The sequence below is a fragment of the Neobacillus thermocopriae genome, from assembly GCF_010975035.1.
Taxonomy (GTDB): domain Bacteria; phylum Bacillota; class Bacilli; order Bacillales; family Cytobacillaceae; genus Neobacillus; species Neobacillus thermocopriae.
Window position 1 is genome coordinate 1 of record NZ_JAAIUV010000016.1, and the last position, 56,335, is coordinate 56,335.

Genomic DNA, 56,335 nt, shown 5'->3' on the forward strand with positions numbered 1-56,335 from the left:
AGCAAGCTTCTATTGGTCCGCTCGACTTGCATGTATTAGGCACGCCGCCAGCGTTCGTCCTGAGCCAGGATCAAACTCTCCAAAAAAAGTTGATTAGCTCATAAAATTAACGTTGGCTTCGTTTCGAACGAAACGAATGTTGTGATTATTGACGTTTTTGGTTGTTTAGTTTTCAAAGAACAATCACTTTGCTATCAAAAGCGACTTTTTAAATATATCATCAACTGACTTTCTTGTCAACTGTTTTTTTAAGTTGTTAATTCGTCAGCAGCGACGTTTATTAATATACCAAGGTCGAATTGGAAAGTCAACCTTTTAATTAAAAAAACTGAAAAAAATTCTAGTTAGGGTTTAACCTTTTTCTCCCCCTCTTTCCTTTTCTCATATATTTTAAACATTCATGGGGGCTAGCAACCCTCCTAAATAAATTAAATAAAATCTTATATCTTTCTTCCATGGCTCTTTTTACAAGTTGATCAATACGTTCATCTCTTAAATCAAACAAAATTTCATCCATTTCTCGTTTAATAAGGTACTCCATTTCTTTAGCCTCTTGGTCGTTAATTAAAAATCCAAGCATAAGTAACCTCCAGCAAAATATATGTTAATGTAGTTTTTTCCAATTTGTGAAATTTTATAATTCAAATCATTCATCATAATTTTTTTAAGCCAAGCATATGTTTGAGACAGGAATGTATGGACGAGGTGGGATCAATGAAATTCTTTTATGTTGTAAATGGGAAGGCATTAAAAAGTATTACTTTAATTTTAATTGCAGCCTTTTTTACAGCTTGGTTCCTCTTTATTGAAAACATTGCACAAATACCTGTTTTTTCAACAAGAGAAGGACCAAAAGCAATTTATCGAGGTGAAAAAGATCTGGCACTAACATTTAATATCGGATGGGGTGATGAAAAGGCTGAGCCTATTTTAGATACTTTAAAAAAAGAAAATGTAAAATCCGCTACATTCTTTCTCTCGGGTTCTTGGGCTGAGAGACATCCAGATATTGTTGAGCGAATTGTTAAAGATGGATATGAGATTGGCCTTCTAGGGTATAACTATGAAGACTATTCTGAGTTAGAAGATAATAAAATTAGGAAGGATATTTTACAAGCTCAAGAAGCACTTAAAAAATTAAATGTAAAAAATATTAAGCTATTGCGTGCACCGACCGGCCATTTTGATGAAAGAACATTAAAAATAGCCAACCAATATGGGTATACAGTAGTACATTGGCGTATTGATTCAAAAGATTGGCAAAATCCAGGTGTAAAAACAATTGTAGAAAATGTTAGCAAAGCGGAAAAAGGAGATATTGTTCTGCTTCATGCATCTGACTCGGCCAAACAAACAGCAGAAGCATTGCCTCAAATTATTGATAACATTCAACAAAAAGGATTAAAACTCGTAACCGTTTCTGAACTCATTGCAAACAGTGAAGTAAAAACAAAAGAGATAAATTAAAAAAGCGAAAGCGCCCTGTTTAGCGGCGTATGACCTCCTCCCAAAAGCTGTCACTTTCGGTCGTGCGATGTTTATGCTATCGGAGCCTTCCTTGTGGTGGTCTCCAACTAAGATATAGGAAACACGATGAGCTTCAACTACTCTCTGTTCATAAGGTAGACAACAAAGTCTCTCACAACTTGAATGTGCAAGATGATTTTCAAAGCTGATAAAATCGTTTTTTCTTATAACAAAAACCGTCCGATAATTAAATGGACGGTTTTTTGTTTAATTTACGAGGTTTTTTTCCCTTATGACCGGAATGTTGAACACGCTTCTGCCTTTCTTCCTGAGATTTTTCATTTAATTTGGGAAGAATTAAAAGTTGGTAAGCATTGCAAGCCAGTAAAGCTGCGAGCATTAAATAAAGCCAATGTGTTGAGTTTTCTCGCAGAACAGGAACCCATTCCACAATTGTAACAACAATCATAAAAAATAAAGCAGGAATAAAGGCTTGTCGATTGGTTTGTTTCACTTTCAACCATGCAGTAATAATCCCTACAAACAACAGGATAAAGGCAGGGAATAAATAAGTCAGAACACTTTCCCCTGATTCAGCAAAATTTTCATATCGCAAATAAACTAAATCAAAAAGGGCAAATAAAATAAGAACGACTTGAACACCATTCCATAATGAAGGCGATTTAAAAATTCCTAATCCAAATCGATGGATGGTTAAATAAGAAAAAAAGCCCATTTGACTGATAACACTAATTAAAAACCCCATAAATATTAGCCATACGATGGCAGAAATCATATCAAGAAGTTGAAATTCAACAAAATACTGCTGTAATTCACTCCAGCGAACAATTAATCCTACAATCGCTGTAGTGAGCCCGCCAACTAAGGATGTGGTCAAAAACAGTTTTACCCAATTGCGGCTTGTCACACTATAAACCTCCAAAGCAAGATTAAATACCATTATGATTGTACCAATCCCTATATAAAAAATCTATAAAATGAAGGAACTACGAATAATCTTTATGAAATTTCTTCATCATAACATTAAGGATTTATATCTGAAAGGAGCTTAAACATGAATGGAAAAAGAACGGCGCTCCTCCTATCCGCCCTACTTTTATTAGCAAGTTGTGCTCCTGCGGAGTCAGGAAATGGAGGGCAAGTTGATTATGAACAAACTAAAAAAATGGTAGTCGATATTCTTAAGACCGATGATGGGAAGAAAGCAATCAAAGAAGTTATGTCTGATGATAAAATGAAGGAAAGTTTAGTTATGGACCAACAGGTTGTCGCCACAACTATTGAACAAACGCTTACTTCTGATAAAGCAACAGAGTTTTGGAAAAAAGCTTTTAGTGACCCCAAATTTGCTAAAAGCGTTGCTAAAAATATGAAAGAAGAAAATGAAAAGCTATTAAAAGAATTAATGAATGACCCTGAATATCGAGGAATGATGATTGAAGTATTTAAAGAACCTGAAATTCAGAAGGAACTGACAGATGCTTTAAAAAGTAAGGAATATCGCGAACATCTGCAAAAGGTAATAACCGAGACTGTTGATAGTCCGCTTTTTAAAGCAAAAATTGAGGAACTACTTTTAAAAGCTGCCTCAGAAGCATCTAAAAATGAGAAAGAGAAAAAAGAAGGTGAAGAACAAGAAAGCTAAAGCAGTTACTCCTTCACCCTGTTATGTGGAAAATATGCATAAAAAACCTCTTCCTAAATGGAAGAGGTTTTTTCGTTATTTTTTTAAACGTCCGACTACTTTTTCTGCAATATCTAAATATAATTTCCCAAGTGGATGATCTTCTTGATAAACAGATGGTGCAAAGTCTTCATCATTCCAGTCTGGTTGGTTCAGTGGTAGACGTCCAAGGACTTCAGTATTTAGTTCTTCGGCAAGCTTATCTCCACCGCCGCGGCCAAATACATATTCCTTTTCTCCAGTTAATTTACTTTCAAAGTATGCCATATTTTCAATAACGCCCAATACTTCGTGATCTGTTTTCACAGCCATGGCGCCTGCACGAGCAGCTACGAAAGCAGCTGTTGGATGAGGAGTTGTTACAATAATTTCCTTACATGACGGCAACATACTGTGAACATCCAGAGCAATATCGCCTGTTCCTGGCGGTAAGTCTAAAAGTAAATAATCGATTTCGCCCCATTCGACTTCATGAAAGAAGCTGTTTAGCATTTTTCCTAACATAGGACCACGCCAAATGATTGGGGAATTATCTTCAACAAAAAAGCCCATAGAGATTACTTGAACACCAAAGCGCTCCACAGGAATAATCTTTTCGCCACGAACAACGGGACGTTTCGTAATTCCCATCATATCTGGTACACTAAAACCATAAATATCTGCATCAATCAAACCGACCTTTTTACCAAGTCGTGCCAATGCAACAGCAAGGTTTACCGATACAGTTGATTTTCCTACTCCTCCTTTTCCGCTGGCAATCGCTATGAAGGTTGTGTTTTTAGAGTTCAGAAGATTTTCCTCCTTTTCAGGCTCCGCATGCCGATGCGCTGCTAGAACCTCATCTGAGAGTTGAGAAAATCGAATACCGACAGTTGTCGCCCCAGCCTCCTTTAATAAATTGACAATTTGAGTTTGCAACTGTAGCTGTTCACTTGTCCCAGTCCGAGCAATTCCTATTTTTACACTGACATGATTCTTTTCTTCTTTTATCTTAATTTCTTCTATTGCATCTAATTCAGCTAACGATTTATGTAAAAATGGCTCTTTAAGACTTCCGAGAATCTCACGTACACTGCTTTCTGTTAACATTGCAAAAACACCTCGCCTCATTGAATTCGTTTCCATATTTAAGTATACCATAAGTCGGCATAGATACAGTTATTTGAATCACACCAAAATCATCGACGTACCTTCCTAGAAAACGGAGAACCATTCGATGTTGGCCTGATCGTATAGAAGAGTAAAAGCGATTATTGATAATGATTTGTACTAGACCCTTTTTTTAAAGTCAAAATAAAATTTCTTCCCCTAAAAAAATGGAAGGCACTACTACCTTCCATCCTTTAATCGGTTTCTTTTAATTCCTTTTCATTTGTAAAATATCGCAAAATCCCTTTATAAATGGAGGCTGCAACTTTTTCCTGATACTCTTTCTTTTTCAAATTTTCTCTTTCCGTAGGATTAGACAAAAAACCAACCTCTACCAATACCCCTGGCTTTTTCGCATGTTTTAAAATGTAAACTTCATTAATCGGTTTAGCTTTCCGATGAGTGTTCTCAAGATTTTTTCTTAATTCATCTTGGATAAATTTAGCCGCTCGAGCATTTTCCTTATGATGAGGGGCATAAAATGTTTGAGCTCCACTCCAGCGTGAGGAAGGAATGGCATTTAAATGAATGCTAACAAAAAAATCGTTTTCTTTATTATTAATCATTTGCAGCCTCTTTTTTAAATCTTCCACTTTTCTTCTGCTATAGCCTCTTGTATCAGGATCAGCCAAATCCGTATCCGTTTCCCTTGTCATCACCACAAGAGCACCTTGTTCTTGCAAATAATCTCTAACCATTAAAGTAATAGATAAGGCGATGTCTTTTTCAAGCGTTTTACCAGAACCCGCTCCGCCGTCGGGTCCGCCATGCCCTGCATCCAATAAAATAATTTTTCCTGACAATGGAAGATTCCAGGATTCCCAAGAGTCATTTTCAGTAAAGTCATATTGCAAAATCAGAAATAATACCAACAAACCAGCCGAAAATAAGATGATTTTTAATCTGCTATTTAACACCCCAAATCATTCCTTCCCGCTCGTCCCTGTTCAATAAACTATATGGGACAAGGAAAATTTTTAGAACAGAAAGAAATGAATGAGGAGATAGACAATTATCTCATGTCAACCTTATTTTAGTTAATGAAGACGAAGCTTGTATCGTCGATAGCCTTTTTCATATCCTTCTCTCCACCAAACTTGAACATATTGTTCACAAAGATAATACAAGGATTCACTCATAACCCCTTCCTCCCCATTGCCCCAATATAATAAAAAATTGAATAACGTATCCACTAAATGCTTTTCTTCTTTATAACAGCGCATACGAACGGACTCTATATCTTCCCCATAATAGCCAAATTTGCTAAACTTTGCCCCTAACAAATAAGCTTCAAGGGCAACATCATAACAAGCTTCTTCCATTCCTGTATTGATAATGAAAGCGGAAGAGATTCTTGTTGAACCAAAATACTGTTTTACCCGTTCTTTCAATGTCTGGATTGATAAATCCCGTAGAACAGATCGTTCGTATTTAATTTGCTTTTCACGTCTTTTCTCTTTAAAGGTTGTTATCACAGTCACTTTCTTTCACCTCTTAGGACTATTCTTTATCCCCCATTGATAAGAAATACAAAGACCAAATGGTTTTCAATTGCCAATTTTTATCCCCTACTATTTCTTTCAATGAAAAAAACATAATTATTCCAGATTAGGTAAAGATAAAATAAAAGGTTTAATGGCGGTGATGGAAATGAGGTGGCTTTTTAAGCAACAAAAAAAAGAGGGAAAAAAAGCGGAAACAGAACAATACCTAAAGAAATCTCAAGATTATACACAAGTATCCTATATAAATCAGGTAACAAACAAAAAATTTACGATATCTTTTATTACAACACTAATTGATGAGAGTATTCTCCAGAATGATGCTCTTCCATTTTTGTTGGAAAAACCGCTCGAAAACATTGAGGATGTAAAAAAAATCGTTGCTATTGCGGATGTACAAATTAGCAACGATGAAAGTGAGATTGAACAAAAATTATTTAACGGCTATGTATTAGTAACCCTAGAATCAGATAATTCCAACTTTGCTTTTTTAGCCGCCCAAAAAGAGATCGTCCGAAACATTACAACACCTGAGATAGAATTTAGTGTTATCGGACCAAAGGAAGCATTTGTAGAGTCCCTTGATCAAAACATTAATCTTCTTCGAAAACGGCTTCCTGTAAAAGAGCTTATAAAAAAAGAAGTAACACTTGGTACCATATCAAAAACAAAAGTCGCCATTTTATATCTTGAAAATATCGCAAATCCTGAGAATGTTCAAACCTTGATGGAACGAATCAAAAATGTAGAATTCGATGCCATTACCGATAGTTCTTATATTGTTCAGCTCATCTCAGATAATAAAAACTCTCCGTTTCCACAACTTTTAGATACGGAGCGACCAGATCGAGTAGCTGCTGTACTGGCAGAGGGGAAAATTGCGATTATTGTGGATGGATCTCCACATGCTTTAATTACCCCTACCACATTGGTTGAATTTTTTAGTTCTTTTGAGGACTATTTCCTTAACTGGATTTTATCGTCCTTTTTTCGCTTAATTAGGCTTTTTGCCGTTGCATTTTCCATATTAATTACGCCGATTTATGTGGCCACATTATCTTATCATTACGAGTTAATCCCAAAGGATTTATTAAATACTCTGGTGACCTCACGTCGGGAAATACCGCTACCACCTATTTTAGAAGCCCTTTTTCTTGAGCTCACAATTGAATTGCTGCGGGAAGCAGGGGCTCGCTTACCCACAAAAGTCGGCCAGACCATTGGTATCGTTGGAGGGATCGTAATTGGTACCGCTTCCGTAGAAGCGGGGCTAACCAGTAATGTCCTCTTAATTATTGTTGCTTTAGCAGCACTAGCGTCATTTACCACACCTGTCTATAAAATGGGTAATGCTATTCGTTTATTGCGCTTTCCCTTTTTGCTTTTTGCCGAACTTTGGGGGCTTTTGGGAATATTAATTTGTTTTAGTTTTTTACTCACTCACTTGATTAGGCTAACTTCACTCAATCGTCCATTTTTAGAGCCATTATTTCCACCAAGAGTGACGGATATGAAGGATGCGCTTATTAGGCTCCCATTTAATAAGCAATCTCGAAGGCCACAATTTATGAGGACAAAGTTCCCTTTTCGTCATACATCAGGTACTAACAATCAAAACAAAGATATAGACGAATAGTTTACGGAGGAATAAACATGGAACAATTAGTGCCTGAAAAAGGAAAAATTTCACCCTTTTTAGTATTTTTTCTACTCCATACCATGCAAGTAGGGATTGGAGTACTTGGATTTCAGAGAATTATTGCAAAATATGCAGGGTATGATGCATGGATTTCCGTTTTGGTTACGGGTTTGAGTATCCATATTATTCTTTGGATGATGTATAAAATAGGTGAAACCACTAACGGAGACATGTTATCAGCCCATACATTTGTGTTTGGAAAAAAACTTGGCAAAATATTGACTTTCCCATTTATATTTTATTTCACCCTTGTGGCTGTCACTATACTTAGAACTTTTATAGAGGTAATACAAGTATGGATGTTTCCTGACCTTAATACCTTTTGGTATTCTCTTGCTTATTGTATCTTGGCCATTTATATCATTTTTGGAGGCTTTAGAACCGTAGCAGGTATTGCCTTTTTTGGGGTTATTCTCCCACTTTATTTAAATTTTATCTTTTTATTCACTTTACCTTATACGGATTTTAAAAACTTATTACCCATTTTTGATCATTCTGTAAAAGACTTATTAATGTCCGGATATAAAATGTCATTAACCTATCTTGGTTATGAAATTTTGTTATTTCTTTATCCTTATATTAAAGATCCACAACGTTCAAAAAAATGGGCCCATCTTGGTATCTTATATACTACTTTTTTGTATACATTAATCACCATTATTACCTTTGCCTATTTTTCAGAAGGTCAACTTCAAAAACATGTTTGGCCTACGCTAACGATGTGGAAAGCGGTACATATGCCGTTTGTGGAAAGATTTGAGTATATAGGAATTGCCAATTGGAATATTATCATTCTTCCTAACTTTTGCATTGCACTATGGTGTGCCAGTCGCCTTTTAAAAAGAGTGGTACATTTAAAACAAAAAAAGGGGATCCTCCTCATTTCCTTTGCCTGTCTGATTGCCATTAATTTTTTTAAAACACGTGAACAAATTAATAAATTAGGTGATTATACCGGTCTAATTGCGTTTTTTTTAAATTTCGGATACATCCCTTTTCTCTTTTGTCTAGTCTTACTTGTTAAAAAGGTGAAAAAGAAATGAAAAAAGTCCAATTATGGAGCTTAATAATCATCATGATTTTTGCTACAGGGTGTGTAGAAAAGGAAATATTAGATGATGTAAATCTAGAAACCGCAGCGGGTTATGATTACATTGACAAAAAAGTGCGCGGGTCTGCTTTGGTACCCGTTTTTTTACCCGATAAGACCGTCCACAATACTGTCTTTACTGCTTCATCCAATTTAAGTAGAGATTTTTTAAGGGATATACAGAGACAGTCCTCTGATCCCATTGTAACAGGGAGTCTTGAAGTTGTTCTTTTTGGTGAAAAAATGGCTAAAAAAGGAATCGTTGATATCATCGATGCCTTCCAGCGCGATGCCAGTATTGGAACAGATATTTATCTTGCTGTAACAGAAGGACCATCGAAAAAAATACTGGAAGGAAACTATAGCAAAAGAGGGAATGCCATTTTTATATCCAATCTTATCCGCCAGAACATCGAAACGAAAGATGTACCAAAAACTAATCTTCACCTTTTTTTATCTTCCTATTATCAAAAGGGTAAAACCGCTTATCTCCCTACGATTAGGAGTATTGGAAAAAACAAAATTGAAATTAGTGGCATTAGCCTTTTTAAAGGGGATCGAGTTGTTGATACGTTACCCGCTAAACAAATGTTTTTTTTCAAACTCCTAGTGGATAACTATAGTAAAGGGACTTTTAAAGTAGATATGAAAACAGAAAAAGCCGCCGTAGAAAGCATTCGGTCAAAATTTAAAATGCGGCTGGTTTCCAGGAAACCGTTAACTGTAGGAATAAACATTAAAATTCGAGCCATTTTAATTGAGTACTCGGGTGCAAAAGTAACAACAAAGGAAATTAAAGAAATAGAAAAGTCACTTAATGAAACTATTGAGAGAGAATGTACCAAACTAATAAAAAGGTTTCAAGAAAAAGGGATTGACCCTGTTGGATTGGGACACTTTGTCAAAAGTAGAACAAGAAAATTTGACTTTAAAACATGGGAACAAACAGGCTATTCAAACTTAAAAGTAAACGTCAAATCAGATGTAATGATTACGGAATCCGGAGTTATTGAATAAGAAAAAAGAGGCTGTATATCTGACTCCATACGAAAGTAGCCCAGATTATACAGCCTCAGAAGAAATCATGATCCTAAATGCATAGAAGATTGACATGATTTCTGATGATTAGTAACTCCTACGCATAGGAATATGTTTGGAATGAGGTTTTGTCGAAGTTTTAGGAAGTGTTATACCTGTAAACCCAAAAATGACGGTAATTAACGGTGAAACTAAGCAAAAGAATGCATATGGTGCAAATTCAACCACTGAGACCCCAAGAACTGTAGCTAGAAATACACCACAGACACTCCATGGTACAAGGGGATTAACCACTGTTCCCGCATCCTCAAGAACCCTTGAAAGATGCTTTGGTTTCAAACCAGCCTTTTTAAAATGCTCCTTAAAAGTATTACCAGGTAACAAAATAGAAAGGTACTGTTCCCCCAAAATGAAATTAACCGCAATGGCCATACTAGCTGTTGAGCAAATTAACACCGAAACTCGAGATAACAAATTTTGCACAACCGATAGTAACGATGGAATAATGCCAAGCCTAAAGAGAAGCCCTCCCATACTAAGTGCAAGTAAAATGACTGATATGCTAAACATCATACTTTCCATGCCGCCCCTTGATAGCATAGAGTCAATTTCCTTAATGCCAGTTTCCGATTTATAACCGGAATAAAGCAGCTCCAACACACTATTTACATCTACTCCACTATTGATCCACAAGGAAAGGATAAGGGCAGATAAGGTTCCGGCAGACAAAGTAGCTATTGCTGGCACTTTTTTGAGAGCCAGGACAGCAAGAATGACTATTGGAATGAGTGAGTACCAGTGAACAAGATTCAAATTTTGTAATCCTTCTTTTACGATGGCCACTTGATGGATACTTTGATCCGTATTATCCGGAGAAAGAATTAAATATAGAATAAATGAAAGAATAAACGCTGGAATGGTCGTCCAAGCCATATTTTTTATATGCTCAAATAAATCTGCACCCGCTACACTCGATGCAAGATTCGTTGTATCTGATAATGGCGACATCTTATCTCCAAAAAAGGCTCCTGATACCACTGCCCCGGCTGTAATGACTGGAGATATATCTAGTGCACTGCTTGCACTGACGAAAGCAACACCTAATGTTGCTGCCGTAGTAAGGGAACTACCAATACTTAACCCGATAATGGCCGTTACCGTAAAAACAATGGCATAGTAAAATTTCCCCGATACTAACTCAACCGCTAAATAGATAAATGTCGGAATAGTCCCGCTTGCCATCCAGCTACTGATGAGCATTCCTATAAAAAAGAAAATCATGACAGCATTAATCCCCGACTTGGCACCTTCCGCCATCGCACCTTCTAACTCTTTAAAGCTTACTCTTTTAACTGTTCCATATAATAGTAGAAGTACAATCCCAGCCATAATAGCAATATGTGGAATTACTTTCATGCTAATGATTAAGTATCCAATCATCCCGATTAATAGAGCCGTTATACATGCTGCTTCAATCGGGTGAATGTTTAGTACCTTTTGTGATTGAATCATTCTTTTCCCCCCTTAATATAGAAAAGCGAAAGCCCCCTGCTTAGCGGCATATGACATGGAGGGCTCCAACTGAGATAAAGATTCAAGAAGAACCGAAGGCGATTCGATGTTGACTTATCGTAGGGCGAAGACCAAAGGGCATTAACCGCTAGAGGGCTGGAGCATAAGCTAAGGCTTTCGTTCAAAAGAAGCCATTCTTACGCTGGTCATTCTCAAACTAAAAATTTACATTCGTAAATCACAAAAAAACCCTTCGTCGTTAGGGACGAAAGGTTTTCCGCGGTACCACCCTAATTGGCAAGAATAACTCCCTGCCCTCTTTCAAAACATACCCGTTTAACACAGCTGTATTTCAATAATGCCATCGCCCGGATTCTCAGCATCCATCCGGTCTCTATTAGCTGCTAATGACATTTTTACTTTTACTGTAGGTATCTATTCACTTTTTTACTAAAACGCTTTTAAGCGTTAAAGCGTGTGTGTATTAATTATACATGATTACTGTTTGTTAGTCAAAAATTTTTTTAGAATATGTAGGGAAGAAATATAGATTGATACAAAATTAAAACTACAATGATTGTTACTCTTATCCTATAAAAATAGCTCTTTCCCCAAAGGGAAAAGAGCCCTGAAACATATCCTAATTATTATTTCAACAACTGGGGTGCACGACAAATGACTTTGCAACTGACTTGTAACCAAATGTTTAAAAAACAAATTTACGAATTTCATATTTAGCCTATTCATATCTTAACGCATCAATTGGTTCCATTTTTGCGGCTTTATTGGCTGGCATGATTCCAAAAATAATTCCGAGAATAATGGAGAACAAAATTGCGCCAATAATAACCTCAATCGAAACAAGTGGTGGCCATTTCGCAATAAAGGAAACGAAATATGCACCTGCAGCACCAAAGGTAATTCCAATCGTTCCTCCAAAAAGAGTAAGCATCATGGACTCAATTAAAAATTGAAGTAAAATATTACCCCGTGTAGCTCCAAGTGCTTTCCGAATACCTATTTCTCTCGTTCTTTCCGTTACGGAAACAAGCATGATATTCATAACCCCTACTCCGCCAACCAGTAAGGAAATACTCGCTATCCCACCAATAATCATAGTCATGATTTTCGTAATCCCCGCCATACTCTTTTGTAGTTCTTCAAGGTTCAAAACCTCATACTTTCCTTCCAACTCTGGTGATTTGGCATCGTTTAACATTTTAGCTGCTTTGGTACCAGCAAGTTCAAGTTGGCTAATATCTTTCACTTGTAAAGTAACGCTTTGAATATCATCCGTCCCATATAATACAGGCCATAGGGTTAACGGCATAATTATTTCTGGAGTGCTTAATCCAAACAGTCCACCTGCCGATTTATAAACACCGATCACTTCAAAAGGCTGTCCTTTAATTTCAAGAATCTGACCAATGACTTTACTATCTTTAAATAATTCCTGTGCTGCCCCGTCATTGATCATAATTACATTATTTGATTGAGAAAAATCAGCCTCATTCAGCTTTCTTCCCCTTTTCATTTCAATAGAATTTACAGCAAAAAATTCATCGGTCACACCCAAAACTTGTGTACTTATCGATTGTTCATTTACCATTAACATCTCCATTGAACTATTTGTCGTTATGACATGTTTAACCTCAGGAATTTTTCTTAGTTGGAAAATGTTATCCTCTGTAAAAACAGGAAGCTCATCGGTTATCATTGCAAACGGATCGTCTGAATCGGGAATGAAGTTAATTTCAATGGTATTATTACCTGAAGCAGCAAATTGAGATTTTAACGCTGCCTCGCCTCCTTGACCTATGGCCACTATGGTAACAATACTCCCTACTCCAATAATGATTCCTAACATCGTTAAGGCTGATCGTAATTTATGGGCAAGAATCGATGAGAGAGCAAATTTTATACTTTCCATCCAACTCATGTGAATACCCTCTTCATATCAGAAGTTATTCTACCGTCTCTGAGTAAAATGCAGCGTGGGGTGTAAGCCGCCACCTCTTCCTCATGTGTTACCATAATAATGGTTGTACCTTCCTTATTCAGCTGAGTAAAAATATTCATGATTTGCTCTCCTGACTTTGAATCAAGTGCCCCAGTCGGTTCATCCGCTAAAATAAATGATGGATTTGTTGCAATAGCTCGGGCGATTGCAACACGTTGCTTTTGTCCACCTGAAAGTTGATTAGGTAAATGATCCATTCTATCTGCAAGCCCTACTTTAGCCAATACTTCCTGCGCACGTTTCCGCCTTTCTTTTTTACTAATACCCCCATAGATGAGTGGCAATTCCACATTCTCCAATGCGTTCAATCTAGGAAGTAAATGAAAATGTTGAAATACAAATCCAATGAATTGATTACGTATCATCGATAGCTTTTTTTCGTTAGATTCTAATATATTGAATCCATTTAATACATACTCCCCTGATGTAGGTCGATCAATACATCCTATAATATTCATTAATGTTGATTTGCCAGACCCAGATGGGCCCATAATCGAAACAAATTCGCCCCTATTAATCTCAATATTAATATCGTGAAGTACTGGAACATCAAGGTCCCCTTGAATGTACGACTTAAAAATATTCTTTAGACTTATCATTCCTTAATTCACTTCCATTCCGTCGGATAACTGATCGGATGGATTTTTGACTACTTTGTCACCAACTTTTAGGCCTGTAAGGATTTCAGTCCATTTACCATCTTCTATTCCGGTTGTTACTTGTTGTTTTCGTAGTTTATTCTCATCTAAGACATAGACAAACTGAGAATCCCCATCCTCTTTAATACAACTACGAGGAATGGACATTCTAGTCTTTGCCGATTGAATCACTTGTATCGTTACATGATAACCAGGTGACAATCCTTCCTGGGAATCCAGCACCCCTTTAAAATTATAGTAAGAAATATTTTGTGATCCATCTGCACCAACAGCACTTTGAACTAGTTCTTGTGCTAGTGGATATTCACTGACTTCTATAATTTTCCCCGTCCAAGTTTTATCTGCAACAGCCTTCGAAGTAACTTTTATAGGCTGATTCGGTAGTATTTGTGCCTTTTGTAATTCGCTTAATTGTCCTTGTATTTGATACGGCTCTTTTGAAACAATTTGCACGATCGGGTTACCTTGTCCCTCCATAGTGCTAGAAAGACTTTGTTTATCATCTTTCGCCACTTTCTGAACAATACCTGCAGTATTGCTGTAAACAATTAAATTATTTTGTTTCTTATGTAACTGTTCTTCTTGTAATTTGAATTTTTCTTTTTCCAACTCCATGCTTTCCTTCTCAAACTCTAAGTCTTTTAATTGTGCTTCTAAATTCTTAGTTGTTTCTTTAAGTTGCGCATTAAGCTCAGCATTTTGGTTGTTTTTTTCAGCTTCCTTTGCTTTTTTTATCTCTTTTCTTAAAGAGTTCATTTTTTCATTTACTTGTTCATAGCGCATTTGACTTGTTTTCTTGTCAATCTCTAACTGCTTCATTTCAAAAGATAGTTCCGAATCATCATAAGAAAAAAGTTTTTGACCCTTCGTGATTTCCTGCCCTTCTTGAACAAAAATCTCCACTACTTTCCCTTTTGTTGGGTCTGGATAAATAGTTTCAATAGCTCCTGGAACCACTTTTCCAGCGATTAACTTCGTGGTATTCATCTCTTTTTCTATCACACTGACAAAACTTAATTCATTAGCTTTAGCTGGCTTTTTTTGTAATAACACGATATTCAGAGCAGCCACTATGACGATAATTGTGATTATCCCAAAGATAATCCACTTCTTCCTTGATGTCGTTTGGTATTTTACCTCCATACACGTTATCCCCTTTGTTTAAAGTACTCAAGTTTTATAATCACAAAAAATTACAATAATTTACAATATTATAATATTATTACAAAAATATTACTGTCAATAAATCCAATTAAATTAAAATATTAGGTACAAATACAAAAAGTGGAATAATGAGGATATTTAAAACATCAATAGGCATTTTGAATGAAATAAGATAGTTTTAAATTACTATTGTAAAAAGACAAGTTTGAGAAAATTGGGTAAAAATGATTATTTTGTAATTTTTTGTATAATTCTGTATTGGAAAATTTTTTTTGCTTGTTATTATTTAACTATCGGCAGCCAAAAAAAGGAAAAAATTCTGATGCTTGAAAGGAGGTGAATATGATGGCAAACCGTCTAAATGTAATTAAGGTTCCTGTATTACTTACAGCAACTGCAATTATTATGCTTGGTTACTTTGCTTTATTAGGAACCCTTCCAATCGCTGATCTTGCGAAAGAATTTGGCGTACCTTCCGCAGTAGGAAGTGTTGTTGCTTGGTACTTAGATCTGGGTGCTGCTGCAAGTATCATTATTGGATTACTTACAGGTTTCCTTTCCGGTGGATTAGGGCTAATTGCCGCAGCGGGAAGAGAGACTTTAAAGGCCTTCCTATTAGCTGAATTAAGAAATAGAGGTACTAAAGCCTTTGTAGCTTGGTAAAAAAGTTTGAAGGTGAAATGACATTCATTTCACCTTCTACTATGTAAATCTTCAAATCGGAGTGTTTTTATGTTTCCACATATGATTCCCCTCTTACAATTATTTTTAACAATGAGATTAGAAAAAGATTTTTCTGCCATTGTCAAAAAAATTCCATACATTAAAAGAATCAGTTTGATCCTAATAATTAAAAATCTAATTTTTACATTTCTTTCTATTGTGGCAGTTTATTTTTTCTATCATAAATATCTTTTTTATATGGTTGAATATCGCGATATCATTGTCCTTTTTATTCTATTATTATTGTTATTTATTTCATTACTAAACGGGGTATTGGCTTATAAAAGAACACATTTTCCCATTTACGGAGACCTTTTATCTCTTTCACCATTAAATAATAAAGAGATCTTTTTCCTGCTAATAGCGGAAGAGATGATCTGGCTTATTTTTCAAAATGTTGGGTTTCTACTATCCATACTGATCTTCCTTTATTGGTTAATGTCCATATCTATTTTTTCTTTTCTTTTATTTTCTATTGTCATCATTTTATCAATGGCCTTCATGTTTACACTCGGAAATATCTGTTGGGGCCGCTATCAAATTTATAAGATTCAAAAGAAAATTGGTTTTATTCGTTTTATGATTTATCTACTCAATGCTTGTTTATTTATGTCTTTTGGATTTTTGATTAGTCATACATTGGCCTTTATCATTAAAACTTTTAGAGCCCATTTCCATTATTTTGATCAACTTATGAACGATCAGTTTTATGAATCACTCTTAGGCATATTTAAAAATGAGTTTATTTTATTTATCTTCCAACTTATTAACAAGATATATCAATTCTCTATTTATACGTTTATCACATCATTTATCAAATCAGAAAATGTCTTTTCTTATATATTGGGAATCGTTATAATCATATTTTTGCTTTACTTATTAAAGTACTTTACACCTATATATGGGGATAACCAATTCATAAAAAAATCATTATTTCATCATGATTATTTATATATTTATACGAAAATCGTTAACAAAGTGTTTAATAGAAATCACAATGCCATCTTTCATAAGGAACTGATTATCCTTAATAAGAGTCGATGGATTATTTCACCTGGGGTTTTTTCCATCATTTTTTATACCTTTGAATCTTTCTTTTATTTAGGAGTATTACTCGGAATTGGAGTAAACATGACCAATGATCCAATGTTTATTGCACTACTGCTACTTTTCAATGCAATGATTATGATCATGCACTGTTATGATATTGTTAGTGAATTCCCTCAGATCTTTTTCTTAAGTTCTGAAGGAAAGAATATTGAATTTATTCGTTCCTCACCCATAGGTATTCAACAATTATTCGAAGCAAAAATAAGATTGCTTCATGCCGTATTGACGATTCCTATGGTCATTAGTTTTTCATTTTCTTGTTTTCTTTTACTGTATACCAAAAATTTTAATTTACTTACTATCATTCTCTTAATCAGTATTTTATTGATCATGTATTTCATTTCACCGATGATTCAACTATATATGGCACCCTATTATGCCAAATTTAATTTTGATGATATTCAAGAAGTGGGCAGTACATATGAAGAAAAGGAATTACATATTCGTTCTCAAAGTGTCCCGAGGTATATTATCTTAATCCCTGCATTGATTTTTAGTTTTTTAAATATTTTCTTTCCTTTTTATCAATACATTCCTTTTATTCATATCATATACTTTGTAGCTATTTTTTTACCTGCACTCATTTATCTAATTGTATCCAAAAAGATAATTAACAAAGGTTTGTACAAGCTGGAAAGGAGAATATTTTGAAACTTGTTACTCGATTAATGAAAAGCTGGGGACATTTATATGTTTTATTCTTTCTCATATTTCTTTTAGGAGTTGTTTCGGGCGTATTTTTTCACCCTGAAGATAACCATCATTTTCAACCTGTTAGCGCAAATTACATGGATATTTTTATCAATAATCTTAAGGTAGGATTGCTATTAATATTTGGTGGACTAATGTCTGGCGGGGTTATTCCGATCCTTGTGATCGGATCGAATGGATACATTATTGGTCATGTTATTCATATTGCTCTTACTGAACATACGATTACTCTATTATTTACTGGATTATTACCACATATGTTTGTTGAGCTGGTTGCCTTGATATCATGTGCGGTAGTCGGTAGCTTTTCTGGAAGTTTCATGTTCAATTATTTTCGTAATAAAGTGCCAAAAAATTTTTTTCGATTGACTTTATCTGATGGGCTAACTCTATTCTTTATTGCTTTCTTTTTATTATTTTTAGCAAGTTTAATAGAGGATTTCATAAGTCATGTAAAACTTTAGGAGGGAATGAAAATGAACTTGTGGTTAAATCCAACCAACTTTTTTTCACAGGATAAAGAGGCTATTACGAATAGAAGTATCATATTAAAAAATATTATGATCCTTATTGTTGGTATGTTCTTTGTTACATGCATTCTGTATCAACTGATTCCAGATGTAAATAATAGTAATTTGTTTTTAACTTTTGCGTTTATTACTGCTCTATCAGTCCCATTCTATCTAATATTTAATTTTTTTCTTTCCCTGGTTTATTTATTAGTATTAATCTTTTTTCACCCTTCCTTAAAGATTAGTAAATTTTATACACTAATATTAACGTATAATACTTTAAATTTTCTTTTTAGTTCCATTGGTGTAAACTTACTCTTTTATTACGAGAATACTTTAACACAAATATTCATTATTTGTATTTCCCTTCTTATTAACATATGGAGCCTTCGCATATTATTTGCCGGGCTTATAAATTTTATCGGTTTTTCAAAGAAAGTAAGTATAGTTTTTTGCACAACACTTTTTTTATTAAATTTACTCATATTAATAGGAGGAAATTTCCTAAATGTCTAGTAATACCATATTAAGGCTAGAAAATATTTCATTCGGATATTCTAAAGAAGAAAATATTCTTAAGAACATTCATTTTAAATTTAATGCTGGGGAAATTAGTGTAATAAAAGGGAATAATGGTGCTGGTAAATCTACCTTGCTAAAAGTATTATCCGGGTTAGTGGAATTTGATGGTGAGCTTTTTCTAAAAGAAGAGAAAGTTTTCGATTTAAAGGAATATAAAAAAAGGATTGCTTACATTCCAGATTCTCCTTTATTATATAACATTCTAACTGGGCGAGAGAATTTAAAGTTAATAGAAAATTTATGGTTAGTCAAAGATCATTCGGGCTATTGGGATCGTATTTACATATGGGCTGAGAAACTCCATATGATAGATGCACTTGATAAACCAGTGGACGAATATTCACTTGGTATGCGTAATAAACTTTTTTTTATCGGAAATTTGGCTAGGAATCCAGAAATTGTTTTCCTCGATGAACCTTTTTCTTCATGGGACCAGGAATCCTTGAAAAACGTGATCCTTATGCTTAAAGAATATGTTACCGTTTCGGAACGTGCAATCATTATGGTTACACATTCAGAAAGTCTAATTCATCATCTTGGAGACAAAGTTATTCTACTAAAAAATAATACGTTAAATAAATCTAAACCATTTATTCCACTAAAAAAAGAAAGGTCGATTCAGTAATGAAATACTTTTATGGAATTTTGTTAGTACTATGTGTCATCTCCATTGTTTCTCTATGCTTGTTAGGAATAAATGATCTTAACATCGGGAAAATCCTGATAGTAGTTTGTTCCGCTTTTGCTGCTACAAGTATTATGAAGCTAGTAAGTTTAAATAAAAATCATTAAATTGAGGTGAAATAGGATGAGTTCTGCTTTATGTCCAAAGTGCGGAAAAGATGTTGTCAATAAGTTACATTTAGTACCCGTTCATCTCCAAAATAAAGACCAGGTGGTTCAATTATTAACATGTGGATCCTGTCATACCATTATTGGAATATATGACGCTGAAACAGCAAAAACAGTAGATCGTATCTTCTTAAAGCTATAACAAGCACCAAATACTCTCTATCTCGTTGTAGACAGAGAGTATTAATGCTTGTTTTATTTTCCACCTATCCTTCTGTAAATTTAGTAATACAATAAGCTTATCTTTCTAAAACGAATAATAAAACTAAAAAACAAATATTCATCCAATGAAAGAGTATGAAAAAACATACGAAGAGTTTAAGCAAGTGAAAAGGTGTTTTGTGATTTCAAAATTAAACTAATTGTTTTTAAGAGAGAAATGAAATAGCTTCTATTAAAATCCGAAGAAATTAAAGCCTAATACTTCGATTTTCATTCAGAGACATTAGGCTTCTTGCTCTAGTAGATCGGTTCTTAAGTGCAATACTTCATCCTTAACGATCATATTACTGAGTTTTTTTTCGATATTCAATCATTGCGCCCAATTTATGAAAAATGTTTATTTATTTGCTATTTTATTCAATACCCAAAGGTATATAGAAAACCCAGCAAAGGTTATCAATGTGCTAATAATTAGTTGTGTTTCATGTTTTAATGGTGTAAAGCTCAATACATATTTTGGTACTATCAACAATACTAAAGAAATAATGAAAATCCACGTTTTTGACCAAATAGACATGCCAATGATAAAGAATGTTGTAATAACCCCTATAATCACGCTTGCTGTATTGCCAAAATGAATAATAGGAGTATGAATGGTTTGATTTAAGTAAATTAAACCAATAAACAAGAAAAGAGGCAGTGACATTATTATAAATAATTTAATACCTTGAATTTTTGAAGATTGATTTGTTGTGGAAATATATTTAAATCCAGCAAAGATCAAAGTAATAAATATGGTTCCAATGATAATATATCCAACAATCTCTAACACAGAATAGGAAAGGTTCCCTTCTAATAAATCAGAGAAGATTGTAAAAGAAAATGATCCAAAAATAATTAGACAAATGTATTGAATCCAACTTCGAAAGTCAATGCTCATTTCCTTAGAAACCATCTCCATATATTCTTTCGGTGATTTTCCAATAATTTTATCAATGGGCTTCCCATTTTTTTCTGCTTCTAATAAATGAACTTTCAATTCTTCCACAACTTCTTCTATTTCATCTGAGTTTTTCCCACAAGAAAATAAATAGAGGCGTAAATTCTCTAAAAATGCTTTACTTTCATTTGAGAGTTTTAAGTCATTCAACCGTCCCATCTCCTTTTAATAAATTTGTGTTGGATTCATTGTTCAAAACCCTATTTACATTGTTTTGTAAGTACCTCCATCGCTCAATAAACAATTCTAATTCTGCTTCACCTTTTGGTGTAAGCGAGTAATATTTTCTTTTAGGCCCAGCAGTTGATTTTTTCAATGTTGAAGTAACCAATTCTTCCTTTTGCATCCTCATTAACAATGGATAAATCGTCCCCTCGCTAAAGGAATGAAATCCATAGCTTTCAAGCTTTTCAGCCAGCTCATATCCATATACTTCTTTATTTTTAATAATAGCTAGCAAACACCCTTCAATAATTCCTTTTAGCATCTGTGTTGTCGACAAGTCCAATTCACCCCGCTTCCAATAACTTGTAATACAAGGGTTATACCATTACATATATCTTGCATTACATGGTATATAAATCATATTAACAATTTTTTCCTTGTAATGCAAGATATATTAGCCTTAGGAATTCCTCTAATGGGATAAAAACAAATCCTTCATAGAATGACTATATATACGATATGCATCCCATGCATTTGAAGCAGGAATGAGCATAAAAGGAGTATAGAGTGGTTAGATCACTCAGACATTCACACAACCATGAACATCTATCCATACGTTTCTGATACATAAAATGAGACAACACTAGAAGTTCAAGAAGGTTTAGATATTCCAAACGAAGTGATGCTTAATATTGCTAATCAAATTGATTCCAACATTCGTGAACTTGAAGGAGCTCTTATCCGTGAACCTTGTACTTCAATTTCTACTGTATCAGTAGGAAGCTTCTTTACAATTTTACTAAAAAATTTTGCTTGGATAACAATTGATCCAATCTCTTTAATTTCAACAATTTCATTGCCTTCTTCTTCTTTGGGAATATATTTAATGCATGAATAATGTAGATGACCATAAGTAAAAATTGTGGATTTTCAAGCAAAAAAAGACCCCCAACCAATATTGGTTGAGAGTCTTGAAACGTGAATATATTAACGTTTTGAGAATTGTGGCGCGCGACGAGCACCTTTAAGACCGTATTTTTTACGTTCTTTCATACGTGCATCGCGAGTTAATAGACCAGCACGTTTTAATGTTGGACGATATTCTGGATCAGCTTGAAGCAGTGCACGAGCAATACCATGACGGATTGCACCAGCTTGGCCAGTGTAGCCACCACCGCTTACGTTTACTAGAACATCATAGCTACCAACAGTTTCAGTTGCTACTAATGGTTGTCTTACAACAACACGTAAAGCTTCAAATGGGATATAGTCGTTAATGTCACGATTGTTAATTACAATTTTACCTGTACCTGGAACTAAGCGCACACGTGCGACAGAGCTCTTACGACGGCCAGTACCGATATATTGAACTTGTGCCAAGTTAATTTCCTCCCTCTTCATTAACCGCGAAGTTCGTAAACTTCAGGTTTTTGTGCTTGGTGCGGATGCTCTGCGCCAGCATAAACATGTAATTTTTTGAACATTTTACGTCCTAGAGAATTCTTTGGAAGCATGCCTTTAACAGCAAGCTCAAGCATTTTCTCTGGATAGTTTGTACGCATTTCAAGAGCAGTTCTTTGTTTTAAACCGCCTGGATGTAAGCTGTGACGATAGTAGATTTTGTCATTTAACTTGTTACCAGTTAATTGAATTTTAGATGCATTAAGAATAATGACATGATCACCAGTATCAACATGTGGTGTATAAGTTGGTTTGTGTTTACCGCGTAAAATTGATGCTACTTCAGAAGCAAGACGTCCAAGAGTCTTCCCCTCAGCATCAACTACGTACCATTTGCGCTCGATATTGTTGGCATTTGCCATAAACGTTGTACGCATGAGTTTCCCTCCTAATTAAATCCATAAAAAATATTTATTTGCGCACGGTCACGAGCATATTAGTGTCCGATTCTGTTCCGGGAATGAACATTAAAGCCGAGCGTGCAATTAATTTTGTTAATCATATATTTTCAATCACGATGAAGACTTTCCGGGGCTTATCGTGGGATTAAAAACACACACATATAATATAATAAATAATTGGTATCTAATTGTCAAGAAAATGTTACACCAGGATAGGTTGTTTTATGAAATCAGTTGATGAGTGCTTTTAATAATACACTTTCCAAAGATATAATCCATGAGCCGGTGCGGTTTTGCCAGCCAATCGTCGGTCTTTCGCCTCCAAAATTTTTGGAATATCAGCAGGCTCCAAACGACCAGTACCTACTTCTAATAACGTCCCTACTAGAATGCGAACCATATTATAAAGAAAACCATTCCCAACAAAACGCAGTATTAACATATTTCTATCTTCCAACCATTCAATGGAAATGGTTTGAATGGTTCGAACCTTGTCCTCGACGTCTGTGTTTGACGCACAAAAACTTGTAAAATCATGCGTGCCAAGAAAGAATTGACTTGCTTCCTTCATTGCTTGCAAATTCAATGAGTAGGGATACTGAACCGCAAAATTCCGTTGAAACGGGTCGCGCCTGTCTGACAAATAAAGCAAATAACGATATTCTTTTCCTACCGCACTAAATCGGGCATGAAACGAATGATCTACTTTCTCCACCGAAATCACGGAGACATCCTCGGGGAGTAAAGAATTCAAGGCAATAACCCAACGATCCTCAGGGATTGCTAGAGGAGAATCAAAATGAATGACCTGTCCCTTAGCATGGACCCCTGCATCGGTCCTACCGGAAGCAGTCACCTTCACTTGGGTACCTTTATGCAATTTTGCCAAAGCGGTTTCCAATTCTAACTGAACAGTTCGCTTATTAGGCTGAACTTGATAACCGGAAAATCCTGAACCATCATAGGCTATGATTCCTTTGTATCTTTGCATTATTTCTCTCCATTACGAACGGAATATTATTAATAAAATTGTTAATATGACTAATAACCCAACCTGCAAGGTATCTATCATTCTCCAGCTTAATTGGCGGTATTTCGTTCGTCCCTCACCGCCGCGATAACCTCGTGCTTCCATTGCTATCGCCAGCTCCTCCGCCCGTTTAAAAGAACTGACAAACAATGGTATGAGCAGTGGAATAACCGCCTTGATGCGTTCCTTAATCGGGCCGCTGGCAAACTCTACTCCCCTAGCAATCTGTGCCTTCATAATTTTATCTGTTTCCTGCATAAGTGTAGGAATAAACCTTAATGAAATCGACATCATTAACGCCATTTCATGAACAGGAAAGCGCAGCTTCTTCAAAGGGGTTAATAATGTTTCAAGGCCATCGGTAATTTCAATGGGTGTTGTTGTCAAAGTCAAAAGAGACGTTATCAAAATTAGAAAGAAGAACCGGAGAGAAATAAATAATCCCATCCTAATCCCTTCCTCATAAATTTCGATCGGTCCCCAATCGAAAACTAGATTACCACCCTTAGTAAAAAACAATTGTAATAAAAAAGTAAATAAAACAAGCCATATTACCGGCTTTAAACCACCATATAGAAACCGAAATGGAACCTTAGATAACCCCAGCATAAAAAATGTATAAAGAGCAATTAATGCATAGGTAATCCAATTGTTTGCAAGAAAAATAATAGCAACAAACAGAAAAATTATGATTAACTTGGAACGGGGATCCATCTTATGAATAACAGATGGAATGGGTACATAACGGCCAAATATCATTTTCTCCATCATGTGCGAACACCTCTGCCTAATAGTTCTGCCACGGCAGATGACAACTCTTCAATGGATAAATAAACTTTATCCAACTTAACCGATAATTTTTGCTCTAGTTTCATTTGAAACCGAACAACTTCCGGAACGTCCAGACCCATTTTTACTAATTCAGATGGAGAAGAAAAAATCTCAGTAGGGGTCCCCTTTTTCATGACACGGCCACGCTGCATGATAACAATTTGATCTGCGTATTTCGCCGCATCTTCCATACTATGAGTGACAAGAATCGTAGAAAGATTTCTTTTTTTATGAAGGGTATAAAACATTTCCATGATCTCGTTCCTACCACGTGGATCAAGCCCAGCAGTTGGCTCATCCAAAACAAGAACATCGGGATTCATCGCCAAAACTCCAGCAATGGCCACGCGTCGCATTTGTCCACCTGATAAATCAAACGGAGATTTTTCTAATATTTCTTCTCCAAGTCCTACTTGCTTTAAAGCCTCTCGTGCCCGGGCTTTGGCCTCTTTTTCCGATACCCCAAAATTCATTGGTCCGAAAATAATATCCTTTTCTACGGTTTCTTCAAACAATTGATGTTCAGGAAACTGAAAGACAATCCCTACTTTTTGGCGGACCTCTCTTAAGTTTTTATTTTTCTGATGGGATTTAATTTCATGTTCACCGATTTTAACCGTTCCTTCTGTTGGTACTAACAGTGCATTCAAATGTTGTAATACAGTCGATTTACCGGATCCAGTATGGCCAATTAAAGCCAAATAAGTCCCTGTTGGAATATCGATGGATACGTCCTGAATAGCTATTCTTTCAAACGGCGTATTGGCCTGATAACGGTATTCTACTTGTGAGAGTGAGATGTCCATAGCTCTGTCACCAACTCTTCTTCCGTTAAATAATGTTTCGGTAAATCGATTCCCTTTTGACGAAATGCTTTCCCTATTTTTACGGAGAATGGAATATCTAGCCCTAGCTTAATTAATTCCTCATCCATCGAAAAAATTTCCTCAGGGGTGCCTTCACGATAAACCTCTCCCTTATTCATGACAATGATTCGATCCGCTTTTGCCGCCTCTTCTAAATCATGTGTAATAGAGATTACAGTTAATCGATTTTCATTCTTTAAATCTCTAACTACTTCTAACACCTCTTCTCGTCCCCTAGGGTCGAGCATCGAGGTAGCTTCATCTAAAATGATAATGGACGGACTCAAGGCTAAAACTCCGGCAATGGCAACTCGTTGCTTTTGTCCTCCCGATAGATGGTGGGGCTCTTGATATAGAAATTGTTCCATTTTAACTTTTTTTAATGAATCTTGAACACGCAAAACCATTTCTTCTCTCGGGATTCCCATATTTTCTAAACCAAAAGCCACATCATCCTCTACAGTTGTCCCAACAAACTGATTATCAGGGTTTTGAAAAACCATACCCAATTGTTTACGTATATCCCATACATTTTCTTCCGTTAATGGTAAACCGCAAACGGTAATCTTCCCTTGATTAGGAAACTGCAAACCATTTAATAATTTGGCCATTGTTGACTTGCCAGAACCATTATGTCCTACGATGGCAAGCCATTCTCCTTCGTAAATATCAAAAGTAACAGAATGCAGGGCATAGTTGTCTTGTCCGTCATATTGAAAACAAACATCATTTAATGATATGATTGGTTTCTTTGTCATTGCCGTCCCCCCTCAGCTCTCTCTGCTCAGCTCAATATCTCTATATACAAAAAAAGCCTGCACCTCATCCCGCAGGCAAGACCGATATTAACTGCCTATCATTAACAATTCCTTCACAGGAATGGGAAGAGGTGCATGAGCTAGACGAGACGCAGCAAAGAAAAAACAATACATTACTTTCTTTCCGGTATACACTATCACAATTTAAACGGTCCAATATAAATATTGGAGCATACGCTCATCATAACGCTCTTTTTGGCTTGGTTCGTGTAAAAGGTGTATGTTCGAAGCAAAACACCACAACATTCACCTTAAATAAATTTAAGTTTTAACGTTAGTCGGTTGTCCCTACAAACACCATAAAGTGTTATCCTTAACCTTAAACAAAAAGGGCAGAGAACAAGTTTGTTACTAAACTGTCCAGTACCCTTGTTGTCTAAAGAATATATTAAACTAATTCAATGATAACCATTGGAGCGCCATCGCCACGGCGTGGTCCAAGCTTCATGATGCGAGTATAACCACCTTGACGTTCTTGATAACGTGGAGCAATATCGCTGAATAGCTTTTGAAGTGCATCTTGGCCAGTTTCAGCATTAGCTACTTCGTTACGAATAAAAGCTGCAGCTTGACGGCGTGCATGTAAGTCACCACGTTTTCCAAGAGTAATCATCTTCTCAACAGTAGAGCGAAGTTCTTTCGCACGACTTTCTGTTGTTTCGATGCGTTCGTTGATGATTAAATCTGTTGTTAAATCACGAAGCATAGCTTTACGCTGTGCACTTGTACGTCCTAACTTTCTGTATGCCATGAAGGGTTCCCTCCTTTTTGAAGTCATTAATCGGATTGAATAAGCTTAATAAAAGAACAAATAATATAATTATTAGTCGTCCTTACGTAAGCCCAATCCAAGCTCTTCTAGTTTTGCTTTCACTTCTTCAAGTGATTTACGACCTAAATTACGTACCTTCATCATATCTTCTTCAGTTTTATTTGCTAATTCCTGAACTGTATTAATTCCGGCACGTTTTAAACAGTTATATGAACGAACAGATAGATCAAGTTCTTCAATCGTCATTTCAAGAACTTTTTCTTTCTGATCTTCTTCTTTTTCTATCATGATTTCAGCATTTTGAGCCTCATCGGTTAAACCAACGAAAATGTTCAAATGCTCGGTCAAAATCTTTGAACCAAGAGCAATCGCTTCTTTTGGCCCAGTGCTTCCATCTGTCCAAACATCAAGCGTTAGCTTATCATAATTTGTCGATTGACCTACGCGAGTATTTTCTACTTGATAAGATACACGAGAAACCGGAGTGTAAATAGAATCAATCGGAATGACACCAATCGGTTGGTCTTCCCTCTTGTTTTGATCTGCAGGAGTATAGCCGCGGCCTCGTTTTGCCGTTAAGCGCATGCGTAGGTGTCCATTAGACGCTAGCGTTGCAATATGGAGATCTGGATTTAAGATTTCCACATCACTGTCATGCGTAATATTGGCTGCTGTAACCGGGCCTTCGCCTTGTACATCAATTTCAAGTGTTTTCTCTTCATCAGAGTAGATTTTTAAAGCTAATTTTTTAATGTTTAAAATGATGGATGTTACATCCTCTACGACGCCTTCAATTGTTGAGAACTCATGAAGTACCCCATCGACCTGAATCGATGTAACAGCGGCACCTGGGAGTGAAGATAATAGGATACGACGTAAGGAGTTACCCAAAGTGGTACCATATCCACGCTCAAGTGGCTCTACGACAAATTTACCGTACTTGGCATCATCGCTGATCTCAACCGTTTCAATTTTTGGTTTTTCTATTTCGATCAATTCATAACCCTCCTTCAAAACGTCGAAACCTCGATTAGTTCACCGCTAATCGAAATTCCCCCATGTATACTTTCCCGTTTTGTGCACAACAACTGGAATGCATTTTCTGTATTAGGGAAATTCATAACATATCCCATTATAGACAAATAATACAATTTCTATACAGAAAAATTAAACACGACGACGTTTTGGTGGACGGCATCCGTTATGTGGAACTGGAGTAACATCTTTAATTGCTGTTACTTCTAACCCAGCAGCTTGAAGCGCACGAATGGCTGCCTCACGACCTGCACCAGGGCCTTTAACAGTAACTTCTAATGTTTTCATACCATGTTCCATAGATGATTTTGCTGCAGTTTCAGCTGCCATTTGCGCTGCAAATGGAGTAGATTTACGAGAACCTTTGAATCCAAGCGCACCTGCACTTGACCAAGAAATTGCATTACCATGGACATCAGTAATTGTTACAATTGTGTTGTTAAATGTTGAACGGATATGTGCGATACCAGATTCAATATTCTTTTTAACACGACGTTTACGTGTATTTGTTTTACGAGCCATTTAAATAACCTCCTTTGCCGATTACTTCTTCTTGTTCGCAACAGTCTTACGAGGACCTTTGCGTGTACGAGCATTGTTTTTCGTATTTTGTCCACGAACAGGTAAACCACGACGATGACGCAATCCGCGGTAGCAACCAATTTCCATTAAACGCTTAATGTTAAGAGAAACTTCACGGCGAAGGTCACCTTCAACTTTTAGCTTGTCAACGATATCACGGATTTTGTTTAATTCGTCCTCTGTTAAATCACGTACACGAGTATCTTCAGAAACACCAGCTTCTGCAAGAACTTTTTGTGCAGTTTTTTTGCCAATACCATAAATGTAAGTTAAAGAGATAACTACACGCTTTTCACGTGGAATATCAACACCAGCAATACGTGCCATTAATGCACACCTCCCTTAGAATTAACCTTGTTTTTGTTTATGTTTAGGGTTTTCACAGATAACCATAACTTTTCCGCGTCTACGGATTACTTTACATTTTTCGCAGATCGGTTTAACTGATGGTCTTACTTTCATTATCCTAACCTCCTTAGTAGTACGGAGTGCAATCAGATTATTTAAAGCGGTAAGTGATTCTTCCGCGAGTTAAGTCATATGGAGAAAGCTCAACAGTTACTTTATCTCCTGGCAAAATCCGAATAAAGTGCATACGAATCTTCCCGGAAACATGAGCAAGCACAGTATGACCATTTTCTAATTCTACCTTAAACATTGCGTTTGGCAAAGTTTCAATAACTTTACCTTCAATTTCAATAACATCATCCTTGGCCATGGGTCTCGTCTCCCTTCTCTTTTCGAAATATCGTCATTAATGACTAGTAATGCAAAGCGTGTCTTCTCGATCGTACGTTGTTGGCAACCTTTAAAGTATAACATGTAGTACGTATTTTGTCCGCAAGTAATTTTTGTCTAATGAAGAATTTCATTTCTTCATGTCATTCTTGCCCAACTCTCGGCCCTGTATACAACTAGTACAAGAGAAAAGCCTAATGCTTTCACATACATCCATAGTTTTAGGAGAGATAACGAGAGTCGCATGCCATGATAATAGGACTAATAATTAACGAAGTCCTTGCAATAAATTCTCGATATCAGCAAATACTTTGTTAATATCTTGCTGACCATCAATTGTTCGTAAATAACCTTTAGTTTCGTAAAACGTTAATAATGGTTCCTGCTGCTTGATGTTAACATCTAATCTATTTTGAACAGTTTCTGCGTTATCATCTGCTCTTTGGTATAGCTCTCCCCCACAGCGATCACAAACGCCCTCTTTGGCAGGAGGGTTGAAAACAAGATGATACGTAGAACCACACTCTTTACAAATGCGGCGTCCTGTCAAACGTTCCATTAGAATACTTTTATCAACATTAATATTGATTACATAGTCAATCTTTTTATTTAAATCTGCTAAAAGACTTTCTAATGCTTCAGCTTGAGGGACCGTTCTAGGAAAACCATCAAGTAAAAAGCCATTTTGACAGTCATCTTTACTTAAACGTTCACGAACAATGCCAATTGTTACTTCATCAGGAACAAGTTCACCTTTGTCCATAAAAGATTTAGCTTTTAATCCTAGTTCAGTTCCTTCTTTCATTGCTGCACGGAACATATCTCCAGTAGAAATATGAGGGATGCCGTATCGTTCAACAATTTTCTCAGCTTGGGTTCCTTTACCTGCACCAGGAAGCCCCATTAATACTAAATTCACACGTATTCCCCCTCGTGCTTAAGAATGGGTTTTTAGGGGCCCGTATTTGGGTCCCGTTAAACCTTCTTTATTTAATAAAACCTTTATAATGACGTTTAACTAATTGTGCTTCAAGCTGCTTATACGTCTCGAGTGCAACACCAACAACGATGAGCAAACTTGTTCCTCCAATTTGGGCTGATTGTGGAAGATTCGCTATGTTTATGAAAAACACAGGGAGGATCGAGATGATTGTCAAGAAGATCGCACCCACAAATGTTAAACGATATAAAACGCGAGTTAAATATTCTTGCGTGTTCTTACCTGGACGAATTCCAGGAATATATCCACTTTGCTTTTGTAAGTTTTCCGCTGCTTGTTCAGGATTCACTTGAATAAAAGCATAAAAATAAGTAAACGCAATAATTAATGCAGCATATAAAATCATTCCAATAGGAGCAGAGTAGTCCAGATTCTTATTAATCCATAATGTCACATCATTTGTTGGGAAGAACGATGCAATCGTTCTAGGTGTAACAATAAATGAAACCGCAAAGATTACTGGAATAACCCCAGCTGCGTTAACTTTTAAAGGCATATGAGTGGATTGGCCACCCACAGGGGTACGACCTGCTACCACGCGTTTAGCGTATTGTATTGGAATTTTACGAGTAGCCTGTTGAATAAAAATAACTCCAACAGTAATTAAAAGAACAGCAAGAGCAATTAGAACCACTTTAACAATCCGTATGAACAGCTGATCCCCTGCATTTTCAAATTGTTGAACAAAAATCTGATTGAGCACTGTTGGAATGCCAGCAACAATCCCAGCAAAGATAATAATGGAAATACCATTGCCCACACCTTTTGCCGTAATTTGTTCACCTAACCACATTAAAAAAGCAGTACCAGCTGTTAATACTACCGCAATTAGTAAATACGTGCCTATACCAGGATTCTCAATTAGCTGTCCGCCAACTAAGTTATTAAAACCATAAGCCATACCAAAAGCCTGGATAAAACCAAGCACAATCGTAAAATATCGTGTAAATTGGGCAAGCTTACGGCGACCTGCTTCCCCTTGTTTGGACCACTCTGTAAATTTAGGAACAACGTCCATTTGCAGAAGTTGGATAATAATAGAAGCAGTGATATAAGGCATAATTCCCATCGCAAAGATGGAGAAGTTTTGCAGTGCACCTCCACCAAATGTATTTAAAATGCCGAAAGCGCTCATTTGATCTTGTAGAGCAAGAATTTCAGCATTTACATTTGGTACAGGTATAAATGCACCGATTCGAAACACGATTAACATTAAAAGGGTGAATATGATCTTACGTCTTATTTCACCCACGCGCATAAAATTGGAGATAGTTTGGAACATTAGATCACCTCTGTAGTTCCACCAGCAGCTTCGATCGCTTCCTTAGCAGCAGATGAGAATTTATGAGCCTTTACAGTAAGTTTTTTCTCTATGTTCCCTTTTGCAAGAATCTTGATTCCTGCTTTCTCGTTACTTACAACGCCTGTTTCGATAAGAAGTTCTGGAGTAACTTCTGTACCTTCTTCAAAGCGATTTAACGCATCAAGATTTACAACTGCATATTCTTTGCGGTTGATATTTGTAAAACCTCGTTTTGGTAAACGACGGAATAAAGGTGTTTGACCACCCTCGAAACCGATGCGAACACCGCCGCCGGAACGAGCTTTTTGACCTTTATGACCTTTACCTGCAGTTTTACCTTGACCAGATCCGATACCGCGACCTAAACGCTTGCGTTCTTTACGAGAACCTTCGGCAGGTTTTAACTCATGAAGTTTCATATTGGCACCTCCTTATGAAAGAAAACAACTTTTATTGTTCTTTAACTGTAACAAGGTGAGCAACTTTATTAATCATACCGCGAATAGCAGCGTTATCTTGATGCTCAACTGTTTGATTTAGTTTCCGTAAACCTAGTGCTTTAACTGTTTCGCGTTGGTCTTGAGGACGACCAATGACGCTTTTTTTGAGGGTAACTAATAGTTTATTCGCCATTTGATATCCCTCCTTATCCTAACAGTTCTTCTACTGATTTACCACGTAATTTCGCTACGTCTTCAGCACGTTTTAATTGTTTTAACCCTTCGACAGTTGCACGTACCATGTTAATTGGAGTGTTCGTTCCAAGGGATTTTGATAGGATATCACCAACACCAGCAAGTTCAAGTACCGCACGAACTGGACCGCCGGCAATTACTCCTGTACCTTCAGAGGCAGGTTTAATGAGGATTTCACCTGCTCCAAAACGTCCAATAACTTCATGTGGAATTGTAGTTCCAACGATTGGTACTTCAATTAAATTTTTCTTAGCATCCTCAATTGCTTTGCGGATTGCATCAGGCACTTCTTGTGCTTTACCGGTACCGAAACCGACATGGCCGTTTTTATCTCCGACTACAACAAGTGCAGAAAAACGGAAACGACGTCCACCTTTAACAACCTTCGCAACACGGTTTACCGTAACTACGCGTTCTTCTAGTTCAAGTTTGTTTGGATCAATGCGACGCATTTTTTATGTCCCTCCTTTGTCTATTAAAATTGTAAGCCGTTTTCGCGGGCAGCATCAGCTAATGCTTGAATACGTCCATGGTACAAGTATCCTCCACGGTCAAACACAACAGAAGTGATACCTTTTTCTACCGCACGTTTAGCGACTAATTCTCCGACCTTTTTCGCAGCTTCAATATTGCTTGAAGACTCAAGGTTAAGTTCTTTATCTAATGTAGAAGCACTTGCTAAAGTAACTCCTTTAGTGTCATCGATTAATTGAGCATAAATATGCTTATTGGAACGAAACACATTTAGACGTGGACGAGCAGAGGTACCGCTTAGTTTCGCACGAACACGAGCATGTCTTTTCTTGCGAACAGCGTTTTTATCTTGCTTCGTAATCATTTCCGTCACTCCTTTCGTTTACCTATGCGGCATTACTTACCTGTTTTACCTTCTTTACGGCGTACATATTCGCCTTCGTAACGGATTCCTTTGCCTTTGTATGGCTCAGGAGGACGAACCTGACGAATATTTGCTGCTAATGCACCAACACGTTCTTTGTCAGCACCCTTAACAGTAACTTTTGTATTTGAAGGAACTTCAATTTCAAGGCCTTTTTCTGGTTCAATCTCAACTGGATGAGAGTAACCTACGTTTAATACAAGTTTGTTACCTTGCTTTTGTGCACGGTATCCAACCCCGATTAACTCTAAACTCTTTTCAAAGCCTTTAGAAACACCTTCGATCATGTTTGCGATAACCGCGCGAGTTGTACCGTGCAATGCGCGGTGCTCTTTCACATCAGAAGGACGAGAGATCGTAATAACATTCTCTTCAATATTAATGTTCATATCAGGATTAAAAGTACGAGTAAGCTCGCCTTTTGGTCCTTTTACAGTAACAGTGTTGTTATTTAATGTAACTGTTACACCTGCAGGAATTTCGATTGGTTTTTTTCCTACGCGAGACATTTAGTGCACCTCCATTCATCAAAAAATCGATTACCAAACGTATGCGAGAACTTCTCCGCCGATTTGCTTAGCACGAGCTTCTTTATCAGTGATTACACCTTGTGAAGTTGAAACAAGTGCGATTCCAAGTCCGTTAAGTACACGTGGTACCTCATTGGATTTAGCATAAACGCGTAGTCCAGGCTTACTAATACGCTTAAGACCAGTAATAACACGTTCATTATTTGGACCGTATTTTAAGAAAATACGAATAATACCTTGTTTGTTATCTTCGATATATTCAACGTCACGAATGAAACCTTCGCGCTTTAAAATTTCAGCAATTTCTTTTTTGATATTAGAAGCAGGCACTTCTAATTTTTCGTGACGTACCATGTTCGCATTGCGAATGCGAGTAAGCATATCTGCAATTGGATCTGTCATGACCATTATTTTTACCTCCTTCCACAACTATGAGTTTTACCAGCTTGCTTTTTTAACACCAGGAATTTGTCCTTTATACGCTAATTCACGGAAACAAATACGGCAAAGCTTAAATTTACGGTATACAGAGTGTGGACGGCCACAGCGTTCGCAACGAGTATACGCTTGAACTTTAAATTTAGGCTTACGTCTTTGTTTCGCAATCATTGACTTTTTAGCCACGTTTTCGCCTCCTTATTTAGCGATTACTTTTGGAATGGCATTCCAAGTAGAGTTAAAAGTTCACGAGACTCTTCATCTGTTTTTGCAGTAGTAACAATAACGATGTCCATACCGCGCACTTTGCTTACTTTATCATAATCAATTTCAGGGAAAATTAGCTGTTCTTTAATACCTAAAGTGTAGTTACCGCGACCATCAAATGCTTTCTTAGAAACACCACGGAAGTCACGTACACGAGGTAAAGAAACAGAAACTAATTTGTCCAAGAATTGATACATACGCTCACCGCGAAGAGTAACCTTTGCACCGATTGGCATACCTTCACGAAGACGGAAGCCTGCAATAGATTTCTTAGCACGAGTTACAAGTGGTTTTTGACCTGTAATAGTAGCTAGTTCTTCAACTGCGTTGTCAAGAGCTTTGGCGTTTTGAACAGCATCACCAACACCCATGTTAACAACGATTTTTTCAATCTTTGGTACTTGCATTACTGATTTATAGTTGAACTTGCTCATAAGAGCAGGAACGATTTCTTTGTTATATTTTTCTCTTAGGCGGTTCATGTATTGTACCTCCCTTCTTATTTAAACTATTTATCTAATACTTCACCGGATTTTGCTACGCGTACTTTTTTACCATCAATTACTTTATGATAAACGCGAGTAGGGTTACCAGTTTTAGGATCAATAGGCATTACATTTGATACATGAATTGGAGCTTCAAAGCTGATAATTCCGCCCTGTGGATTAGCTTGAGAAGGCTTAGAATGTTTTTTAACAATGTTCACACCTTCTACAACAACACGGCTTTCCTTAGGATAAGCAGCTAGGATTACGCCTGTTTTACCTTTATCCTTACCAGAGATTACTCTGACCTTATCGCCTTTTTTTACATGCATCCGTAAGCACCTCCTTAAAGGCAATTGTTATTTTTGATTAAAGAACTTCTGGAGCAAGTGAAACGATTTTCATAAAGTTGTTATCGCGAAGTTCGCGTGCAACTGGTCCGAAGATACGAGTTCCACGTGGGCTCTTATCTTCTTTGACAATAACACATGCGTTCTCATCAAAACGAATGTAAGAACCGTCAGGACGGCGAACACCACTCTTTGTACGAACAACTACTGCTTTAACAACATCACCTTTTTTAACAACGCCCCCTGGTGTTGCTTGTTTCACAGTACAAACGATGATATCGCCAATGTTAGCAGTCTTACGGCCTGAACCACCAAGAACTTTAATAGTAAGTACTTCACGAGCACCAGAGTTGTCAGCAACTTTCAAACGTGATTCTTGTTGAATCATGTGTGTAACCTCCTTTCGGAAATCTTGCTAAATCCGAACAATTAAATGATAACTGCTTTTTCTACAATTTCAACCAAACGGAAGCGCTTAGTAGCTGAAAGTGGACGAGTTTCCATAATACGTACGATATCGCCAACTTTTGCTTGGTTTTGCTCATCATGAGCTTTGTACTTCTTAGAGTACTTTACGCGTTTACCATATAGCGGATGCTTTTTGTATGTTTCTACTAGAACAGTAATGGTTTTATCCATTTTGTCAGAAACAACGCGTCCAGTGTAAACCTTGCGTTGGTTACGTTCACTCATTTATCGTGAACCTCCTCTCAAGTTTCTACTTGTTAAAGCTGATCTCTCTCTCACGAATCACAGTCTTCATGCGAGCAATCGCTTTACGTACTTCACGAATACGAGCTGTATTTTCAAGTTGTCCTGTCGCCAATTGAAAGCGAAGGTTGAAAAGCTCTTCTTTTAAAGATTTTACTTTTTGTTCAATTTCTGCAGTGGTAAGGTCACGAATTTCATTAGCTTTCATTTGATTCACCACCAATTTCTTCACGTTTTACAAACTTACACTTAACTGGAAGTTTGTGTGATGCAAGACGAAGAGCTTCACGTGCAATTTCTTCAGATACACCAGCAATTTCAAACATAACTTTCCCAGGTTTGACAACTGCTACCCAGCCTTCTGGAGCACCTTTACCGGAACCCATTCGAACCTCTAGAGGCTTAGCAGTGTATGGCTTATGTGGGAAAATTTTAATCCAAACTTTACCACCACGTCTCATGTAACGAGTCATCGCACGACGTGCAGCTTCGATTTGTCGGTTAGTAATCCAAGAAGCTTCAGTTGCTTGTAAACCAAATTCACCAAATGTTACTTCAGTACCGCCTTTTGCATTACCACGCATTTTACCACGATGCTGGCGACGGAATTTTACGCGTTTTGGCAATAACATGATTATTTGCCTCCTTCCTCAGTTTTCTTCTTAGTAGGAAGGACCTCTCCACGATAGATCCATACTTTAACACCAAGTTTTCCGTAAGTTGTGTCAGCTTCAGCTGTAGCATAGTCAATATCAGCGCGAAGTGTATGAAGTGGAACTGTTCCTTCGCTATAGTGTTCTGAGCGTGCGATATCCGCACCACCTAAACGACCAGATACCATGGTTTTGATTCCTTTTGCACCTGCACGCATAGCACGTTGAATAGCTTGTTTTTGTGCACGGCGGAAAGAAACACGATTTTCTAATTGGCGAGCAATATTTTCTGCAACTAGTTTTGCATCAATATCGGCTTTTTTGATTTCAAGGATATTGATGTGAACTCGTTTGCCAGTTAATTGATTTAATGCTTTACGAAGTGCTTCAACTTCTGTACCGCCTTTACCAATAACCATACCAGGTTTAGCTGTATGGATAGTAATGTTTACACGGTTTGCAGCACGTTCGATTTCTACTTTAGAAACAGAAGCATCTTTTAAACGCTTCGTGATGTATTCACGAACTTTAATATCTTCGTGTAAAAGATCAGCAAAGTCTTTGCCTGCGTACCATTTTGATTCCCAATCACGGATGATTCCAATACGCAAACCGACCGGATTTACTTTTTGACCCACGGCTTATCCCTCCTTCTTCTCTGATAAAACAATTGTAATGTGGCTTGTGCGCTTGTTAATTTGGCTAGCGCGGCCTTGTGCACGTGGACGGAAACGTTTTAACGTTGGTCCTTCGTCAACAAAAGCTTGAGCTACAACAAGGTTGTTTACGTCCATTTCATAGTTGTGCTCAGCATTTGCCATAGCAGATTTTAATACCTTTTCAACGATTGGAGAAGCAGCTTTCGGTGTTAGTTTTAAAATCGATACCGCTTCACCAACTTGCTTTCCTCGAATTAAATCGACGACTAAACGTGCTTTACGAGGAGCAATACGTACTGTTCTAGCGACAGCTTTAGCTTGCATTAGGATGCCCTCCTCTCTTAACGTCTTGTTTTCTTATCATCAGCGGCATGACCTTTGTAAGTACGAGTTGGAGCAAATTCTCCAAGTTTGTGACCTACCATGTCTTCCGTAATGTAAACAGGCACATGTTTGCGGCCATCATAAACAGCGATCGTATGGCCAATGAATTGTGGGAAGATCGTAGAACGGCGTGACCAAGTTTTAATAACTTGCTTTTTATCTGATTCATTTAGCTTTTCGATCTTTGACATTAAATGCTCATCAACGAATGGTCCTTTTTTTAAGCTGCGACCCATGAATGAACCTCCCTTCGTGATTGGTCTACGGTTCTTACCTTGAACCGTAGTTCAATCCCGTTATTTTTTACGACGACGAATAATAAGCTTATCAGATTTGTTTTTCTTCTTACGAGTTTTGTAACCAAGAGTAGGTTTACCCCAAGGTGTCATAGGTGATTTACGTCCGATTGGCGCACGTCCTTCACCACCACCGTGTGGGTGATCATTAGGGTTCATAACGGAACCGCGAACAGTTGGGCGCTTACCTAACCAGCGTGAGCGTCCAGCTTTACCAATGTTGATTAGTTCATGTTGTTCATTACCTACTTGACCGATAGATGCACGGCACTCTGCAAGGATCATACGAACTTCTCCAGATGTTAAACGGACTAAAACGTATTTTCCTTCTTTACCAAGAACTTGAGCAGATGTACCAGCAGAACGTACTAATTGGCCACCTTTTCCTGGTTTTAACTCAATGTTGTGAACAACTGTACCAACAGGAATGTTAGCCAGTGGAAGTGCGTTACCTACTTTAATGTCAGCATCAGGACCTGACATAATTTCCATACCAACTTCTAAGTTTTTAGGAGCTAGGATGTAACGCTTTTCACCATCAACATAATTAATTAATGCAATATTTGCAGAACGGTTTGGATCGTATTCGATTGTGGCAACGCGTCCTGGAATGCCATCTTTGTTACGTTTAAAATCGATGATACGATATTGACGCTTGTGACCGCCACCTTGATGACGAACAGTTAACTTACCTTGATTGTTACGGCCGCCTTTTTTCTTTAGCGGAGCTAAAAGAGATTTCTCAGGAGTGCTAGTTGTGATTTCAGCGAAATCAGAAACTGTCATCCCGCGACGACCATTGGAGGTAGGTTTGTACTTTTTAATCGCCATATTATTTCCCTCCTCTGTTTATTGGATTTTAGCTTTCAAAGAATTCGATCTCTTTGCTATCAGCAGTTAATTTGACGATTGCTTTACGACGTTTGTTTGTATAGCCGCCAAATTTACCCATGCGTTTAAATTTGCCTTTGTAGTTCATGATGTTAACTTTTTCAACTTTCACACCAAAGATTTCTTCAACCGCATCTTTGACTTGAGTTTTATTAGCCTTAACATCTACTTCAAATGTATATTTCTTTTCAGCCATTAAGTCAGTAGAACGTTCAGTAATAACGGGGCGCTTAATGATATCGCGTGCATCCATTATGCAAGCACCTCCTCTACTTTTTCAACCGCTGCTTTAGTCATGATCAACTTATCATGATTTACAACGTCTAACACGTTGATGCCATCAGCTGTTACAACTGTTACACCAGGAAGGTTGCGAGCAGAAAGTGCTACATTTTCATCCAGGTCAGCAGTAACAATAAGTGCTTTTTTCTCTACAGAAAGACCATTTAAAACAGCTTTGAAGTCTTTTGTTTTTGGTGTTTCAAACACTAAGTTTTCTAATACTAGTAGATTTTCTTCTAATACTTTAGAAGAAAGTGCAGATTTGATTGCTAAACGGCGAACTTTTTTCGGTAATTTATAGCTGTAGCTACGTGGTTGTGGACCAAATACAGTACCACCTCCGCGCCATTGTGGTGAACGGATAGACCCTTGACGAGCACGGCCTGTTCCCTTTTGACGCCATGGCTTACGGCCACCGCCGCTTACCTCAGAACGATTTTTTACTTTATGAGTACCTTGACGTAATGAAGCTCTTTGCATGATAATCGCTTCAAATAATACGTTTTGGTTAGGTTCGATACCAAAGACATTCTCGTTTAGTTCGATTTCGCCAACTTGAGAACCAGTTTGGTTATATAATGCTACTTTCGGCATTCCTATGTTCCTCCTTTCCTATGAAGTAATTATGCTTTAACCGCACTTTTAATTTTTAGTAATGCTTTTTTCGCACCTGGAACGTTACCTTTAATTAAAAGAAGATTACGTTCAACATCAACCTTAACAATTTCAAGGTTTTGTACAGTTACTTGTTCTCCACCCATGCGACCAGGTAATGCTTTACCTTTTACTACACGGTTTGGAGCGATAGGTCCCATAGAACCAGGACGACGATGGTAACGAGAACCGTGAGACATAGGTCCACGAGATTGTCCATGGCGTTTAATCGCACCTTGGAAACCTTTACCTTTTGAAATTCCTGTTACATCTACTAAATCGCCAGCAGCGAAAATATCAACTTTGACTTCTTGACCAACTTCATAGCCTGCTAAGTCGTTTCCGCGGAATTCGCGAATGAAGCGCTTAGGAGCAGTATTTGCTTTAGCAACGTGACCTTTTTCAGGTTTGTTTGCTAATTTTTCACGTTTGTCCTCAAAACCAAGTTGAACTGCTTCATAACCATCAGTTTCAACAGTTTTCTTTTGAAGAACAACGTTTGGAGTAACTTCAACTACAGTTACAGGAATTAAGTTTCCGTTCTCTGCAAATACTTGAGTCATACCAATCTTTCTTCCTAAGATTCCTTTGGTCATGTAAGTCACACCTCCTAATTTTCTGTTCATTTATTAAATTAAAGTTTAATTTCGATATCTACACCAGATGGTAAATCCAATCTCATTAACGCATCAACAGTTTGTGGTGTTGGGTTAACGATGTCAATTAGACGTTTATGTGTCCGCATTTCAAATTGTTCACGAGAATCTTTATATTTGTGAACCGCACGAAGAATCGTATAGACAGATTTTTCTGTTGGAAGTGGAATCGGACCTGACACAGCCGCTCCAGAACGTTTTGCTGTTTCTACGATTTTTTCTGCAGATTGATCAAGGATTCTGTGATCATATGCTTTTAAGCGGATACGGATTTTTTGTTTTGCCATTATTTTCCCTCCTTTATTCGCCTATTTTAAAAATAGACATTCTCCGTGGAAATTTCCCACACACTCGCCATGGCAAAGCGGCCGGGTGTGTCAGCAACCTTCCACATCATCGCAGTCAAAGACCAACATTGTCTATTATACATAAAACATAAAGTAAACGCAACATTTATCACGATTTTTTTATGTTTATGCTGCTGAACACTTTATTTATTATAAGGGCTGGTATACTAGTTTTCAACAGCTTAAATTGAATCTCCAATAAGTTCCTAATATTTGCTTTTTAAAATACTTCTATTATATAGAAGAAACTGGTTATATCAAAGAGCAATTCCTAAAATACACTTTACCACCAACAAAATATCTAGATATCCCCAAAATTTATATAGATATTGTGATACTTGAGTAATAAAACTCACTCCAAATATTTTTTACAAAAAAAAGCAGCTGGATCTTTATCCAGCTGCTTATTATCGTTTTTATTACTCAACGATTGCTGTGATAGAACCTGAACCTACAGTACGTCCGCCTTCACGGATAGAGAACTTAGTTCCTTCTTCAATCGCAACAGGAGCAATAAGTTCTACAGACATTTCAATGTGGTCTCCAGGCATAACCATTTCTGTACCTTCTGGAAGAGTGATGATACCAGTGATATCAGAAGTACGGAAATAGAATTGTGGACGGTAGTTTGAGAAGAATGGAGTATGACGTCCACCTTCTTCTTTAGATAATACGTAAACTTGTGCTTTGAACTTTGTATGTGGAGTGATAGAACCTGGTTTTGCTAATACTTGTCCACGCTCTACTTCGTCACGAGAAATACCGCGAAGAAGCGCACCAATGTTGTCACCAGCTTCTGCAAAGTCAAGAAGTTTACGGAACATTTCTACACCAGTTACAGTAGTAGATTTTGGCTCATCAGTGAAACCAACGATCTCAACTGCGTCACCAACTTTAACTACACCGCGCTCTACGCGACCAGTAGCAACTGTACCACGACCAGTGATTGAGAATACGTCCTCAACTGGCATCATGAATGGCTTGTCAGTGTCACGAGTTGGAGTTGGGATGTACTCGTCAACAGCGTTCATTAATTCAACGATTTTTTCTTCCCATTGAGGGTCACCTTCTAATGCTTTAAGAGCAGAACCTTTGATAACTGGGATTTCATCTCCAGGGAATTCATACTCAGAAAGAAGGTCACGAACTTCCATTTCTACTAGTTCTAGAAGCTCTTCGTCATCAACCATGTCACATTTGTTCATGAATACAACAAGGTATGGTACGCCTACCTGACGAGAAAGAAGAATGTGCTCACGAGTTTGTGGCATTGGACCGTCAGCAGCAGATACAACAAGGATACCGCCGTCCATTTGTGCTGCACCAGTGATCATGTTTTTAACATAGTCAGCGTGTCCTGGGCAGTCAACGTGTGCATAGTGACGTGCATCTGTTTCATACTCAACGTGTGCAGTAGAGATTGTGATACCACGTTCTCTTTCTTCTGGAGCACCGTCGATTTGATCGTATGCACGAGCTTCTGCTTTACCTTGTTTAGCAAGAACAGAAGTAATTGCAGCTGTTAAAGTAGTTTTACCATGGTCAACGTGACCAATTGTACCAATGTTTACGTGTGGCTTAGAGCGGTCAAATTTAGCTTTTGCCATTTTGGAAAATCCTCCTTTGGATTATAAGGTTAAGTATATTTTTAGTGGAAACTGTTAGATGGTTGTCCATTCTAACAGTTTCCATTATTACATAAGTAGTTATACTTTATATACAAATGAAAATCAATTATTCACCTGTATTTTTTTTGATAATTTCATCAGAAATTGATTTTGGAACTTCTTCATAGTGATCAAAGTGCATAGTGAACACACCACGACCTTGAGTTGCTGAACGAAGAGAAGTTGCGTAACCAAACATTTCTGATAGCGGAACCATCGCACGTACAACTTGAGCATTACCGCGAGCTTCCATACCTTCAACACGTCCGCGGCGTGCAGTGATTGAACCCATAATATCTCCTAAATATTCTTCAGGAATTACGACTTCAACCTTCATAACTGGTTCAAGAATAACAGGTTGACATTTAGAAGCAGCATTTTTAAGTGCTAAAGAAGCAGCAATTTTAAATGCCATTTCTGAAGAGTCGACATCATGGTATGAACCATCAAATAATTTTGCTTTGATGTCTACCATTGGATAACCTGCTAGTACGCCTCGTTCCATAGCATCCTTCAAGCCTTGTTCTACTGCTGGAATGTATTCACGTGGAACAACACCACCAACAATAGCATTTTCAAACTCGAAGCCTTTTCCTTCTTCGTTTGGTGAGAACTCAATCCAAACATGTCCATATTGTCCGCGACCACCAGATTGGCGGGCAAACTTACCTTCTACTTGTGCACTTGCACGGAAAGTTTCACGGTAGGCAACTTGTGGAGCACCAACATTTGCTTCTACCTTGAACTCACGGCGCATACGGTCAACGATGATATCAAGGTGAAGCTCACCCATACCAGCGATAATCGTTTGGCCAGTTTCCGTATCAGTATGTGCACGGAAGGTTGGATCTTCTTCTTGTAATTTTTGAAGCGCTGTAGCCATTTTATCTTGGTCAGCCTTAGATTTAGGCTCAACAGATAATTGGATTACAGGCTCTGGGAACTGCATAGACTCTAAGATAACAAGATTTTTCTCATCACATAGAGTGTCGCCAGTTGTTGTGTCTTTTAAACCTACAGCTGCAGCAATGTCTCCAGCATAAACTTTGGAGATTTCCTGACGGTGGTTTGCGTGCATTTGCAGGATACGACCAATACGTTCACGTTTCCCTTTAGTAGAGTTTTGAACATATGATCCAGATTCTAGTGTACCAGAGTATACACGGAAGAATGTAAGTTTACCAACATATGGGTCAGTCATTACTTTAAATGCAAGAGCAGCAAACGGCTCATCATCGCTAGAATGACGTTCAATCACTTCATCTTCAGCATCCGGTGCATGACCTTTGATTGCTGGTACATCAATTGGAGATGGTAGGTAATCAATTACTGCATCTAGCATTAATTGAACACCTTTATTTTTAAATGCTGAACCACAAAGTACAGGATAGAATTCAACATTTACAGTACCTTTACGAATCGCTGCTTTTAGCTCTTCTTTAGTGATTTCTTCTCCACCAAGGTACTTTTCCATTAATTCTTCATCTAGTTCCGCAACAGCTTCAATTAGCTTTTCGCGGTATTCTTCAGCTTGTGCACGATATTCCTCTGGAATTTCGCGAACTTCGATTTCAGTTCCTAAATCATTTCCATAAAACACTGCATGCATTTCAACAAGGTCAATGATTCCATGGAACTGATCTTCTGCACCGATTGGTAATTGAATCGCATGTGCATTTGCTTGAAGGCGTTCATGTAATGTGTTTACTGAATATAAGAAATCAGCACCAATTTTGTCCATTTTGTTAACAAAAACAATTCGTGGAACGCCGTAAGTTGTAGCTTGACGCCAAACTGTTTCTGTTTGCGGCTCAACACCAGATTGAGCATCAAGAACTGCTACTGCACCATCAAGCACACGTAGTGAACGTTCAACCTCAACAGTGAAGTCTACGTGTCCTGGTGTGTCGATGATGTTTACGCGGTGACCTTTCCACTGCGCAGTAGTCGCAGCAGAAGTAATGGTAATTCCGCGCTCTTGTTCTTGCTCCATCCAGTCCATCTGAGACGCACCTTCATGAGTTTCACCGATTTTGTGAATTTTACCAGTGTAATAAAGAATACGCTCAGTGGTTGTTGTTTTACCAGCATCAATGTGAGCCATGATACCGATATTGCGAGTCTTTTCTAAGGAGAACTCTCTTGCCATTGGGTCTTTCTCCTTCCTAGTATGAAAGTTTTTTTATTGAAGGTTAGATTACCAACGATAGTGAGCAAACGCTTTGTTCGCTTCTGCCATTTTGTGAGTATCTTCACGCTTCTTAACAGAAGCACCAGTATTGTTTGCTGCATCCATAATTTCATTAGCTAAACGCTCTACCATTGTTTTTTCACCACGAAGACGTGCATAGTTAACTAACCAACGAAGTCCAAGAGTGGTTCTGCGGTCAGGACGCACCTCTACTGGTACTTGGTAGTTCGCACCACCTACACGACGAGCGCGTACTTCAAGTACAGGCATGATGTTTTTCATTGCTGCTTCGAAAACTTCCATTGGATCTTTGCCAGTACGTTCACGAATGGTATCAAATGCTGAGTAAAGAATTTCTTGTGCTTTACCTCTTTTACCATCAATCATCATTTTATTAATTAAACGAGTAACTAATTTAGAATTGTAAATTGGATCAGGTAAAACGTCTCTTTTTGCTACAGGACCTTTACGTGGCATATGTCTTCCTCCTTTCAAAGAAGCTTGTAATTAATTTGTTTATTTCTTAGCTGCTTTTGGTTTCTTTGTACCGTACTTAGAACGACCTTGCATACGGTTGTTTACACCTGCAGTATCAAGTGCACCACGTACAATATGATAACGCACACCCGGTAAGTCTTTTACACGACCACCACGGATAAGAACAACACTGTGTTCTTGTAAGTTGTGGCCAATACCAGGAATGTATGCTGTTACCTCAATACCATTTGTTAAGCGTACACGTGCATATTTACGTAACGCAGAGTTTGGTTTTTTCGGAGTCATTGTACCAACACGAGTACATACCCCGCGTTTTTGTGGTGATGATACGTTAGTTTGAGATTTTTTAAAGCTATTATAACCTTTGTTTAGCGCAGGAGATTTTGATTTAACCTCTTTTGATTGACGAGGCTTGCGCACTAATTGGTTAATTGTAGGCATGCTTTTTCCTCCCTTCGTTATTTTTAAGCCCACACATCCAGGTGGTTCATTTTTTTGCAAAAACAAAGTTTTTGCAGATTTCCAGATCTACAAAAACAGTTTTTAACAGATAATAGCAACAGTTGCAGCACCAACTTCAATTCCACATGCTTTTCCTAATTTTTTCATAGAATCCACATACTGAATTGGAATTCCATGTTCCTCAGCCTCAGTAACAGCTGGTGCAATTACTTTTGAATCAGCATCCGACGCTACAATCAGCTCTTGAACATTTCCTTCTCTAAGTGCTTTCACTGTTTGTTTTGTTCCTATAATGATCTTTTTCGCCTGTAATACTTTTTCATAAGACATAATAACATCCTCCAAAGTATCAGGTGTATAGGAGCACCTTTGATATATTACCATCTTCTAAATTAGATGTCAACAAATCATTTATTTTTTTCTTGAAATAGAGGCTGACATAGTCAGCCTCTAAATCATTACTCAATTGTAATTGGCTCTTCGGAAGTAGTATCTCTTAATACAGGTTCCGCTTTGCGGTAACGCTGCATACCTGTTCCAGCTGGAACAAGTTTACCGATAATAACATTCTCTTTTAAGCCAAGTAATTCATCACGTTTACCTTTAATCGCTGCATCCGTAAGAACTCTTGTCGTTTCTTGGAATGATGCTGCTGAAAGGAAGGAATCAGTTTCAAGCGACGCCTTGGTAATACCAAGTAATACAGGACGGCCCGTTGCCGGCATTTTACCTTCCAATAACGCCTTTTCGTTTGCATCCGTAAACTGATGAATATCCAATAATGTACCAGGTAATACATCCGTTTCACCAGCATCGCTTACTCGAATCTTACGAAGCATTTGACGAACCATTACCTCAACGTGCTTATCACCGATTTCTACCCCTTGCATGCGGTAAACCTTTTGTACTTCTCGGAGCAGATATTCTTGTACAGAATGTACATCTTTTACTTTTAATAATTCTTTCGGATCAACGGAACCTTCCGTTAATTCTTGTCCGCGTTCTACACGGTCTCCTGCAGCAACCTTTAACCTTGCAGTAAATGGCGCATTGTAAGTTCTTGATTCAACTTCACCTTGAATGACAATTTCATGTTGTCGGTCACGGCCTTCATTAATACCTACAACCACACCATCAATCTCAGAAATTACAGCCTGCCCTTTAGGATTACGTGCTTCAAAAATCTCTTGGATACGTGGTAAACCTTGTGTAATATCATTACCCGCTACCCCACCGGTATGGAAGGTACGCATTGTTAACTGAGTTCCAGGCTCACCAATAGATTGAGCAGCTATAATACCAACCGCTTCACCCACTTCAACTTCTTGTCCAGTTGCCAAGTTGCGGCCGTAACACTTCTTACATACTCCATGACGGGTATTACATGTGAAAGCAGAACGAATTTTCACTTCTTCGATGCCCGCAGCAACAATGGCAGCAGCAACATCCTCGGTAATCAACTCGTTCTCTCTAACAAGGATTTCCTTTGTCTCAGGATGTCTGATCGTATTACGAGAATAACGACCGATTAGGCGTTCTTCTAGTGTTTCGATGATTTCCGTACCATCTTTTAAAGCACGAATAGTAAAGCCGCGATCTGTACCGCAATCATCCTCGCGGACAATAACATCTTGAGCCACATCCACAAGACGACGGGTTAAGTAACCAGAGTCAGCAGTCTTAAGAGCAGTATCTGCAAGACCTTTACGAGCTCCGTGTGTTGAGATAAAGTACTCTAATACGGTTAATCCTTCACGGAAACTTGATTTGATTGGTAATTCAATAATACGTCCAGCCGGGTTCGCCATGAGACCACGCATACCAGCAAGCTGAGTGAAGTTCGAAGCGTTACCACGGGCTCCGGAATCACTCATCATAAAGATTGGGTTCGTTTTATTCAAGGACTTCATAAGTTTACCTTGAATAGTGTCCTTCGCCTGACTCCAAATGGAGATTACACGGTCATAACGTTCATCTTCAGTAATGAGACCGCGTCTGAACTGCTTCATTACATTATCTACTTTTGCCTGTGCTTCTTGAAGAATTTGCTCTTTCTCTCCAAGTACAACGATATCGGCAACCCCAACAGTGATACCCGCTTTAGTTGAGTATTTGAATCCAAGATCTTTCATACGGTCAAGCATTTTAGACGTTTCCGTAATTTTGAAACGTTTAAATACTTCCGCAATGATGTTTCCAAGGATTTTCTTTTTAAACGGATCGATTAAAGGCATATTTTTAATTTTTTCTTTAACATTTTCGCCTTTTTCAACAAAATACTTTTCAGGTGTTTCAACTTCTAGATTATGCTTTGTTGGTTCATTAATGTAAGGGAATGATTTCGGAAGAATTTCATTAAAAATAAGTTTACCAACTGTTGTTATAAGCAACTTATTGTTTTGTTCTTCCGTAAATGTTTCATTGCCTAATGAACCCGCATAAACTGCAATACGTGAATGCAAGTGAACATAACCATTATGATAGGCAAGAATGGCTTCGTTTGCATCTTTAAATATCATACCCTCGCCGATTGCGCCTTCTCTTTCCATCGTTAAGTAATAGTTTCCTAATACCATGTCCTGAGAAGGAGTAACAACCGGTTTTCCATCTTTAGGGTTTAGAATGTTTTGTGCAGCTAGCATTAAGAGACGCGCTTCTGCTTGAGCTTCAGCAGATAGAGGTACGTGAACAGCCATCTGGTCACCGTCAAAGTCTGCGTTATAAGCCGTACAAACTAACGGGTGAAGACGGATGGCACGGCCTTCTACTAATGTTGGTTCAAAGGCCTGAATACCTAATCTATGAAGCGTTGGGGCACGGTTTAATAATACCGGATGCTCCTTAATGACTTCTTCAAGTACGTCCCAAACATCTGGAGAGACTCGTTCAATTTTACGCTTAGCTGATTTAATATTGTGAGCCAATCCTTTTTCAACTAGTTCTTTCATTACAAATGGCTTAAATAGTTCAAGTGCCATTTCTTTTGGAAGACCACATTGATACATTTTCAAGTTTGGTCCAACAACAATAACTGAACGTCCGGAATAGTCCACACGTTTTCCTAGCAAGTTCTGACGGAAGCGTCCTTGCTTACCTTTTAACATATGAGAAAGAGATTTTAATGGACGATTACCAGGACCTGTTACCGGGCGGCCACGTCGACCGTTATCGATAAGAGCGTCAACCGCTTCTTGAAGCATTCGCTTTTCGTTTTGAACGATGATACTTGGTGCACCAAGATCTAATAAACGTTTTAAACGGTTGTTCCGGTTAATTACGCGACGATATAAATCATTAAGGTCAGATGTTGCAAATCTACCACCATCCAATTGGACCATCGGACGTAGTTCCGGCGGGATAACCGGTAGCACATCAAGCACCATCCAAGAAGGTTCGTTACCTGAATTGCGGAACGCTTCTAGAACCTCAAGACGTTTAATCGCACGTGTACGGCGTTGACCTTGTGCTGTTTTCAACTCTTCTTTTAACATATCTACTTCTTTATCTAAATCAATATCAGAAAGAAGCTTTTTAATAGCTTCCGCACCCATAGAAGCTTGGAATTTGCTTCCGTATTTTTCGCGATAGGCACGGTATTCTTTTTCTGATAAAAGCTGTTTCTTTTCTAGGGCAGTATCTCCTGGTTCTGTAACAACATAGGAAGCAAAATAAATTACTTCCTCCAGTGCCCTTGGAGACATATCTAGCACTAATCCCATACGGCTAGGAATACCTTTAAAATACCAAATATGGGATACAGGTGCTGCCAATTCAATATGGCCCATTCTCTCACGGCGGACCTTCGCTCTTGTAACTTCCACTCCGCATCGATCACAAACAACGCCCTTATAACGGACACGTTTGTATTTTCCACAATGACATTCCCAGTCTTTAGTTGGGCCGAAAATTCTTTCACAGAATAGACCGTCTTTCTCCGGCTTTAACGTACGATAGTTTATGGTTTCGGGTTTTTTTACTTCACCATAAGACCAGGAACGGATTTTATCCGGTGAAGCAAGACCAATTTTCATATACTCAAAATTATTAACGTCCAGCAAGGGGCCTACCTCCCTATTCTATTCCAGGTTATACCCTTTATAAGAAGAGCGCACTTGAAACAAGTGTAGCTTGGTTTTAATAGCTATTCTGTTAAAAGTACGCTCTAAACGAAATAAATTACTCCTTTGAACCAACTTTTTCAGATTCAAGTTGTGGTGTATCAGGAACAATGTTTAAAGTATCGACTTGCTGTAAGTCATCATCTTCTTCCATATCTCGCATCTCTATTTCTTCTTCATCACCAGACAGGATTTTTACATCCATACCTAAGCTCTGAAGCTCTTTAATTAATACTTTAAATGACTCAGGAACTCCTGGTTCTGGAACATTTTCACCTTTTACAATGGCTTCATATGTTTTCACACGGCCAACAACGTCGTCTGATTTGACGGTAAGAATTTCCTGAAGAGTGTATGCTGCACCATATGCTTCAAGTGCCCATACCTCCATCTCACCGAAACGCTGTCCACCAAATTGTGCTTTACCACCAAGCGGCTGTTGTGTAACAAGTGAGTAAGGTCCTGTTGAACGAGCATGTAATTTATCGTCAACCATATGTGCTAGCTTAATCATATACATGACACCAACAGAAACACGGTTATCAAATGGCTCTCCTGTTCGTCCGTCATATAGTACGGTTTTAGCGTCGCGAGCCATACCGGCTTCTTCAATGGTTGCCCAGACATCTTCCTCACGTGCACCATCAAATACTGGTGTTGCTACATGGATTCCCAATTGTCTAGCCGCCATACCCAGATGTAGTTCAAGTACCTGTCCGATATTCATCCGTGATGGAACCCCTAGTGGGTTTAACATGATATCTACTGGTGTTCCATCTGGCAGGAATGGCATATCTTCTTCTGGTAAAATTCTAGAGATTACCCCTTTGTTACCGTGGCGTCCTGCCATTTTATCTCCTGCTGAGATTTTACGTTTTTGAACGATATAAACGCGAACAAGTTGGTTTACACCTGGTGGTAATTCATCGCCATCTTCACGGTTGAAGACTTTTACATCAAGAACAATACCACCGCCGCCGTGCGGTACACGAAGCGATGTATCACGGACTTCACGAGCTTTTTCTCCAAAAATGGCATGTAGCAAGCGTTCCTCCGCTGTCAGTTCTGTAACCCCTTTTGGAGTTACCTTACCTACAAGAAGATCTCCGTCTTTCACTTCTGCTCCGATCCGAATGATACCACGTTCATCCAAGTTACGAAGAGCATCTTCACCTACGTTTGGAATATCGCGGGTAATTTCTTCCGGTCCAAGCTTTGTATCACGAGATTCTGATTCATATTCTTCAATATGAATGGAAGTGTATACATCGTCTTTGACCAGGCGTTCACTCATGATAATCGCATCTTCGTAGTTATATCCGTCCCATGTCATAAAAGCAACAAGTACATTTCTACCTAATGCCAATTCTCCAAGTTCCATCGAAGGACCATCAGCAAGGATTTCACCTTTTTTCACACGATCACCGACGGATACAATTGGACGTTGGTTATAACATGTACCTTGATTAGAGCGGACAAACTTCAGTAAGCGATATTTATCAAGATCCCCTTTGATTTCTTGGCCGTCTACTTCTTTTATGCGTCGTACCCAAACTTGACGTGCCTCAACATGTTCAACAATACCATCATGTTTACAAATAACAGCCGCACCAGAGTCTTTACCTGATACATATTCCATACCGGTACCAACTATTGGAGCCTCTGGCTGCATAAGTGGAACTGCTTGCCGCTGCATGTTTGCACCCATCAACGCACGGTTAGAGTCATCGTTTTCTAAGAACGGAATACATGCCGTTGCCGCAGAAACGACTTGTTTCGGTGATACATCCATATAATCCACGCGGTCACGCTTAACCACTGTGTTTTCACCACGGAAACGGGCAATAACTTCCTCATCTAAGAATGAACCGTCTTCTCCTACACGCACATTAGCCTGTGCCACTACATAGTTATCTTCTTCATCAGCTGTTAGGTAATCGATTCGGTCCGTAACTTTCCCTGTATCAGGATCAACACGACGGTATGGTGTTTCAATAAAACCAAAGCGATTTACTTTTGCATAAGTTGATAAAGAGTTGATCAAACCAATGTTCGGGCCCTCTGGCGTTTCAATCGGACACATACGTCCATAGTGAGAGTAGTGTACGTCCCGAACTTCCATTCCTGCACGTTCACGGGTCAAACCACCAGGTCCTAATGCAGATAGACGACGTTTATGCGTCAACTCAGCCAATGGATTTGTTTGGTCCATGAACTGTGAAAGCTGAGAGCTTCCAAAGAACTCTTTAATTGACGCAATAACTGGACGAATATTAATTAATTGCTGCGGCGTAATAGTCGCTGTGTCTTGAATAGACATTCTTTCCCGAACCACACGCTCCATTCGGGATAGTCCAATACGGAATTGGTTTTGCAACAACTCACCAACTGAACGGAGACGTCTGTTCCCTAAATGGTCGATATCATCTGTGTCTCCCACACCATGTAACAGATTAAAGAAGTAGCTAATAGAAGCAATGATATCAGCTGGAGTAATATTCTTAATTGGTTCTGCCACATAGGCATTGCCAATTACATTAATTACTTTATCGCCATCATCACCAGGAGCGTAAATTTTAATACCTTGTAAAATAATTTCATCTTCTACAACTCCACCAACAGGGTTGTAGCTTCTGAAATTAATATTTTTCTCAAGGGCAGGCAAAATTCTGTCAAGAGTTCTTCGATCAAGCAAAGTTCCCTTTTCAGCAATAATTTCGCCTGTTTCAGGATCAGCTAGGGTCTCCGCTAAACGTTGATTAAATAAGCGATTTTTAATATGAAGTTTTTTATTAATTTTATAACGCCCTACACTCGCTAAATCATAGCGCTTAGGATCAAAGAAACGTGAAATTAACAAGTTCTTTGCGTTTTCAACGGTTGGAGGTTCACCAGGACGAAGGCGTTCATAAATTTCAAGTAACGCTTTATCGATACCTTCCGTGTTATCTTTTTCTAATGTATTGCGAAGATACTCGTTATCACCAATCAACTCAATGATTTCTTGATCAGAGCCGAATCCAAGTGCACGTAAAAGGACCGTAACCGGCAGTTTACGCGTACGATCAATTCTGACATATACAACGTCTTTGGCATCTGTTTCATACTCTAGCCATGCACCCCTGTTCGGAATGACAGTAGCTGTATAGCCTTTTTTCCCGTTTTTATCTGTTTTTCCACTATAGTAAACACTTGGTGAACGGACTAACTGGGAAACAATAACGCGTTCTGCACCATTAATTACAAACGTGCCTGTTTCAGTCATGAGTGGAAAATCACCCATGAATACATCTTGATCCTTTACTTCACCTGTTTCTTTATTGACAAGACGTACCTTAACACGCAATGGAGCTGCATATGTAACGTCCCGTTCTTTCGATTCTTCAACGGAATACTTTGGTTCGCCAAGACTATAATCAATAAATTCTAGTGATAAGTTACCGGTAAAATCCTCAATCGGTGAAATATCTTGGAACATTTCACGCAAGCCCTCATCAAGAAACCATTGATATGAAGAGGTTTGGATTTCAATTAAATTTGGTAATTCTAAAACTTCACTGATTCGTGCGTAACTTCTTCGTTGGCGGTGTCGTCCATACTGAACTAGTTGACCTGTCAACTGATTCACCCCTCAAATCAAGCGTTATTTTGAAAAGTTTATTTAATCTTTTAGAAGGAGTTCGCACTCTTTCCAAAAGACAAAAAGAAAAAGGGTTTTTCTAAAAAAACCGCAATTTCACATTTTGACCTATTATTTTGTCATCATTTCCTTATTATTCCACTTTTATACTTTAAATAAGTATTTATAGGAATAATCCGGTAATTATTATGATGGCATTTTATAATGCTACCACAACAATTTGATAAAGTCAATTATTTTATTGTTCTTATAATAAAATAACCTTTTTCTCTATCAACAATTTCTACACTAGAGAATAATTCTTTTAATTTTTCTAAAGCAGATGGTGCTCCTTGTTTCTTTTGGATAACCACCCAAAGTTCACCCTTCGGAGCTAGATAATCATAACTCTGTTCAAAAATATCATGAACAATCTTTTTTCCAGCACGAATAGGGGGGTTGGTCAAGATTGCTGCAAAGTTTTTTTCTTCTACATTCAAAAGACGATCACTTTCATAAATTCTAACATTATCTATTCTGTTAAGTGACGCATTTTCTTCCGCCAATTGAATAGCCCGCTCGTTAACATCAATCATATGCACCATACGATTCTTATAGCTCTTAGCTATCGCTAATCCGATGGGACCGTAACCGCAACCCACATCAAGTATCGGACCCTCTACTTCTGGTATAGAGAAAGCTTCTATTAAAAGACGGGATCCAAAATCCACCTCTTTTTTTGAAAAAACTCCATTATCTGTTTTAAAGCGAAACGTATGTTTTCTAAGAGTATAATCCCAAAATTTAGGATCGCTTTCTACCTTTTGTGTACGAGAATAATAATGTTCAGACATGAATCCACCTCACGCGGAATACAAATAAAATATAAGAACATTTTTAAAGTAGCCAAAAAAAGCCCGCTTATGCAGCGAGCTTTTTATTATGAAGATTACTTAAATTCAACGTTTGCTCCAACTTCTTCAAGTTTAGCTTTGATTTCTTCAGCTTCTTCTTTAGAAACGCCTTCTTTAAGCGGCTTTGGAGTGTTGTCAACAAGGTCTTTTGCTTCTTTAAGTCCAAGACCAGTAATTTCACGAACAACTTTGATAACTTTAATTTTTTGATCTCCAGCGCTTGCTAAGATTACATCAAATTCAGTTTTTTCTTCAGCAGCAGCACCTGCGCCAGCTCCACCTACAACAGCTACAGGAGCAGCAGCAGTTACGCCGAATTCTTCTTCAATTGCTTTTACTAGATCGTTAAGTTCTAAAACAGTCATATTTTTAACTGCTTCAATGATTTGTTCTTTAGTCATGATATGTTTTCCTCCTTAATTTTTCGTTCAATTTATTAGATAGCGATTTTGATTAACTTACGCGCCTTCTTTTTGATCTGCAACTGCTTTTGCTGCAAGCGCAAAGTTGCGGATAGGAGCTTGTAGTACGCTGAGTAGCATAGATAGTAAGCCTTCGCGAGAAGGAAGTTCAGCAAGTGCTTTAACATCCTCAACTGTTGCGATATTCCCTTCGATCACACCTGCTTTAAGTTCAAGCGCTTCGTTCTTTTTCGCAAATTCATTTAAGATTTTTGCTGGTGCAACTACATCTTCTGTACTGAATGCAATTGCGTTTGGACCTGTTAATGCATCATTTAAGCCAGAAAGTCCAACTGCTTCAGCAGCACGGCGAGTTAAAGTGTTTTTGTAAACTTTGAACTCAACTCCAGCTTCGCGAAGCTGTTTACGAAGTTCAGTTACTTCTGCAACTGAAAGTCCGCGGTAATCAACAACAACTGTTGATACACTCGCTTTTAATTTTTCAGCGATTTCTTCAACTACTTGTTTTTTAGCTTCGATTGCACTGCTCATCTTGACACCTCCTGTAGATTGTCTACATTTATACCGAGCAATAAAAAGCCTCCATATCTACCGAGACATGGAGGCAAAATAATAGTCATAGCTATCTATCGCACTACCTCGGCAGGCTTATTAAGCAATGTTTGCCCCTGCTGTCTACGGTACAAATGTTTATTTAAACAACAAAAATGATTATATAAAATCTATTTTTGTTTGTCAATTACCAATTTTATCAAACAAATTATTTAACTGCAACTGAAGAAGGATCTACTTTCACGCCAGGTCCCATAGTAGAAGCAACTGTTACGTTCTTCATGTAAGTACCTTTTGCAGCTGCAGGTTTAACTTTAAGCATTGTTTCAAAAACAGTAGTAAAGTTTTCAACAAGCTTTTCGTTTTCAAAAGATGCTTTACCGATAGGAACATGAATGTTTCCAGCTTTATCTACACGGTATTCAACTTTACCTGCTTTAATTTCGTTAACAGCTTTAGCTACATCAAATGTAACAGTACCTGTCTTAGGGTTTGGCATTAAGCCTTTAGGACCTAACACACGTCCAAGTTTACCAACTTCACCCATCATATCTGGAGTTGCAACGATGACATCAAATTCAAACCAACCTTGTTGAATTTTGTTGATGTATTCTGCATCTCCTACATAATCTGCGCCAGCTGCCTCTGCTTCCTTAACCTTTTCACCCTTCGCAAATACTAAAACGCGTTGAGTTTTACCAGTACCGTTTGGAAGTACTACAGCACCGCGGATTTGTTGGTCTGCTTTCTTAGGATCAACACCTAAGCGGAACGCAACTTCGATTGTTGCATCAAATTTTGCATAATTTGTTTTCTTTACTAGTTCAATTGCTTCTTCGATTGGGTAAGCTTTAGAGCGATCTACAAGCTTCGCAGCTTCTAAATACTTCTTACCTTTTTTAGCCATTTTTGTTTCCTCCTTAAATTGTGGTTTTAACGTTGAATAACTCCCACGCAAAAAAAGCGGAGGCGTCATCAACCAAGTTTCCCTTGGTATTTAGAGGTAAAAGACATGAGACAAACCAGTATGAAAGATT

General features: G+C 37.8%; 67 protein-coding genes, 1 rRNA gene, 2 pseudogenes and 1 other annotated feature. Of the genes and pseudogenes, 11 read left to right on the forward strand and 59 right to left on the reverse strand.

The features are described from left to right. Positions 1–86: ribosomal RNA gene (locus G4Z05_RS10735) — 16S ribosomal RNA — on the reverse strand; the annotation flags it as partial. A gap of 254 nt (positions 87–340) precedes the next feature. Continuing rightward, on the reverse strand, positions 341–580 hold the full coding sequence (locus G4Z05_RS10740) for a hypothetical protein (protein WP_038538593.1): 240 nt from the start codon (positions 578–580) through the stop codon (positions 341–343). 134 nt (positions 581–714) lie between these two features. On the opposite strand from G4Z05_RS10740, the gene pdaB reads away from it, so the two are divergent. Further along, entirely contained in the window at positions 715–1,467 is a 753-nt protein-coding gene (gene pdaB / locus G4Z05_RS10745) for a polysaccharide deacetylase family sporulation protein PdaB (protein WP_038538590.1), read from the forward strand. A 247-nt stretch (positions 1,468–1,714) separates the two neighbouring features. Here pdaB and G4Z05_RS10750 read toward each other — a convergent pair whose 3' ends face one another. Beyond that, on the reverse strand, positions 1,715–2,395 hold the full coding sequence (locus tag G4Z05_RS10750; RefSeq protein ID WP_038538587.1) for a KinB-signaling pathway activation protein: 681 nt from the start codon (positions 2,393–2,395) through the stop codon (positions 1,715–1,717). A gap of 147 nt (positions 2,396–2,542) precedes the next feature. Between G4Z05_RS10750 and gerD the strand changes: the two genes are divergently transcribed. After that, positions 2,543–3,133 carry a spore germination lipoprotein GerD gene (gene gerD, locus G4Z05_RS10755; RefSeq protein ID WP_038538584.1) on the forward strand — a complete coding sequence of 197 codons (591 nt, stop codon included), beginning with the start codon at positions 2,543–2,545 and terminating at the stop codon, positions 3,131–3,133. Positions 3,134–3,208: 75 nt separating this feature from the next. Here the strand turns inward: gerD and G4Z05_RS10760 are convergent, their stop codons facing one another. The 3 genes from G4Z05_RS10760 to G4Z05_RS10770 all read right to left on the reverse strand — a co-directional run bounded on the left by G4Z05_RS10760 (position 3,209) and on the right by G4Z05_RS10770 (position 5,802). After that, positions 3,209–4,261, reverse strand: coding sequence for an Mrp/NBP35 family ATP-binding protein (locus G4Z05_RS10760; RefSeq protein ID WP_038538582.1), 1,053 nt, complete (start codon positions 4,259–4,261; stop codon positions 3,209–3,211). A gap of 254 nt (positions 4,262–4,515) precedes the next feature. Then, positions 4,516–5,238 carry an N-acetylmuramoyl-L-alanine amidase CwlD gene (cwlD, locus tag G4Z05_RS10765; RefSeq protein ID WP_038538579.1) on the reverse strand — a complete coding sequence of 241 codons (723 nt, stop codon included), beginning with the start codon at positions 5,236–5,238 and terminating at the stop codon, positions 4,516–4,518. A gap of 120 nt (positions 5,239–5,358) precedes the next feature. Continuing rightward, positions 5,359–5,802, reverse strand: a complete 444-nt coding sequence (locus tag G4Z05_RS10770; RefSeq protein WP_038538577.1) for a YbaK family protein — start codon at positions 5,800–5,802, stop codon at positions 5,359–5,361. Positions 5,803–5,971: 169 nt separating this feature from the next. On the opposite strand from G4Z05_RS10770, the gene G4Z05_RS10775 reads away from it, so the two are divergent. Genes G4Z05_RS10775 through G4Z05_RS10785 form a run of 3 tightly spaced genes read left to right on the forward strand, consistent with a single transcriptional unit; the run spans position 5,972 to position 9,629 of the window. Continuing rightward, the gene (locus G4Z05_RS10775) at positions 5,972–7,459 is read left to right on the forward strand and encodes a spore germination protein (protein ID WP_163251933.1); all 1,488 of its coding nucleotides are present in this window, start codon (positions 5,972–5,974) and stop codon (positions 7,457–7,459) included. A gap of 17 nt (positions 7,460–7,476) precedes the next feature. Continuing rightward, on the forward strand, positions 7,477–8,565 hold the full coding sequence (locus tag G4Z05_RS10780) for a GerAB/ArcD/ProY family transporter (RefSeq protein WP_163251934.1): 1,089 nt from the start codon (positions 7,477–7,479) through the stop codon (positions 8,563–8,565). Continuing rightward, the gene (locus tag G4Z05_RS10785) at positions 8,562–9,629 is read left to right on the forward strand and encodes a Ger(x)C family spore germination protein (protein WP_038538569.1); all 1,068 of its coding nucleotides are present in this window, start codon (positions 8,562–8,564) and stop codon (positions 9,627–9,629) included. The genes G4Z05_RS10780 and G4Z05_RS10785 overlap by 4 nt, the downstream gene beginning before the upstream one ends. A 108-nt stretch (positions 9,630–9,737) precedes the next feature. Here the strand turns inward: G4Z05_RS10785 and nhaC are convergent, their stop codons facing one another. From nhaC to G4Z05_RS10805, 4 genes are all read right to left on the reverse strand, one after another. Then, positions 9,738–11,162, reverse strand: coding sequence for a Na+/H+ antiporter NhaC (gene nhaC, locus G4Z05_RS10790; RefSeq protein ID WP_051968244.1), 1,425 nt, complete (start codon positions 11,160–11,162; stop codon positions 9,738–9,740). 739 nt (positions 11,163–11,901) lie between these two features. Next, on the reverse strand, positions 11,902–13,101 hold the full coding sequence (locus G4Z05_RS10795) for an ABC transporter permease (protein ID WP_038538565.1): 1,200 nt from the start codon (positions 13,099–13,101) through the stop codon (positions 11,902–11,904). Then, positions 13,098–13,781 (reverse strand): ABC transporter ATP-binding protein, encoded by a 684-nt coding sequence (locus tag G4Z05_RS10800; protein ID WP_038538563.1) that lies wholly within the window; start codon positions 13,779–13,781, stop codon positions 13,098–13,100. Before G4Z05_RS10800 ends, G4Z05_RS10795 begins: the two co-directional genes overlap by 4 nt. Positions 13,782–13,784: 3 nt before the next feature. Then, positions 13,785–14,984: an efflux RND transporter periplasmic adaptor subunit gene (locus G4Z05_RS10805; protein WP_163251935.1), complete on the reverse strand. Its 1,200-nt coding sequence runs from the start codon at positions 14,982–14,984 to the stop codon at positions 13,785–13,787. Positions 14,985–15,350: 366 nt separating this feature from the next. On the opposite strand from G4Z05_RS10805, the gene G4Z05_RS10810 reads away from it, so the two are divergent. The 5 genes from G4Z05_RS10810 (at position 15,351) to G4Z05_RS10830 (ending at position 19,637) form a co-directional block, all read left to right on the forward strand. Further along, the gene (locus G4Z05_RS10810; RefSeq protein WP_163251936.1) at positions 15,351–15,668 is read left to right on the forward strand and encodes an uberolysin/carnocyclin family circular bacteriocin; all 318 of its coding nucleotides are present in this window, start codon (positions 15,351–15,353) and stop codon (positions 15,666–15,668) included. A gap of 69 nt (positions 15,669–15,737) precedes the next feature. Further along, the gene (locus tag G4Z05_RS10815; protein ID WP_163251937.1) at positions 15,738–17,489 is read left to right on the forward strand and encodes a hypothetical protein; all 1,752 of its coding nucleotides are present in this window, start codon (positions 15,738–15,740) and stop codon (positions 17,487–17,489) included. Further along, the gene (locus tag G4Z05_RS10820; protein WP_163251938.1) at positions 17,486–18,013 is read left to right on the forward strand and encodes a stage II sporulation protein M; all 528 of its coding nucleotides are present in this window, start codon (positions 17,486–17,488) and stop codon (positions 18,011–18,013) included. Before G4Z05_RS10815 ends, G4Z05_RS10820 begins: the two co-directional genes overlap by 4 nt. Before the next feature lie 556 nt (positions 18,014–18,569). Further along, positions 18,570–19,268, forward strand: coding sequence for an ATP-binding cassette domain-containing protein (locus G4Z05_RS10825; RefSeq protein WP_163251939.1), 699 nt, complete (start codon positions 18,570–18,572; stop codon positions 19,266–19,268). A 183-nt stretch (positions 19,269–19,451) separates the two neighbouring features. Further along, positions 19,452–19,637, forward strand: coding sequence for a hypothetical protein (locus G4Z05_RS10830; RefSeq protein WP_163251940.1), 186 nt, complete (start codon positions 19,452–19,454; stop codon positions 19,635–19,637). Between the two features lie 417 nt (positions 19,638–20,054). Here the strand turns inward: G4Z05_RS10830 and G4Z05_RS10835 are convergent, their stop codons facing one another. Both G4Z05_RS10835 and G4Z05_RS10840 read right to left on the reverse strand, forming a co-directional pair. Next, complete coding sequence (locus G4Z05_RS10835) at positions 20,055–20,807, reverse strand: HAAS domain-containing protein (protein ID WP_163251941.1); 753 nt, start codon at positions 20,805–20,807, stop codon at positions 20,055–20,057. Next, entirely contained in the window at positions 20,800–21,144 is a 345-nt protein-coding gene (locus G4Z05_RS10840; RefSeq protein WP_163251968.1) for a PadR family transcriptional regulator, read from the reverse strand. Before G4Z05_RS10840 ends, G4Z05_RS10835 begins: the two co-directional genes overlap by 8 nt. Positions 21,145–21,477: 333 nt before the next feature. Between G4Z05_RS10840 and G4Z05_RS16540 the strand changes: the two are divergent. Then, a pseudogene (locus G4Z05_RS16540) lies at positions 21,478–21,567 on the forward strand (hypothetical protein); the annotation flags it as partial. 5 nt (positions 21,568–21,572) lie between these two features. On the opposite strand, the pseudogene G4Z05_RS10850 reads toward G4Z05_RS16540, so the two are convergent. From G4Z05_RS10850 to rplA, 47 genes and pseudogenes are all read right to left on the reverse strand, one after another. After that, positions 21,573–21,704 (reverse strand): annotated as a pseudogene (locus G4Z05_RS10850) (DNA polymerase III subunit beta); the annotation flags it as partial. Positions 21,705–21,809: 105 nt separating this feature from the next. Then, positions 21,810–22,202 carry a 30S ribosomal protein S9 gene (gene rpsI, locus G4Z05_RS10855; protein ID WP_163183178.1) on the reverse strand — a complete coding sequence of 131 codons (393 nt, stop codon included), beginning with the start codon at positions 22,200–22,202 and terminating at the stop codon, positions 21,810–21,812. Between the two features lie 20 nt (positions 22,203–22,222). Beyond that, complete coding sequence (gene rplM / locus G4Z05_RS10860; protein ID WP_163251942.1) at positions 22,223–22,660, reverse strand: 50S ribosomal protein L13; 438 nt, start codon at positions 22,658–22,660, stop codon at positions 22,223–22,225. 271 nt (positions 22,661–22,931) lie between these two features. After that, entirely contained in the window at positions 22,932–23,675 is a 744-nt protein-coding gene (gene truA / locus G4Z05_RS10865) for a tRNA pseudouridine(38-40) synthase TruA (protein ID WP_163251943.1), read from the reverse strand. Between the two features lie 12 nt (positions 23,676–23,687). Continuing rightward, on the reverse strand, positions 23,688–24,485 hold the full coding sequence (locus G4Z05_RS10870; RefSeq protein ID WP_163251944.1) for an energy-coupling factor transporter transmembrane component T family protein: 798 nt from the start codon (positions 24,483–24,485) through the stop codon (positions 23,688–23,690). Next, the gene (locus tag G4Z05_RS10875; RefSeq protein ID WP_163251945.1) at positions 24,482–25,351 is read right to left on the reverse strand and encodes an energy-coupling factor ABC transporter ATP-binding protein; all 870 of its coding nucleotides are present in this window, start codon (positions 25,349–25,351) and stop codon (positions 24,482–24,484) included. Before G4Z05_RS10875 ends, G4Z05_RS10870 begins: the two co-directional genes overlap by 4 nt. Continuing rightward, on the reverse strand, positions 25,327–26,169 hold the full coding sequence (locus G4Z05_RS10880) for an energy-coupling factor ABC transporter ATP-binding protein (protein ID WP_163251946.1): 843 nt from the start codon (positions 26,167–26,169) through the stop codon (positions 25,327–25,329). Before G4Z05_RS10880 ends, G4Z05_RS10875 begins: the two co-directional genes overlap by 25 nt. A gap of 448 nt (positions 26,170–26,617) precedes the next feature. Beyond that, a complete protein-coding gene (gene rplQ / locus G4Z05_RS10885) occupies positions 26,618–26,980 on the reverse strand; it encodes a 50S ribosomal protein L17 (protein ID WP_038538525.1) in 363 nt (120 codons plus the stop codon). 72 nt (positions 26,981–27,052) lie between these two features. After that, positions 27,053–27,997 (reverse strand): DNA-directed RNA polymerase subunit alpha, encoded by a 945-nt coding sequence (locus G4Z05_RS10890; RefSeq protein WP_038538522.1) that lies wholly within the window; start codon positions 27,995–27,997, stop codon positions 27,053–27,055. A 171-nt stretch (positions 27,998–28,168) separates the two neighbouring features. Further along, positions 28,169–28,558: a 30S ribosomal protein S11 gene (rpsK, locus tag G4Z05_RS10895; protein WP_038538519.1), complete on the reverse strand. Its 390-nt coding sequence runs from the start codon at positions 28,556–28,558 to the stop codon at positions 28,169–28,171. Between the two features lie 21 nt (positions 28,559–28,579). Beyond that, on the reverse strand, positions 28,580–28,945 hold the full coding sequence (rpsM, locus tag G4Z05_RS10900; RefSeq protein ID WP_038538516.1) for a 30S ribosomal protein S13: 366 nt from the start codon (positions 28,943–28,945) through the stop codon (positions 28,580–28,582). Between the two features lie 21 nt (positions 28,946–28,966). Further along, positions 28,967–29,080, reverse strand: coding sequence for a 50S ribosomal protein L36 (gene rpmJ, locus G4Z05_RS10905; RefSeq protein WP_000868344.1), 114 nt, complete (start codon positions 29,078–29,080; stop codon positions 28,967–28,969). 37 nt (positions 29,081–29,117) lie between these two features. After that, entirely contained in the window at positions 29,118–29,336 is a 219-nt protein-coding gene (gene infA, locus G4Z05_RS10910; protein ID WP_007085268.1) for a translation initiation factor IF-1, read from the reverse strand. Between the two features lie 288 nt (positions 29,337–29,624). After that, positions 29,625–30,275, reverse strand: a complete 651-nt coding sequence (locus G4Z05_RS10915) for an adenylate kinase (protein WP_163251947.1) — start codon at positions 30,273–30,275, stop codon at positions 29,625–29,627. A 67-nt stretch (positions 30,276–30,342) separates the two neighbouring features. Further along, positions 30,343–31,638 (reverse strand): preprotein translocase subunit SecY, encoded by a 1,296-nt coding sequence (gene secY, locus G4Z05_RS10920; protein WP_163251948.1) that lies wholly within the window; start codon positions 31,636–31,638, stop codon positions 30,343–30,345. After that, positions 31,638–32,078: a 50S ribosomal protein L15 gene (rplO, locus tag G4Z05_RS10925; RefSeq protein WP_038538505.1), complete on the reverse strand. Its 441-nt coding sequence runs from the start codon at positions 32,076–32,078 to the stop codon at positions 31,638–31,640. The genes secY and rplO overlap by 1 nt, the downstream gene beginning before the upstream one ends. A 31-nt stretch (positions 32,079–32,109) precedes the next feature. Next, positions 32,110–32,292 carry a 50S ribosomal protein L30 gene (rpmD, locus tag G4Z05_RS10930; RefSeq protein WP_038538503.1) on the reverse strand — a complete coding sequence of 61 codons (183 nt, stop codon included), beginning with the start codon at positions 32,290–32,292 and terminating at the stop codon, positions 32,110–32,112. Positions 32,293–32,305: 13 nt separating this feature from the next. Further along, the gene (rpsE, locus tag G4Z05_RS10935) at positions 32,306–32,806 is read right to left on the reverse strand and encodes a 30S ribosomal protein S5 (RefSeq protein WP_038538500.1); all 501 of its coding nucleotides are present in this window, start codon (positions 32,804–32,806) and stop codon (positions 32,306–32,308) included. 23 nt (positions 32,807–32,829) lie between these two features. Beyond that, the gene (rplR, locus tag G4Z05_RS10940; protein ID WP_038538497.1) at positions 32,830–33,192 is read right to left on the reverse strand and encodes a 50S ribosomal protein L18; all 363 of its coding nucleotides are present in this window, start codon (positions 33,190–33,192) and stop codon (positions 32,830–32,832) included. Positions 33,193–33,224: 32 nt separating this feature from the next. Then, positions 33,225–33,761, reverse strand: a complete 537-nt coding sequence (gene rplF, locus G4Z05_RS10945; RefSeq protein ID WP_163251949.1) for a 50S ribosomal protein L6 — start codon at positions 33,759–33,761, stop codon at positions 33,225–33,227. A 30-nt stretch (positions 33,762–33,791) separates the two neighbouring features. Next, a complete protein-coding gene (rpsH, locus tag G4Z05_RS10950) occupies positions 33,792–34,190 on the reverse strand; it encodes a 30S ribosomal protein S8 (RefSeq protein WP_038538490.1) in 399 nt (132 codons plus the stop codon). Positions 34,191–34,220: 30 nt separating this feature from the next. Next, on the reverse strand, positions 34,221–34,406 hold the full coding sequence (locus G4Z05_RS10955) for a type Z 30S ribosomal protein S14 (protein ID WP_038538488.1): 186 nt from the start codon (positions 34,404–34,406) through the stop codon (positions 34,221–34,223). Between the two features lie 23 nt (positions 34,407–34,429). Beyond that, a complete protein-coding gene (rplE, locus tag G4Z05_RS10960; protein ID WP_163251950.1) occupies positions 34,430–34,969 on the reverse strand; it encodes a 50S ribosomal protein L5 in 540 nt (179 codons plus the stop codon). Between the two features lie 26 nt (positions 34,970–34,995). Beyond that, positions 34,996–35,304 carry a 50S ribosomal protein L24 gene (rplX, locus tag G4Z05_RS10965; RefSeq protein WP_038538482.1) on the reverse strand — a complete coding sequence of 103 codons (309 nt, stop codon included), beginning with the start codon at positions 35,302–35,304 and terminating at the stop codon, positions 34,996–34,998. Positions 35,305–35,341: 37 nt separating this feature from the next. Further along, positions 35,342–35,710 (reverse strand): 50S ribosomal protein L14, encoded by a 369-nt coding sequence (rplN, locus tag G4Z05_RS10970; RefSeq protein WP_038538479.1) that lies wholly within the window; start codon positions 35,708–35,710, stop codon positions 35,342–35,344. A gap of 41 nt (positions 35,711–35,751) precedes the next feature. Further along, a complete protein-coding gene (rpsQ, locus tag G4Z05_RS10975; protein ID WP_038538477.1) occupies positions 35,752–36,015 on the reverse strand; it encodes a 30S ribosomal protein S17 in 264 nt (87 codons plus the stop codon). Positions 36,016–36,040: 25 nt separating this feature from the next. After that, the gene (gene rpmC, locus G4Z05_RS10980) at positions 36,041–36,241 is read right to left on the reverse strand and encodes a 50S ribosomal protein L29 (RefSeq protein ID WP_038538474.1); all 201 of its coding nucleotides are present in this window, start codon (positions 36,239–36,241) and stop codon (positions 36,041–36,043) included. Next, on the reverse strand, positions 36,231–36,665 hold the full coding sequence (gene rplP / locus G4Z05_RS10985; protein WP_163183171.1) for a 50S ribosomal protein L16: 435 nt from the start codon (positions 36,663–36,665) through the stop codon (positions 36,231–36,233). Before rplP ends, rpmC begins: the two co-directional genes overlap by 11 nt. A 2-nt stretch (positions 36,666–36,667) precedes the next feature. Continuing rightward, complete coding sequence (rpsC, locus tag G4Z05_RS10990) at positions 36,668–37,324, reverse strand: 30S ribosomal protein S3 (protein WP_038538468.1); 657 nt, start codon at positions 37,322–37,324, stop codon at positions 36,668–36,670. Positions 37,325–37,327: 3 nt separating this feature from the next. Next, positions 37,328–37,669: a 50S ribosomal protein L22 gene (rplV, locus tag G4Z05_RS10995; RefSeq protein WP_038538465.1), complete on the reverse strand. Its 342-nt coding sequence runs from the start codon at positions 37,667–37,669 to the stop codon at positions 37,328–37,330. A gap of 17 nt (positions 37,670–37,686) precedes the next feature. Then, positions 37,687–37,965, reverse strand: coding sequence for a 30S ribosomal protein S19 (gene rpsS / locus G4Z05_RS11000; protein ID WP_038538462.1), 279 nt, complete (start codon positions 37,963–37,965; stop codon positions 37,687–37,689). Positions 37,966–38,025: 60 nt separating this feature from the next. Continuing rightward, positions 38,026–38,856, reverse strand: coding sequence for a 50S ribosomal protein L2 (gene rplB / locus G4Z05_RS11005; protein ID WP_163251951.1), 831 nt, complete (start codon positions 38,854–38,856; stop codon positions 38,026–38,028). Between the two features lie 28 nt (positions 38,857–38,884). Then, positions 38,885–39,169, reverse strand: a complete 285-nt coding sequence (rplW, locus tag G4Z05_RS11010) for a 50S ribosomal protein L23 (RefSeq protein WP_038538457.1) — start codon at positions 39,167–39,169, stop codon at positions 38,885–38,887. Next, entirely contained in the window at positions 39,169–39,792 is a 624-nt protein-coding gene (gene rplD / locus G4Z05_RS11015) for a 50S ribosomal protein L4 (protein WP_038538454.1), read from the reverse strand. The genes rplW and rplD overlap by 1 nt, the downstream gene beginning before the upstream one ends. 29 nt (positions 39,793–39,821) lie before the next feature. After that, positions 39,822–40,448: a 50S ribosomal protein L3 gene (rplC, locus tag G4Z05_RS11020; protein ID WP_038538451.1), complete on the reverse strand. Its 627-nt coding sequence runs from the start codon at positions 40,446–40,448 to the stop codon at positions 39,822–39,824. Positions 40,449–40,486: 38 nt separating this feature from the next. After that, positions 40,487–40,795 (reverse strand): 30S ribosomal protein S10, encoded by a 309-nt coding sequence (rpsJ, locus tag G4Z05_RS11025; protein ID WP_007085291.1) that lies wholly within the window; start codon positions 40,793–40,795, stop codon positions 40,487–40,489. 479 nt (positions 40,796–41,274) lie between these two features. Continuing rightward, complete coding sequence (tuf, locus tag G4Z05_RS11030) at positions 41,275–42,462, reverse strand: elongation factor Tu (protein WP_163251952.1); 1,188 nt, start codon at positions 42,460–42,462, stop codon at positions 41,275–41,277. A 127-nt stretch (positions 42,463–42,589) separates the two neighbouring features. Beyond that, positions 42,590–44,671: an elongation factor G gene (gene fusA / locus G4Z05_RS11035; RefSeq protein ID WP_163251953.1), complete on the reverse strand. Its 2,082-nt coding sequence runs from the start codon at positions 44,669–44,671 to the stop codon at positions 42,590–42,592. A 48-nt stretch (positions 44,672–44,719) separates the two neighbouring features. Then, positions 44,720–45,190 carry a 30S ribosomal protein S7 gene (rpsG, locus tag G4Z05_RS11040; protein ID WP_038538441.1) on the reverse strand — a complete coding sequence of 157 codons (471 nt, stop codon included), beginning with the start codon at positions 45,188–45,190 and terminating at the stop codon, positions 44,720–44,722. A gap of 39 nt (positions 45,191–45,229) precedes the next feature. Further along, positions 45,230–45,652 (reverse strand): 30S ribosomal protein S12, encoded by a 423-nt coding sequence (rpsL, locus tag G4Z05_RS11045; RefSeq protein WP_038538438.1) that lies wholly within the window; start codon positions 45,650–45,652, stop codon positions 45,230–45,232. A gap of 102 nt (positions 45,653–45,754) precedes the next feature. Next, on the reverse strand, positions 45,755–46,003 hold the full coding sequence (locus tag G4Z05_RS11050) for a 50S ribosomal protein L7ae-like protein (protein WP_038538435.1): 249 nt from the start codon (positions 46,001–46,003) through the stop codon (positions 45,755–45,757). Between the two features lie 128 nt (positions 46,004–46,131). Then, positions 46,132–49,731, reverse strand: coding sequence for a DNA-directed RNA polymerase subunit beta' (gene rpoC, locus G4Z05_RS11055; protein WP_163251954.1), 3,600 nt, complete (start codon positions 49,729–49,731; stop codon positions 46,132–46,134). Positions 49,732–49,849: 118 nt separating this feature from the next. Beyond that, a complete protein-coding gene (rpoB, locus tag G4Z05_RS11060; protein ID WP_163183174.1) occupies positions 49,850–53,410 on the reverse strand; it encodes a DNA-directed RNA polymerase subunit beta in 3,561 nt (1,186 codons plus the stop codon). Positions 53,411–53,664: 254 nt separating this feature from the next. Beyond that, positions 53,665–54,264, reverse strand: coding sequence for a class I SAM-dependent methyltransferase (locus G4Z05_RS11065; RefSeq protein ID WP_163251955.1), 600 nt, complete (start codon positions 54,262–54,264; stop codon positions 53,665–53,667). Positions 54,265–54,359: 95 nt separating this feature from the next. Next, complete coding sequence (gene rplL / locus G4Z05_RS11070; RefSeq protein WP_038538427.1) at positions 54,360–54,725, reverse strand: 50S ribosomal protein L7/L12; 366 nt, start codon at positions 54,723–54,725, stop codon at positions 54,360–54,362. 57 nt (positions 54,726–54,782) lie between these two features. Beyond that, complete coding sequence (rplJ, locus tag G4Z05_RS11075; RefSeq protein WP_038538423.1) at positions 54,783–55,277, reverse strand: 50S ribosomal protein L10; 495 nt, start codon at positions 55,275–55,277, stop codon at positions 54,783–54,785. Between the two features lie 33 nt (positions 55,278–55,310). After that, positions 55,311–55,445: a sequence feature (ribosomal protein L10 leader region), on the reverse strand. 61 nt (positions 55,446–55,506) lie between these two features. After that, positions 55,507–56,205, reverse strand: coding sequence for a 50S ribosomal protein L1 (gene rplA, locus G4Z05_RS11080; RefSeq protein WP_038538420.1), 699 nt, complete (start codon positions 56,203–56,205; stop codon positions 55,507–55,509). Positions 56,206–56,335: the final 130 nt, after the last annotated feature.

What these genes read in the sequence shown, in the direction of transcription:
- G4Z05_RS10740 (WP_038538593.1), bottom strand. Translation starts at nt 580, where the DNA reads ATGCTTGGATTTTTAATTAACGACCAAGAGGCTAAAGAAATGGAGTAC.
- pdaB (WP_038538590.1), top strand. Translation starts at nt 715, where the DNA reads ATGAAATTCTTTTATGTTGTAAATGGGAAGGCATTAAAAAGTATTACT.
- gerD (WP_038538584.1), top strand. Translation starts at nt 2,543, where the DNA reads ATGAATGGAAAAAGAACGGCGCTCCTCCTATCCGCCCTACTTTTATTA.
- G4Z05_RS10760 (WP_038538582.1), bottom strand. Translation starts at nt 4,261, where the DNA reads ATGTTAACAGAAAGCAGTGTACGTGAGATTCTCGGAAGTCTTAAAGAG.
- G4Z05_RS10775 (WP_163251933.1), top strand. Translation starts at nt 5,972, where the DNA reads ATGAGGTGGCTTTTTAAGCAACAAAAAAAAGAGGGAAAAAAAGCGGAA.
- G4Z05_RS10780 (WP_163251934.1), top strand. Translation starts at nt 7,477, where the DNA reads ATGGAACAATTAGTGCCTGAAAAAGGAAAAATTTCACCCTTTTTAGTA.
- G4Z05_RS10785 (WP_038538569.1), top strand. Translation starts at nt 8,562, where the DNA reads ATGAAAAAAGTCCAATTATGGAGCTTAATAATCATCATGATTTTTGCT.
- nhaC (WP_051968244.1), bottom strand. Translation starts at nt 11,162, where the DNA reads ATGATTCAATCACAAAAGGTACTAAACATTCACCCGATTGAAGCAGCA.
- G4Z05_RS10795 (WP_038538565.1), bottom strand. Translation starts at nt 13,101, where the DNA reads ATGAGTTGGATGGAAAGTATAAAATTTGCTCTCTCATCGATTCTTGCC.
- G4Z05_RS10800 (WP_038538563.1), bottom strand. Translation starts at nt 13,781, where the DNA reads ATGATAAGTCTAAAGAATATTTTTAAGTCGTACATTCAAGGGGACCTT.
- G4Z05_RS10805 (WP_163251935.1), bottom strand. Translation starts at nt 14,984, where the DNA reads ATGGAGGTAAAATACCAAACGACATCAAGGAAGAAGTGGATTATCTTT.
- G4Z05_RS10810 (WP_163251936.1), top strand. Translation starts at nt 15,351, where the DNA reads ATGGCAAACCGTCTAAATGTAATTAAGGTTCCTGTATTACTTACAGCA.
- G4Z05_RS10815 (WP_163251937.1), top strand. Translation starts at nt 15,738, where the DNA reads ATGTTTCCACATATGATTCCCCTCTTACAATTATTTTTAACAATGAGA.
- G4Z05_RS10825 (WP_163251939.1), top strand. Translation starts at nt 18,570, where the DNA reads ATGTCTAGTAATACCATATTAAGGCTAGAAAATATTTCATTCGGATAT.
- G4Z05_RS10830 (WP_163251940.1), top strand. Translation starts at nt 19,452, where the DNA reads ATGAGTTCTGCTTTATGTCCAAAGTGCGGAAAAGATGTTGTCAATAAG.
- G4Z05_RS10840 (WP_163251968.1), bottom strand. Translation starts at nt 21,144, where the DNA reads ATGCTAAAAGGAATTATTGAAGGGTGTTTGCTAGCTATTATTAAAAAT.
- rplM (WP_163251942.1), bottom strand. Translation starts at nt 22,660, where the DNA reads ATGCGTACAACGTTTATGGCAAATGCCAACAATATCGAGCGCAAATGG.
- truA (WP_163251943.1), bottom strand. Translation starts at nt 23,675, where the DNA reads ATGCAAAGATACAAAGGAATCATAGCCTATGATGGTTCAGGATTTTCC.
- G4Z05_RS10870 (WP_163251944.1), bottom strand. Translation starts at nt 24,485, where the DNA reads ATGATGGAGAAAATGATATTTGGCCGTTATGTACCCATTCCATCTGTT.
- G4Z05_RS10875 (WP_163251945.1), bottom strand. Translation starts at nt 25,351, where the DNA reads ATGGACATCTCACTCTCACAAGTAGAATACCGTTATCAGGCCAATACG.
- G4Z05_RS10880 (WP_163251946.1), bottom strand. Translation starts at nt 26,169, where the DNA reads ATGACAAAGAAACCAATCATATCATTAAATGATGTTTGTTTTCAATAT.
- rplQ (WP_038538525.1), bottom strand. Translation starts at nt 26,980, where the DNA reads ATGGCATACAGAAAGTTAGGACGTACAAGTGCACAGCGTAAAGCTATG.
- rpsK (WP_038538519.1), bottom strand. Translation starts at nt 28,558, where the DNA reads ATGGCTCGTAAAACAAATACACGTAAACGTCGTGTTAAAAAGAATATT.
- rpsM (WP_038538516.1), bottom strand. Translation starts at nt 28,945, where the DNA reads ATGGCACGTATTGCTGGTGTTGATATTCCACGTGAAAAGCGTGTAGTT.
- rpmJ (WP_000868344.1), bottom strand. Translation starts at nt 29,080, where the DNA reads ATGAAAGTAAGACCATCAGTTAAACCGATCTGCGAAAAATGTAAAGTA.
- infA (WP_007085268.1), bottom strand. Translation starts at nt 29,336, where the DNA reads ATGGCCAAGGATGATGTTATTGAAATTGAAGGTAAAGTTATTGAAACT.
- secY (WP_163251948.1), bottom strand. Translation starts at nt 31,638, where the DNA reads ATGTTCCAAACTATCTCCAATTTTATGCGCGTGGGTGAAATAAGACGT.
- rplO (WP_038538505.1), bottom strand. Translation starts at nt 32,078, where the DNA reads ATGAAACTTCATGAGTTAAAACCTGCCGAAGGTTCTCGTAAAGAACGC.
- rpmD (WP_038538503.1), bottom strand. Translation starts at nt 32,292, where the DNA reads ATGGCGAATAAACTATTAGTTACCCTCAAAAAAAGCGTCATTGGTCGT.
- rpsE (WP_038538500.1), bottom strand. Translation starts at nt 32,806, where the DNA reads ATGCGTCGCATTGATCCAAACAAACTTGAACTAGAAGAACGCGTAGTT.
- rplR (WP_038538497.1), bottom strand. Translation starts at nt 33,192, where the DNA reads ATGATTACGAAGCAAGATAAAAACGCTGTTCGCAAGAAAAGACATGCT.
- rplF (WP_163251949.1), bottom strand. Translation starts at nt 33,761, where the DNA reads ATGTCTCGCGTAGGAAAAAAACCAATCGAAATTCCTGCAGGTGTAACA.
- rpsH (WP_038538490.1), bottom strand. Translation starts at nt 34,190, where the DNA reads ATGGTCATGACAGATCCAATTGCAGATATGCTTACTCGCATTCGCAAT.
- rplE (WP_163251950.1), bottom strand. Translation starts at nt 34,969, where the DNA reads ATGAACCGCCTAAGAGAAAAATATAACAAAGAAATCGTTCCTGCTCTT.
- rplX (WP_038538482.1), bottom strand. Translation starts at nt 35,304, where the DNA reads ATGCATGTAAAAAAAGGCGATAAGGTCAGAGTAATCTCTGGTAAGGAT.
- rplN (WP_038538479.1), bottom strand. Translation starts at nt 35,710, where the DNA reads ATGATTCAACAAGAATCACGTTTGAAAGTTGCTGACAACTCTGGTGCT.
- rpsQ (WP_038538477.1), bottom strand. Translation starts at nt 36,015, where the DNA reads ATGAGTGAACGTAACCAACGCAAGGTTTACACTGGACGCGTTGTTTCT.
- rpmC (WP_038538474.1), bottom strand. Translation starts at nt 36,241, where the DNA reads ATGAAAGCTAATGAAATTCGTGACCTTACCACTGCAGAAATTGAACAA.
- rplP (WP_163183171.1), bottom strand. Translation starts at nt 36,665, where the DNA reads ATGTTATTGCCAAAACGCGTAAAATTCCGTCGCCAGCATCGTGGTAAA.
- rplV (WP_038538465.1), bottom strand. Translation starts at nt 37,669, where the DNA reads ATGCAAGCTAAAGCTGTCGCTAGAACAGTACGTATTGCTCCTCGTAAA.
- rpsS (WP_038538462.1), bottom strand. Translation starts at nt 37,965, where the DNA reads ATGGGTCGCAGCTTAAAAAAAGGACCATTCGTTGATGAGCATTTAATG.
- rplB (WP_163251951.1), bottom strand. Translation starts at nt 38,856, where the DNA reads ATGGCGATTAAAAAGTACAAACCTACCTCCAATGGTCGTCGCGGGATG.
- rplW (WP_038538457.1), bottom strand. Translation starts at nt 39,169, where the DNA reads ATGGATGCACGCGATATCATTAAGCGCCCCGTTATTACTGAACGTTCT.
- rplD (WP_038538454.1), bottom strand. Translation starts at nt 39,792, where the DNA reads ATGCCGAAAGTAGCATTATATAACCAAACTGGTTCTCAAGTTGGCGAA.
- rplC (WP_038538451.1), bottom strand. Translation starts at nt 40,448, where the DNA reads ATGACCAAAGGAATCTTAGGAAGAAAGATTGGTATGACTCAAGTATTT.
- rpsJ (WP_007085291.1), bottom strand. Translation starts at nt 40,795, where the DNA reads ATGGCAAAACAAAAAATCCGTATCCGCTTAAAAGCATATGATCACAGA.
- tuf (WP_163251952.1), bottom strand. Translation starts at nt 42,462, where the DNA reads ATGGCAAAAGCTAAATTTGACCGCTCTAAGCCACACGTAAACATTGGT.
- fusA (WP_163251953.1), bottom strand. Translation starts at nt 44,671, where the DNA reads ATGGCAAGAGAGTTCTCCTTAGAAAAGACTCGCAATATCGGTATCATG.
- rpsG (WP_038538441.1), bottom strand. Translation starts at nt 45,190, where the DNA reads ATGCCACGTAAAGGTCCTGTAGCAAAAAGAGACGTTTTACCTGATCCA.
- rpsL (WP_038538438.1), bottom strand. Translation starts at nt 45,652, where the DNA reads ATGCCTACAATTAACCAATTAGTGCGCAAGCCTCGTCAATCAAAAGAG.
- G4Z05_RS11050 (WP_038538435.1), bottom strand. Translation starts at nt 46,003, where the DNA reads ATGTCTTATGAAAAAGTATTACAGGCGAAAAAGATCATTATAGGAACA.
- G4Z05_RS11065 (WP_163251955.1), bottom strand. Translation starts at nt 54,264, where the DNA reads ATGTCTGAACATTATTATTCTCGTACACAAAAGGTAGAAAGCGATCCT.
- rplL (WP_038538427.1), bottom strand. Translation starts at nt 54,725, where the DNA reads ATGACTAAAGAACAAATCATTGAAGCAGTTAAAAATATGACTGTTTTA.
- rplJ (WP_038538423.1), bottom strand. Translation starts at nt 55,277, where the DNA reads ATGAGCAGTGCAATCGAAGCTAAAAAACAAGTAGTTGAAGAAATCGCT.
- rplA (WP_038538420.1), bottom strand. Translation starts at nt 56,205, where the DNA reads ATGGCTAAAAAAGGTAAGAAGTATTTAGAAGCTGCGAAGCTTGTAGAT.